Genomic DNA, 48,426 nt, shown 5'->3' with positions numbered 1-48,426 from the left:
AACTCCTGCTCGGCTATACTCTTCCCCTCTCCCAGCCGCTCGTACTCATCCACCAACTGATGCATCCGTTCCCGTATTTCGCTCATTCCAACAGTTTAGGCTGTTTGCCTATTTTCAGGACACACCCGCTGACCCTGCCTGGCACGACCAGTTGGTGCAGGCTGTGCTATAGTTAACTCATACATCCCCCTAGGGGAAGGCCCACCGGGCACCTCGAGGGGGATTTTTCTTTGCTCATTGGTTCCCACAACCCCACCCACCGCATCCCGCTGCAACTGCGGCAGCTGCGCCAGGGCATCGTGCTGGTGCGGGCCAGCAACGACACGGTGGTGGATGAATACGGTACCACCATCACCGTCGAAGCGCTGATGCGCGACTGGCTGCCGGCATTTTTGCAGCACCGCACCATCAGCCTGCAGCACAACCTACCGGATCTGCGGGGCATCCAGGGCAAGCCCTTCGTAGGGTTGGCCCGGCGGGTGGACTTCGCTCCCCAGCTCGAGGTGGAGGTGGAGGTGCTCGACCCCGAGACTCGAGCCCTGGTCGAAGCGGGCCGGATTACCGGGGCCAGCCTGGAGTTTGTGCCGCTCGAGTCCCGCACCCAGGTCGTGGCCGGGACCGAGAGCGAGGTCTACTACCGGCTGGCGTCCGAGCCAGAGCTGGCCGGGCTGACCCTCACCGACCTCTTGGGTTTGGACATAGATGATTCGCGCAACCTGCAGGTCGACACTCCGTCGTGGCTGGGTTGCTGTACCTGCCTGGCAAGAACATCTTGGGGAGCGTTTATGACCCATCGGGCTCCGTTGTTACAAACCTTGCAACAGAGCAAAAAACTTTCTCTAGCCATAGCCCCAAAACAAAAAAGGGCGACCACAGAGCCGCCCTTTTAGTCTTGATCTTATCTGGCCCAGCCTAGCCCAACTTGGCGCGCACGTACTCCACAATCTCGTCAATGGTCTCAGCCACTGGCACGTCAGCATCGGCAAAGGCGGCCAGCTTACTCTCAGGCGTGCCCACGTTGCCCATGATGATGGCCCCAGCATGGCCCATTTTTTTGCCCTTGGGGGCACTGCGCCCGCCGATAAAGCCAACTACTGGCTTCTTCATGTGCTCTTTGATATAGGCGGCGGCGTCTTCCTCGTCCGAGCCACCAATCTCGCCGCAGACCACCACGGCATGGGTTTCGGGGTCGTCGTTGAACATGGGCAGCAGGTCTTTGAAGGTAGTACCGATGATGGGGTCGCCCCCAATGCCGATGCAGGTCGAGATGCCATAACCTGCGTCCGAAAGGGCCTTGGCGGTTTCGTAGGTGACGGTGCCGGAGCGCGAAATGAGGCCCACACGACCCTTCTTGAAGACGCTGGCAGGCATGATGCCCAGCTTGCACTCTTCCGGGGTAATTAGGCCGGGGCAGTTACCCCCAATCAGGCGCACGTTGCCCAGTGCCTTGATTTCGGCCACAGCCTTCACCATGTCCATGGTGGGGATGCCCTCGGTAATGAGCACAACCAGCGGCACCCCGGCGTGGGCGGCCTCGAGGGCAGCATCGGCTGCTCCTGGCGCGGGCACAAAGATAATGGAGGCGTCAATGTGGTGGTGCACGGCAGCTTCCTTGACCGTATCGTAAACCGGCACGCCCAGTGTGGTTTGTCCGCCTTTGCCGGGGGTCACGCCCGCTACTACCCGGGTGCCGGCTTTCATCATGGCCTCGGTGTGAAAGGCTCCTTCGCGCCCAGTGATACCCTGGACGATCACGCTGGTATTTTTATTGACCAGGATGCTCACTTTGCTCCTCCCGTCATGGAGATGATGGCTTTGGCTGCTTCGACTGAGGTGGGATACATATAGACCGGGCGACCTTTCAAAAGCGCTTTGGCTTCTTCCTCGGCGGTGCCAGCAACCCGCATGGCTACCGGCTTGGTCAGGATGCCCTCATCCATGGCCCGGATTACCCCCTTGGCTACCTCATCGGCGCGGGTGATTCCGCCGAAAATGTTGATGAAGACCCCCTTCACATCTGGGTCTTTGAGCACCACCTTAAGAGCGTTGTAGACAGTATCGGCCTTGGCGCCACCCCCAATATCCAGGAAGTTGGCCGCCTTGCCCCCGGTGCGCTGCACCAGGTCGAGGGTATACATCACCAGCCCGGCCCCGTTGCCAATCACCCCCACGTTGCCGTCGAGCTTGACGTAGCTGAAGCCGTAGTTGGAGGCCTCGACCTCGAGGGGATGCTCGGCCTCGAACTCGCGCAGGGGCGTCAGGTCGGGGTGGCGGTACAGGGCGTTGTCGTCCAGCACAATTTTTGCATCGGCAGCGACCACCTCGCCGGTATCGGTGATGACCAGCGGATTGATCTCGGCTGTCGAGGCATCAATGCCCACATAGGCCTGATAGAGCTTGACCAGCACATCGGCCAGCTTATTGAGGTTGCCCTCCATGCCCGCGCGCTTGACGAGTTCGCGGGCTTCGAAAGGGCGCAGGCCCGTGTGGGGGTCGATGGGGTACTTGATAAGGGCGTAAGGCTTGGTAGCGGCTACCTCCTCGATGTCCATGCCCCCCTCCCTGGAGAGCATCAGCACCACCCGCTGGGTAACCCGGTCCAGAATCATACCGGCGTAGTATTCCTTAGCGATATTGATGCCCTTGGCCACCAGTACCTTCTTGGTAATGAAGCCCTTGATGTTCAAGCCCAGAATCTGGGCGGCTTTTTCGCGGGCCTCCTCGGGGTTCCGGGCGAGCTTGACCCCACCTGCTTTGCCGCGTCCGCCGGTGTGAACCTGGGCCTTGATAACCACCAGATCGCCGTACTCGGTGGCGATTTGCTTGGCCTCATCGGCGGTAAATGCAACCTTGCCGGGGGGAACCGGGATGCCGTACTTGGCGAGGATGTCTTTGGCCTGATATTCGTGTAGGTTCACGCTTGCCTCCAGTGGTCTTAGCCTCACTCTTGGGATAGCCTTATCGGCACCCTATTTTGCCGCCCGCTATTATAAGTTCTTTCTGATAGCTCGGAAATGCCACCCACTAAGCAAAAAAATGCCTCGTTGCCGACTGCTTGGGGTATGTGCGGTCCCGTAAACTTGTTTTGCTGTTTTACTATCGTCGTTTTTCTTGAGTCGTACTGGTTCCAATTTATTGCATCAAGGGTGTTGTGGAAATGAAATAGGTACACCAGATGGAGAATGTTACGGTATGGTAATGCTTTGGTAATGCGAGGGTGGAATGCTGGAGCGTAGAAAGGAGTTAAGCCGCGCCTGCGCAAGATATTCGGTGTCTTCAGTGAGTGAGGGCAGGGCGCAATTCCAGAGTGTTCAATCCTCCTATGGCCCACAACCCAAGTGGGAACAAATAAGACTCGAGGACGACATGGAATCCTGCCATGGCTAAAGATGGAAAACCTCGAGTCGGTCTTGATCTGAAAACAGGAGGGATACGTATGAAAACCAACGCACAGACCTGGGGCTGGATCCTTATAGCTCTGGGGGTCTTGTTTTTACTGCAGAACCTGGGGCTTCAGATTGCCGGTTGGATCTGGGGGGGTATTTTCATGGCAGCGGGGGCCGGTTTTATCTGGTATTACCAACAAAACCAGAGCCAGTGGTGGCCGCTCATTCCGGGCTTCGCCCTGTTGGGCCTGGGCACCTTGATCTTGTTTGAACCCATTCTGGGCGGCAACCTCGGAGGCGGTATCTTTTTAGCCGCGATGGGCCTGGGCTTTGCGGCGGTTTACATTGTCCGGCCCGACAACTGGTGGGCCCTGATTCCCGGCGGCACCCTCCTGACGCTGGGGGTGGTGGCGGGCTCGGGTGCACAAGATAATGCGGGTGGGGTGTTGTTCTTCCTGGGGCTGGCCATCACCTTTGGGGTGGTTTTTCTGGTGGGGCAGCGCTGGGCCCTGTTCCCGGCTTTGGCCTGTTTGGCCCTCTCTTTGATAACGGCTACCGCCTTGCAGGGGCTGGCGGCCTACATTTTCCCGCTGGCCTTGTTGGCAGCAGGGGTCTATTTGCTGATGCGGCGGAGACCGAGTGCGGGGGCTGAGCAGTCGGAGGCTCAGTTCAAGGTGAAGGAGGGTGGGCAATGAACGCGCCCAAGCGTTTGTATCGCAGTCAAAGCCAGAAAATGATCTGGGGCATCTGCGGCGGCATTGCCGAATACCTCAACCTCGATCCCACCGTGGTACGGCTGTTGTTTGTGCTGGCCGCGGTGCTCTGGGGCGGTGGGGTGCTGGCTTATGTGGTGCTGTATTTTGTGATACCGGAAGCCCCTGCCGCCAATGAACCGGGGTTGAGCCAGGGTGGATAAGATGAGCCAACCGCGCAGGTTGTACCGTAGCCGTAGCGATGAGCAGATCAGTGGGGTCTGTGCGGGTTTGGCCCAGTATCTGGGGGTCGAGCCGGTCTGGGTGCGCATTGCTTTTGTGCTGCTGACGCTAATTAATGGGGCTGGTATTCTGCTCTACATTATTCTGGCTCTGGTGATTCCCAAAGAACCCCTGGAAGAAGGCCAGGACAGCCCAAAACCCGATATGGAGCAAACCCTGCGCGAAGGAGCCCAGAACTTACAAGAACGGGCTCGAGAGGTTTCCGAGCGGATGCAAGGAGGGCAGGGCTCACAACTGCTGGGTTGGGCTTTGGTCGTGGTGGGGGCCTGGTTTTTGCTCCGACAACTGGGCTGGATTCGGGTGGATGAAGACCTGATTTTCCCCTTGCTGCTGATTGGGATTGGGGTGCTGGTATTGTTGCGCAGGGCCGGAAGGTAGGTGGGGTCATGGTGCAGAAAACCGCTCCGGGCGGACGTGGGGTGTGGTGGGGTATTGCCCTGATTGCGATCGGGCTGCTGTGGCTTTTTACCAGTTTGGGCTGGTTTTCCTGGGACTTCTGGGCCGATTTGTGGTTGCTGTGGCCGCTGGTGCTGATCCTGTTTGGGCTTAATTTCCTGTTGCGCGAGCATCCCCAGCGCATCCCGGTGCTGATTGCCGTCGGGCTGCTGGGTGGGGGGTTGCTCTGGATATGGAATGCACGCTCAGGGGTGCAGGGCGCATTGGAACAAATCTCCATTCCGCTGGGCCCGGTGAGCCAGGCGCAAATTCGGCTTGCTCCGGGGGTGGGTCGGCTCGAGGTTTCCTCGCTGGAAGAGGGCTCTGCTAGCCTGGTGGAAGGTCCGGTTCGACTGTTGCCAGGTGAGCGCCTGGAACGCCGCAGTGACGTGCGGGGGAGCGAGGCCGTGGTGGTCCTGGAGGCTAGGGGCCGTACCAGTGGCGCTGCCCGCAGCCGCGAAGGCTGGGAACTCAAGCTCTCGCCCAGGGTTAACTTGCGCCTGGATGTGAACACGGGGGTAGGGGAGACGATACTGAACCTGCGCAGCTTGCAGGTAAGCAGCCTGGAGGTGAACAGCGGGGTGGGGCGGGTGCAGATCGAGCTGCCCGAGCAGGGTAACTACCGGGCCAGGATTGATGGCGGGGTGGGGGAACTGGACATTCGCATCCCGCAAAATGTGGCCGTGCGACTGGAAGCTAAAACCGGCCTGGGCGGCCTGGAAGTGCCCAACGGTCTGCTCAAGCAGGGCGATAACCGCTATGAAAGCCCCGATTATGCCAGCACTGCAAATAAAGCCGACCTCGAGGTGAAGGGTGGCGTGGGCCGGGTGGTGATCCGGCGATAAGAGCATATAACCAAAAACAGTACAAGGACTTCCAGATGCGTAAGAGCGCTCTTCACATAGAATGAGCCTCCCGAGAATCAAGAATCCTCTATCCCAGATAGAACCGTTGCCGCCTGGAAACTCGGAACTCAAGCACTCGGGCGCAGCCGCATTCTCGTTTTCGTGGGCGGCAACGTCTGTGAAGGGCGCGATAAGACGCTCGCGCTGAGCGCATTGGTGAGCCCAAGAATCCCCTCATTTAGGGGTAGGAGTGTCAACGCTCGGCTTTGGAGGTCGGGCGGTTGGTTTCTTCGCTCAGGAGCTTTCCAAAGAGCAAGCGGCCAATTTGGGTCTGAATGGACTGGGTAATCACCACCCCAACTTCCTTGCCCTTGAAGGAAATGGCGTCGTCGACTACCACCATGGTGCCGTCCTCCAGATAGCCCACCCCCTGGCCGGGCTCCTTACCCTCCTTGACGATGGTAATGCTGAGGGTATCGCCTTGCTGAAGCGGGGCCCGCAGGGCCGAGGCCAGGGCCTGTACCGAGAGGGTCTTGACCCCATAGATGCGGGAAAGCTGGGCTAAGGCGTGGTCGTTGGTGACCAATGCCGCGCCCATCCTTTTGGCTTCGGCCAGAATCTGGTCGTCTACCGGGTCGTCGGACTCGTCGCCATCGAGCACCTCGAGGCCCACGCTCAGTTTGAGGCGCTCGAGGGTGTCCAGGCCCCGGCGGCCCTTGGCCCTTTTCTGGGCATCCGAGGCGTCGGCAAACTGTTGCAGCTCGCGCAAGACCTGCCGAGGTACAAACAGGGGGCCCTCCAGAAAGCCCATTTCGGCCACATCCCCGATGCGGCCATCAATCAGAACCGAGGTATCGAGCACCTTGCCGCCCCGGGTCTTGGGAGCATGCGCTGGCGGGCGGGCCAGCCGAAAATAATCTCGATTGGCGATGGCAAAGGCCGATAGGGAGCTGACCAGTACGGCGGCGATGATGAGCGAGTGAATGGCGGAAAACCCCGGAATCTGACTCAGCAGGTTGGTAAGCAGGACGGCCAGCAAGAGACCCAGGCCAGAGGCTGCCGTGATGGCGACGGGGATTTCAGGTGGCAGACGCTTGAGCCAGACCTGACCGTTCTCCCAACGGCGCTCCATCCAGTAGGTCAGGCGTGGCACCAGCAAAAAGCCCACCAGCAGGCCCACCACGCCCAAGTAGAGCCGGTTGAGGCTGGTCAGGTTGCCCAGGGGGCTGATGCTGATAAGATTGCTGACCTCGAGCCACACCCCTACCCGGTAGCCCAGATAGGCAAACAAGGTATATAAAACCCAACGCGTCACGCTCATAAAAACTTGCTCACGGCTGCTTCCAGGCTCTTGAATTGGGGGGGGTGTACCAGGCGCTTGAAGCCTGCCCGTTGCCCTTCGCGCAGGCGGCGCTCGAGGCCCTCCACGCTGCGCAACTCACCGGCCAGCCCCACCTCTCCCACCACCGCGACCTCTTCCGGAAGGGGACGGCCTACCACAGCAGAATACACTGCCAGCCCCACCGCCAGGTCCAACCCTGGATCGAAGACCCGCAGCCCCCCCGCCAGGTTAACGTAAATGTCCAGGTTGCCCAGGGGCAGGTTGAGCCTGCGTTCCAATACCGCCAGCACCACATCCACCCGCCGGCTGTCCAGCCCCTGCGAGACCCGGCGGGGGGCCGGGAAAGGTGTACGAGCGGCCAGGGCTTGCACCTCCAGGGCCAGCGCCCGCTCGCCGGAAAGGCAGAGGGCCACCACCGAACCCGGCGCCCCCACCGGACGCTCGGCCAGAAAGGCTGCCGAGGGGTTGGCGACCTCCTCCAGGCCCTCGTGAACCATGCTGAAAACGCCCAGCTCGCCCACCGGCCCGAAGCGGTTTTTGCTGGAGCGCAAGACCCGGAAGTGGCCGGCGGTTTCCAGGTACAAGGTGGCATCCACCACGTGCTCGATCACCTTGGGCCCGGCCACGATGCCCTCCTTGGTGACGTGCCCGACCAGCACGGTGGTCACCTGGTGATGTTTGGCAAAGCGGGTCAGGGCGGCGGTGGCGTCGCGCACGGCCACCAGCGAACCCGGCGCGGCGGTGGTCTCTAGGGTCTGGATGGAGTCCACCACCAGGAAATCGGGTGGGCTGGCCTCGAGGGTGGCGAGCATTGCATCTAGCTCGGTTTCGCGCAGCAGCTCGAGTTCCCCCGAGATGCCCAGGCGCTGGGCCCGCAGGCGAATCTGCCCGGGCGATTCCTCGCCCGCCAGATACACCACCCGCTTGCCTAGCTCTAGCATCTTTTGGGCCACCTGCAACAACATGGTGCTCTTGCCCACCCCAGGCTCACCGCCCAAAAGAAGCACCTCGCCCGGCACAAAACCGCCCCCCAGCACCCGGTCAAGCTCCCCTATCTGGCTCGAGAAGCGTGCCTCTCCCCCCTCGGGCACATCCCCCAGACGGGTCAGGGCGGCAGGGTTGGGCAGCGGACGAGCGCGCGATAGCCCGCCCCTGCCTGCTACTGAGCCTGGCTTGAGCGCAGGTGCTTCCTCTTTGAAGCTGTCCCAGGCCCCACAGTTGGGACAGCGACCCAGCTCCTTCACCGATTTATAGCCGCATTCGATACAGCGATATTGAATAGAAGCCTTTGCCATCTAACCGCAAGTGTAGCCCGCTGATAGCTGGAATCAAAGGCTTTGGTGCACCTTCCGTAGTGCTCTTCCCGGTCACAGCTGCCCTCGAGGCAGGAGGGTGTTTAGAGTTACACTCCTCGAACCCGGTCTCAGCGCTGGCTACGCTTGGTCTGAAGGGCATGCTCGAGCCGCTCCAGCCAGGCTGCCATGCCGGTGCCACGCTTGGCGGAGACCTCCAGGATCTCGATGCCTGGACGCACCTCGCGCAGGTTCCGGTACATGGCCTGGCGGTCGAACTCCACCGCTTCGGCCAGGTCAATTTTAGTGATCAGGGCGATGTCGGCCGTGTTGATGAGGGTGGGGTACTTGAGGGGTTTGTCCTCGCCCTCGGTGGTGGAGAACAGCGCTACCCGCAGGTCTTCACCCAGATCCCAGCTCGAGGGGCAGACCAGGTTGCCCACGTTCTCGATAAAGAGCAGGTCAATCTGGCTCAAGTCCCAGCCCTGCAGGTGTTCCTCAATCATGCGGGCCTCGAGGTGGCACAGGGTCTTGGTCTCGATCTGCCGCACCGGCGCACCGCTCTCGGCCAGGCGCCGGGCATCGTTGTCGGTAGCCAGGTCGCCTACCAGGGCTGCTACCCGGTAGCGCGGGCTCAGCTCCAGCAGTGTCTGGCGCAGCAGGGTGGTTTTGCCCGAGCCGGGGCTGCTGACCAGGTTCAACACCAGTGTCCCAGCCTGGGCAAAGCGAAGGCGCATCGAGCGGGCCAGCCGGTCGTTGTCTTTGAGCACATTGGCCCGCACCTCGAGGATTCGCGGCGTTTTGGTCATGGCTGCTCCTTTACTTCCAGGGCCACAATTTCCAGCTCCTTGCCGCGCCGGATATCGCCGGAGAGTTCCTGACACTTCGGGCAGCGCAGGCTCTGGATGCCCGCCAGTTCAAACTCGGCCTGACAGTTGGGGCAGTAGATGGTAAGAGGTACCTCTTCAATCAGGAGGCGGCTTCCCTCCAGGGGCGTGCCCTGGCTGGCGACCTGGTAGCCAAACAAGAGCGAATCTACTTCCACCCCCGCGAGCGCTCCCAAACGCAGGTGGACGGCCTCTACCTCTACTCCGCGTGCCGCTGCTTCCTCCTGGGCAACCGAAACGATGTTGGTGGCGATCGAGAGCTCGTGCATGGGGTGCACCTGGAGGATGTCTAAACAATGTCCAGTACCGGAAACCCTCTCAAGTCTGACCGAAATGCATGGGTACAGGTGTCCTGGTCTAGCTCATATAATCTAGGTAGCGTCGCCTATTTTTGAAAGGAGTCCAGAATGTGCCTTGCCATTCCGGGTCAGATCGTACAGTTTGACAGCCCCGCCAAGCACATGGCGACCATTGATGTCTCGGGGGTCAAGCGGCAGGTCAACGTGGACTTGCTGCGCGGTACGCCCCTCGAGGTGGGCGACTGGGTGCTGATTCATGTGGGCTTTGCCATGAGCAAGATCAGCGAGGCCCAGGCCCAGGAGCAGCTTCGGCTCCTGACCATGCTGGGCGAGGCTGAGCAGGCCATGGAGGAGCTCGAGGGCTACCAGTTTGCCGAGGAGGAGCGAAGTTCCCATGCTTGACCTGGAATTCTACGGCAGTTGCACCCTTGAGCAAGATGGCTGCACCACCTGCGGCGACGTGGCAGTGCCGGTTCGGGTGATCCAGCTTGAAGGCCGCGATGCGTTGGTGGAAGATCGCCTGGGCCAGCAGGCCAGGGTTGCGGTGGATTTTTTGACCGACCTTAAGGTGGGCGACGCGCTCCTGGTGCACATGGGCGTGGCCATCGCAAAACTTTCCGACCCAGGAAGGGAGTCGCAGTGAAATACGTGGACGAGTTCCGCGATCCCAAGCTCATCGAGAAAGCCGCCGAGGAAATCCGTCGCCTGGCCGACCCCAAACGGCACTACCGCATTATGGAGGTCTGCGGGGGGCACACCCACTCCATCTACCGCTTTGGCCTGCAAGACCTGCTGCCGGAGAACCTCGAGCTCGTCCACGGCCCCGGCTGCCCGGTGTGTGTGCTGCCCATGGGCCGGGTAGACGATGGCCTCAAGCTGGCCCAAGACCCCCAGATAACCCTGACTGCCTTCGGCGACATGATGCGCGTACCGGGCCAGATGGGCACCCCCCTGGAGATGAAGGCCAAAGGCGCGGACATCCGCATGGTCTACTCTCCGCTGGACGCGCTCAAACTGGCCCAAAAGAACCCCGAGCGACAGGTGGTCTTCTTCGCCATCGGCTTCGAGACCACCGCCCCCTCCACTGCCCTCACCCTCAAGCGGGCCCGGCAGATGGGCATCCCCAACTTCAGCGTGTTTTGCAACCATGTCACCATCATCCCGGCCATGCGGGCCATCCTGGACTCGCCCGACATGCGCCTGGACGGTTTCGTGGGGCCGGGGCACGTTTCTACCGTGATCGGTTGTCGCCCCTACGAATTTGTGGCCAGGGAGTATGGTCGGCCGGTGGTGGTCTCGGGCTTTGAGCCCCTAGATTTGCTGCAAAGCCTGCTGATGCTACTGCGCCAGATCAACCAGGGCCAGGCCCGGGTAGAGAACCAGTACGAGCGGGTGGTGCCTTGGGAGGGCAACCCGGCGGCCCTGGCCGCCCTGGCCGAGGTCTTCGAGTTGCGCCCTTACTTCGAGTGGCGCGGGCTGGGTTTCATCTCCCAGTCTGCGCTTAAACTGCGTCCCGAGTATGCCCCCTGGGATGCCGAGGCCCGCTTCGAGGTGGCCGGGGTGCGTGTGACCGACCCCAAGGCCGCGCAGTGTGGCGAGGTCTTGAAGGGGGTGCTCAAGCCCCCGCAGTGCAAGCTATTCGGCAAGGAGTGCACGCCCGAAAAGCCCGTAGGTGCGTTGATGGTCTCCTCTGAAGGGGCCTGCGCCGCCTACTACAACTACGTCCACTGCGCCGAGCTGGTCTCGGGGGATTGATACGGCCATGACCAAATCCCCAGTCCCTATCCGCTTCAAAGATACCCAAATTGAGCTGGCCCATGGCTCTGGCGGCAAGGCCAGCCGCCGCCTGGTGGAGGGCCTGATTGCGCCCATCCTGGGCAACCCCAGCCTGGACGATGCGGCGCTGCTAAGCCTGGGGGGTGCCTCGCTGGCTTTGACTGCTGATAGCTTCGTGGTCAAGCCGCTGCGGTTCCCCGGCGGCTCGATTGGGGAGCTGGCGGTTAACGGTACGGTCAACGACCTGGCGGTCTCGGGGGCCAGGCCCATCGCGCTGCTGTCCACGCTGATTCTGGAAGCAGGTCTCTCGGCTCAGGTTTTGCAAGCCGAGCTACAGGCCATCGGGCAGGCTGCCCGGCGGGCCGGGGTGCAGGTCGTGGGGGGCGACACCAAGGTGGTGGAGCACGGCAAGGCCGATGGGCTTTTCATCAGTACCAGCGGGATCGGGCTGGTGGATGCCCGGGTCAATCTGGCGGCCTCCTCGGTACGCCCCGGCGACAAGGTGCTGCTTTCGGGCCCTATTGGCGACCACGGCATCACCATTCTGCTGGCTCGAGGCGAGCTCGACCTCGAGGCAAGTCTGAAGTCCGACACCCGCTCGGTCTGGCCTTTCGTGGAAGCGCTGATCGAGACCGTAGCTCCCGGCCTGCGCTGGATGCGCGACCCCACCCGGGGCGGAGTGGCGACCGCGCTGAACGAGCTGGCCAGGGAGGCCCAGCTTGCCCTCAGGCTCTACGAAGAGCACATCCCTGTCCGCGACGAGGTGCGGGGGGCTTGCGAGATTCTGGGGCTCGACCCCCTGCACATCGCCAACGAAGGTCAGTTCATCGCTATAGTAGGCCCCGAGTATGCCGAGGCCGCGCTGGAGGCGGTGCGGCGCGTAGCAGGTGGCCAGGAAGCCAGGCTAATTGGGGAGGTGGTGGAAACCCCCGCCGGCGTGGTGTACACCGTTAGCAGCTACGGCTCGAGCCGGGTGGTGGACATGTTGGTCGGCGATCCCTTGCCGCGCATTTGCTGATCCTTAGCCCATCCCATCCGCTATGCGTCAAACCCAGGTGATTGACCAAATCCAGGCCACCCTGCACGAGCGCAATGTGCTATCCAGGGCTTTTTTTGACCAGGAGGCGCACCGTCTGGCCGAGGCGTGCCGCGAGATGTCCGAACGGTTTCTGGCCCGGGGCCGTCTGCTGGCTTTCGGGCAAGGGGCTTACGCCACCGATGCACAGCACGTTTCGGTCGAGTTCGTACATCCGGTGATTGTGGGCAAGAGGGCGCTGCCGGCGCTCGACCTCTCGCTCCATTTCGGGCCCTGGCTTCAAGCGCTGCTGCAGCCCGAGGATATGGTGATGGGCTTTGCGCCGCCATCGGGCGATGTAGAGGTCGAGCGAGCCCTGGCGTTCGCCCGGCAAAAAGGGGCCCTGACCTTTGCCCTTACGGGCCAGGAGGCCGATTACGCCGTGGAAATCGCCACGTCCGACCCCTTCATTCACCAGGAAATTGTGGAAATTCTGTATCACGTGCTCTGGGAGACCGTTCACGTATTTTTTGAGCACCGCGAGAGCCGTCATGAACTGGGGGCGACCTCGTTTTTATACCCCTTTTTGAGCCGCGAAAAACAAGACACCAGCGCCTTGCTGGTTGAAGCCGCTCACTCCATCCGGATGAAGGTTGCCGAAGACGTCCGGCTAAGGCAGGCCGTGGCCGAACAGCAGTCCGAGGTCATCGCCCGCATGATAGACATGACAGCTGAGCGACTGAAGCAAGGGGGCAAGCTGATCCTCTTTGGCAACGGGGGCTCGGCTACCGATGCTAACGATCTGGCCCTGGACTGCGTAGCACCGCCCCAAGGCTGGAAGCCGGTTCCAGCAGTTTCGCTCTCGCTCGAGCCCGCCAGCATCTCGGCCATCGCTAACGATATAGGCCCCGAAGTCATCTTTCTGCGCCAGCTGATTGCCCAGGCCCGTCCCGAGGACGTTGCACTTGGCATCTCCACCAGCGGCGGCTCCAAAAACATTCTGCTGGCCCTGGAGGAAGCCCGCAAACGAGGGCTCTTGACCCTGGCGCTGCTCGGTTACGATGGGGGTGAGGTGCGCCGGCAAAACCTGGCCGACCTGACAATTGTGGTGCCTTCCGAGCATATCCCGCGCATCCAGGAAGTACAGGCTTCGGTCTATCACACCATTCGTGAACAGGTGGGGGCTTTATGGCGCTAGAGCTTTTTGGTACCCAGGGCTGTCCTTATACTGCCGAGCTGCGGGAAGACCTCGAGTGGCGTGGGGTAGCGTTTATCGAGTACGACGTGGAGGCCGACTTGGAGGCCCTTCAACGGATGCTCACCCTGACCCATGGGGGGCGCACCGTACCTGTACTGGTCGAAGATGGGCAGGTCAAGCAAATCGGCTGGCAGGGGCGGGGGTGTGTGGTGGGCGACATCCCTTCCTGAACAGCGCTTGCTGACGGAACTGGTGCGACAGGCTGTCGTGTCTGTCAGCTTTCTGGGTCTGCAAACAGCGGTGTCGAGAGATACTTCATCCCCGAGTCGCAGGCGATGGTTAGTACGCGTTTGCCCGGCCCCAGTTCGCGGGCTACCTGGAGGGCGGCCCAGATCATCCCGCAGGCACTCATCCCCACGAAAAGCCCTTCCTCTCGAGCCAGTGGCTTGGCCAGTGGGAAGGCGTCTTCTTCCAGCACTTGAATCACCCGATCCAGCATCTTCACATCCAGGTTGGGCGGTATAAAACCGGGCCCCATGCCCTGAAACTGATGCGAACCCATCTGGCCCCCGGACAGCACATTGCTGCGCCGGGGTTCGCAGGCGATAATCTGCACCTTGGGCAGCCGCTCCCGCAGGTACTTTCCGACGCCCATAATCGTCCCGCCGGTGCCCGACCCGTATACAAAGGCATCCAGCCGGCCCTGCATCTGCTCGAAAATCTCGGGGCCGGTGGTCTCGTAGTGGGCCCTGGGGTTGGCGGGGTTGTCGAACTGGTTGGGCATAAAGGCCCCCCGCTCGGCCACGATGCGCTGGGCCTCCTCGATAGCGGCCAGCATCCGGCGGCTGGGGTCGGTGAGTATTAACTCGGCCCCGTAGGCCCTGAGGATGCGCTTGCGTTCCTCCGACATCTGGGCCGGCATGGTCAGAATCAGTTTGTAGCCCCGGCTGGCCGCTACCATGGCCAGGCCGATGCCGGTGTTGCCGCTGGTGGGCTCCACAATCAGTTGCCCCGAGCCTGGTTTCAGGATGCCGCGTTCCTCGGCATCCTTGATCAGATACCAGGCCGTGCGGTCCTTGATGGAGCCGCCGGGGTTATCGCCTTCCAGCTTGACCCAGACTTCGGCCATGCCCGGCTCCACCACGCGCTTGAGCTTAACCACAGGGGTCTTGCCAATGACCTCTTCCACAAACATGGGTACAGCATAGGGCATGGACTGGATTTCGTATCCCGATCGGTTTACGATTATTTAATCTGAATGCTTTATACTCGGCTGTCTCGCGGAAACGAAGTATGGTTTCTGTGAATGGAGAGGAGTCTTTATGACCGCAAGCAAAGGCCAGGTTGTGACCATTCGCTATACGCTGCACGTTGAAGATGAGCTCATCGACCAGGGTGAGCTGGAGTATCTGCATGGGCATCGCAATATTGTGGTGGGGCTGGAAGAAGCGCTGGAAGGCAGGGCCGCTGGAGAACGGGTCGTGGTCTCGGTGTCTCCCGAAAAGGGTTATGGCCTCTACGATCCCGAAGGGGTTCAGGTCGTCGAGCGCGAGGCTTTTCCCGCCGACGCCGAGCTGGTGGAAGGGGCTATGTTTTATGCAGAAGATCCACAAGGCAACCCCATGCCCTTCACGGTATTGAGCGTGGACGGTAAAGATGTGACCATCGACTTCAACCATGCCCTGGCGGGCGAGACGCTGAACTTTGATGTCACCCTTGTGGCCATCCGGCCGGCAACAGCGGAAGAACTCGAGCACGGCCATGCCCACGGGGTACATGGACACAGCCACTAAAAAAGGCAGACAGCTGACGGCAGGGGAGATTTTCCCCTGCTTTCGATTTGCTTGCCTCGAGGGTGGTGGAGGGCCTGCTAGAATTCAACTATGCGGCAACTAGCCACCAGCCAGCCGGGTCGGCTCGAGGACGATTTTGTTATCAGCCTGTACCACAAATCCAAGCGGAACTTCTGGAATCCGCAAGACCTCGATTTCACCCAGGATCGCCACGACTGGGCCTCTTTGAGCGAAGCCCAACAAAAAGTCCTGCTGCATCTTTCGGCGCTTTTTGTCGGTGGTGAAGAGGCGGTCACGCTGGATCTGGCCCCCTATTTGCTCCATGTAAGCCAGCAGAGCCGCTACGACGACGCCCTGTATGTGGCGACCTGGACCTTTGAGGAGGCTAAGCATGCCGAGTTCTTTGACCGCTTTCACCGCGAGGTGGTGGGGGGCGCACCTGAACTGGCACTGTTCCACGTCGAATCCTGGCAGCAAATCTTTTACCAGGCACTGCCGCAAGCCATGAACGCGCTCCAGACCGACCCCTCTCCTACAGCAGAGGTTCGGGCGCTCGGCACCTACAACCTGATTGTGGAAGGGGTGCTGGCCGAGACGGGCTATCGCGCTTATAAAGAGGTGCTGGAAAAGGAAAACCTGATGCCGGGTTTGCGCAAGGGACTGGGCCATGTGCAGGCCGACGAGGGACGCCACATTGCGTTTGGTCTGCATAACCTGAGCAAGCTATTGCACCGCCATCCGCAAACTAAAGAGGTGCTGGAAGATGTGCTGGCCGAGCTGATTCCGGCTGCGGTTGGAACTGTACAGGAGGTTTTTGCTGCCCACCAACCCATGCCCTTCGACATTTCCGAACAGGATTTTGTGGACTACGCGCTACGGCAGATTCAGCACCGTACCGAGGTTTTAGAGCGGCCATTCAGTTCGGCCTGAATGGTGGTTTATCAGGAATAATACCGGATTCAAAAAGACAGTTTACAAAACCAAAAACACCAGAGGCTGTCTTTTTGAATCCTAGAGCACACACCTCCCTTGAGTACCGGCGCTAGCCGGGGACCGATGGCCCTTCACTGTCGGTCGGCGAAGAAAGCGTCTCCCTTCCAAGGGGCGGTATCGCCCTCCGCTACGCGGATAACTTCCAAGGGGCGGTATCGCCCTCCGCTACGCGGATAACTTCGGTTGGGTTAGTTCGTCACCCCTTGGTGACGAACTAACCGAATCTGGTATTACACCTGATCCGCCAGCGCGCTCTCTCGAGCCTATTGCGAAAAGCCACAGACGGACAAAGCAATTCATCAGGACTCGTTCAAGCAAAGAGTCCTTGCAACACCGGCTGACCTTTGGGAACTTTGAAAGCCAGGTATTCGTCTTTTAAGCGGAATAAAACCAGCAGATGTTGGGGCGTTTGCAAACGCATAAACAAGGGCAGGGCATAGCGGGCCTCGCCCCGTTCGATACGGGTGTGGCCCAGCGTGTAGGCCATGAAAAAGTCCTGGTTGCTTTGCATCAGGTTGGCCGTATAGAAAAGGGTTAAGTCGGCCTGATCCTTTTCCGCTCGAGCCAGGGCTTCCCAGACCAGTTCCTGAGCCTGGTGGGTGGTCAGGTATTCGCCCTGCACCAGGCCCAACCGTCCATAAAAGGCAGCGGGAAACCGCTTAAACTCGTAGTAAAACCCTTCTGGACTATGCCACCAGCGAACAATTTCGTTCTCGCCGGGATTGCCCTGGGCGCTCTCGAGGGCATACTCGCGGGCCAGCGCCAGGGGCTTCAGGTCGGGAAACTCACCGGACTCCATACCCTCTAGCAGTAGCCGCTGGGGGTCTATTTCAAATCCTGTCATGGCTGTTTACCTGAATGAAACTCCCCGCTACGGGTGATTAGCGAAGGTGAGGTCAAAACGGGCTTGTCTCCAGTATGCAGCGCAGTGATGCCCCCGGTGAAAAGCTGATAGCGGGTGCTAAAGCCTGCTTTGCTCATCATATTTGCAAGGGTCGAGGGATCTGGGAAGCGCTCCACCGATTCCGGCAGGTAGCGGTAGGCCGAGGCGCTGCCGGAAATTAACCCACCGATCAGAGGCAGGATGCGGGTGAAGTAGAACCGGTACAGGACCCCAAGGCCACTTTTAGGCGGTGGCGGAAACTCCAGAATGCACAGCCTTCCACCGGGCGTAATCACCCGGTACAGTTCGGCCAGCGCTCTGGGGTAGTCGGCAAAGTTGCGAAAGCCGAACGCGATGGTCACTGCATCGAAGTGCTGGTCGGGGAAGGGCAGCTTAAGAGCATCGGCTTCAACAAAAGGAATCGAAAGTCCGGCTTTTTGGGCTTTTTGTCGAGCCAGCTCGAGCATCGGGGGCGCAAAATCGCCGCCAATCACCTCGGCCTGAGGTGCAACTTTCTTTAATAGCAAAGCAATATCACCGGTACCGGTAGCCAGGTCGAGGATGCGTCCCGGGTTTTTCTCCAGGGCGGCCTTAACTGCGGCTACACGCCAGACCCGATCCACCCCTGCAGAAAGTATCCGGTTGAGCAGGTCGTAGCGCGGGGCAATCTCGGAAAACATCTTTTGAATGGCCTGGGCTTTGGCCTCGGTAGCGTTTTGCACTCACAAAGTTTAGCACTGTGGAAGGTTGATGGATTGGAGTGGACTGCAAAGTCGGCAGGTTTAACCGTGGCCCGAATTTGATAACCAATGCAAATGGGAATGACAATTGCCTGGGCTGCGAACTACTACCCAAATGGTGTGCGCGGTGTAGAATCCGCTCTGAGGAACTTATGAGTCGGTATTGGTTTTTGATGGTGGGGGGGCTGGTGCTGTTGATCATGATCCTGGCTCCCTGGGCAGTTCCGCTACGGGAGTTTGATGGTACGGGCTACCTGCTCAATCCGCTGGGGGTCATGAATCCCAAGGGTCTAACCCTGCCGCAAGGTCTGACCTTCAACTGGCTTGGGGTCGCTTTTGGTTTGTGGATCCTGCTGCTGTTGGCAGCCAGCGCGGCGCTGTTTGTGCCCAATGCAGAAACCAGGGCTCGAGTGCTTTATATCCTGGGTGGCGTTGGTATCGCCATTTTTGCCATTGAGGCGCTTCTTTTTTACCAGGCTATCAGTGCTGTAAACGATGCGGCGGTTGCTGCTGGGGCACGTCGCCCACCCCTACGGCGATTTGCGCTATCGCTGGGTATCTATGCTGGATTTTTCTACTCCCTGGGGCTACTGTTATTGGCCCGAATGCAGCTACCGGGCGGCCTGGCCTTCCTGGTGCGTTTTCGGGGCGTGGTGGTGCCCATCGTTTCGCTGTTGCTGGCGGTGGTGCTAGGGGCAGTGGTAGTGGCCATTCTGCGGCCCGGCCTGGGTACCCAAGGGGTAGAAGGGCTGGGGCTGCGCGAGCTGATCGCAGGGAAACTTGATCTGGTGACCTATACTTTCCAGATTTTGTTCAGCCCTATCCTGAACGTGACCGGCATCTTTACCAGCCTGGGCTTTGCCACCCCCCTTATTTTTACAGGCCTTGCAGTAGCCTTTGGATTCCGTGCGGGGATGTTTAATATCGGCGCACCCGGCCAGCTTACGATGGGTGCGCTCTTTGCTATGTTGGTGGGTGTGTATCTGCCGCTGCCGGGCTGGTTGTTGCTACCTGCGGCCATCGCAGCAGCAGCGTTGGGAGGGGCCTTGTGGGGGGGTATTGTGGGCTGGCTCAAGGCCCGCTTTGGTGCCAACGAGGTCATCAATACCATCATGATGAACTACATTGCGGCCTCGGTGTTGCTGTTCATGATTGCTGCCAACGAGTACCGCTTTTTTGGACAAACCGTACGCCTGCCCTTCAAAGCCGAGGGTTTCGAAGGGCGCAGTGAGGAAATGCAAGAAGGAGCCCGAATCCCCTTGATGATCAATATCATCGCACCCAATGGCACTTTTTCTTGGGCCCTGCCGCTTGCAGTTATAGCCAGCCTGGGGGTTTATTACGCTCTAAGGCGATTAGAACTGGGAAGGCGTTTGCTGTTTTCGCTGGGTGCGCTGGTGCTGGGGTTCGTGGTGGGGGGCTTTTTGCCCGGTTTCCCGGTCACCATCAGTTCGGCGCTGGCCTCGCAGTTGCTCAACGGCTCGTTCCTGATTGCCATTCTGGCTCTGCTGTTTTACAACTTCTACCTGTTCCGCACCTCGGCCGGTTACGAGCTACGGGCTACCGGTCTGGCGCCTAAAGCCGCCGAATATGCAGGGGTTAACCTGAGGCGAAAAATGATTCTGGCCATGGTGATTTCCGGTGCGCTGGCCGGCCTGGCCGCCACGCACTATGTGCTGGGGGCCGGTATGGATGGCACCTATCGGCTCAAGACCGCCATTCCCTCGAGCGTAGGTTTCGACGGCATCGCGGTGGCCCTGATGGGCCAGAACATGCCCCTGGGAATCTTTCTCTCGGCCACCCTGTTTGGGGTACTGCTGGCCGGCGGGGTCTCGCTGAACGCGCAACTCGGCATTAGTAACCAGATTATCCAGGTCTTGCAGGCCCTGATTATCCTCTTTATCGCGGTAGGAGGGTTGCTGCCCCGCTACTTCACCGACCCCCTGCGGGCAGCCCAGATCGAAACCGAGGCCCGTGCCGAGCAGGAGACCCGCCAAGCCAAGTCCGCACCGGCGGCAGGAGACTAACCGTATGGAAATCGTCATTGCGCTTTTCTTCTCAACCCTGCGGCAGGCCGCCCCACTTTTGCTGACCTCGCTGGGCGGACTATTCTCCGAGCGTAGTGGGGTAGTGAATATCGCCCTCGAGGGCATGATTCTGTTCGGCGCGGCGGCAGCGGCCATTACAGTCAACCGCATCGAGGTGGCCACAGGGGGCCTCGAGGCTTTCTGGATTCCCTGGGTGGGGTTGCTGGCCGGGGCCACAGTAGGCGGCCTGGTGGGTCTGGTTCATGCCATTGCCTCCATCAAGTACCGCGCCGACCAGATTGTCTCCGGTACCGCCATCAACATCGCGGCCCTGGGGGCCCCCTCGATTGTCTTGCAGGTGCTCTACAACAACACCTCCACTTCCCAAGAAGTGCAGAACCGTCTGCCCAATGTAGATCTGGGGCCTAGCAGCGTCTCCATCCTGGTTATTTTCGCCTTTTTGCTGGTGCCGGTGGTCTGGTGGGTGTTGTTCAAAACCCCCTGGGGTCTGCGGTTGCGGGCGGTGGGCGAGCACCCCGAAGCAGCCGAGACCATGGGTGTGAATGTGATCCGTATGCGCTACACGGCCGTGATTTTGTCGGGGGTGCTGGCCGGGATTGCAGGCGCGTATCTGTCGATCGGGTTCCTCAACCAGTTCATTCGGGCCATGAGCGCGGGGGCCGGTTTTATTGCCCTGGCTGCGCTCATTTTTGGCAAGTGGCATCCGTTTGGCGTGCTGGGGGCAACCTTGTTGTTCGGCTTTGCCCAGGCCCTGGCCATTCAGCTTCAAGGTGGCGATATTCTGCCGGCCACCATCGTGCAAGCCCTGCCCTTCATCCTGACCATGCTGGTGCTGGCGGGCTTTATCGGGCGGAGCCGTCCGCCCGCGGCGGTGGGCAAACCCTACGATAAATAGGGCAGAGCGATCAGGGTTAATGTGCGGCTCTATGGCTCGAAGGCCCGGGTGGGCACCAGTTGCACGTACGCTACCGCCCGGGCAACCGTGGAGAAACCCAGCAAGAGCAGGTACATGGCTACCTGGAAGGGTAGCCAGGTGGACAGGGTCGAGACCAACACGAGCGACTCGAGGATGGCAATCAGCAGGAGGTGGTTCAAAAGCCCTCCCTGTTGCATCAAATCCCAGCCCTTGCGAATCGCTTTGGGCCAGGTCTGGTCGTCGTCGACCATGATCTGGAAGGTATAAAACCACAGCAGGTTGATGGCGGCCAGACCCAAATACCCCAGCAAAGAAGCCAGCAGGGCGTTCGGTACGGCAACGGGGAGGCCCACCACAAACGCCGCCAGGGCGCTGGTCACAAACACGATGCCGGCCACGATGTTGTGCCCGGTGGTGTTGCCCCAAAGGGCCTGGGGATCCCACTGGCCGGTGCGGGCATAGCGCATCAGCACGGTATAGACGCCTACCTGCATGGGCCCGGCCATCAGGCCCAGGGTAAAAATGCTAACCAGCAGGGCTTGCACCAGCAACCACACAATGCCCACGGGGTGCTGGGCCAAAAGCCCAAAGCTACGGGTGAGAGCCCGGCCGATGTCAAGCACCCTACACCTCCAGCCACTCGCTAGGTGATACCAGATTCGGTTGATTCGCTACCGTTCGGTAACGAATCAACCCGAGCGAAGGGAGTGCTCTAGGATTCAAAAAGACAACCTCTGGGGTTTTTGGTTTTGTAAGCTGTCTTTTTGAATCCGGTATCATGGGTTGCGTGAGCCTGTTGTAGCGGGCATGGTCGAACCAAGTCTAGCAGAGCATCGGGATTTCAAGATACGACCTGCTGGGTTGGCGTCTTGGGCTAAGTCTGTCTGTCCAGGTAAATCGGCGGCTGGGCACATTTCCAGCCAGCCTGAAGAAATTGCAGAAGGTTCTATCGCTCCTGCTTTAGTTCACTCTTGTGAACTGTTACCCAGCTGCCTTCCTCGGTAATCAGATCCACGGTTCCGGCCAGGGGGTTGAGTTTGGCGACCTTGCCGCAGGTGCCCTGGATGCTACAGGCTTTGGAATTCTTGCGGGGCAGGTCGGCCAGAAGCTCCTGGTAGTGTTCGTGTTCGTACTGCAAGCAACATAGCAGGCGTCCGCAGGGTCCAGAGATTTTTTCCGGGGAAAGGGGAAGCTGCTGGTCGCGGGCCATCTTGATGGAGACCTGGGCAAAGTCCTGCAGCCAGCTCGAGCAGCATGACTCCATTCCGCAGGCCCCCAGGGTGCCCAGGTAGGCGGTCTGGTCGCGGGGGCCCAGGGCGATGAACTCCACTCGAGCCCCCGCCAGCTTGTTCAGTTCGTTGACCCAGCGCCGCAGGTCTATGCGCTCCTCGGCGGAGTAGTGCACCGAGATGTGGTTGCCGTCCAGGGTGAACTCGCAGCCCAGCACTTTGGCCCGGATGCCCTCGCGGCGCAGGCGGGCTTTGAGCCACCACTGTACCTCTTCGCCGCGGCTTTTCAGGCGGGCGTGGTTATCCAGGTCTTCCGGGGTAGCAACGCGTACCACTTCGCCCACAGCGTTGCCCAGGTGGGGTTCAGTGCGCACCTTGGCAAGTTCCAGCCCCCGTGCGGTTCTTACCACCACCCAGCTACCGACCGGAGGGGGCAGGTCGCTATACTTGTAGTCGTAAATTTTGGGGCCATGCGTGAATCGCACGCCAACACACTCCATGAAAACCTCCCAAAAGGGCCAGATGCCTGTGGCCCGTGAGTCGTCACGAGACGGATTACACAGCGCATGCAATCCGAGTCTAGAGTAAAGCAGATTGACTCTAGAAATCTAGAGCCGCGCCAGCTTGAGGGCCAGCCAGGTCTGGACCAGATCCTCACTTACATAAGCGGAAAGGGCGTCCTGGGCGCGACTTAGAGCCTCGAGGGCCTCTTTGTAGGCCGGGCTTTCCATTTGAAGCTGTCCCAACCGCCGCCCCAGGTAGGGGAGGGCGTCGTCCGTCTCCAGTAGAAGCTTCAGGGCCTCTAAGGTGGGGGCAGGCCCGGCCCGCAAGGCTTCCAGTACCCCCTGGACGCGGCTTTCTAGCCGGGCAAACTCGGCGGGATGCTCCAGAGCCCAGCGCACTCTACCCGGCGACCCCTGAGCAAAGGCCAGTACCTCGGGGTCGGTGGTCAGGGTGCGAAGCTCGGCCTCGGGCAAAGGGGAGAAACCGACCTCGAGGCTCCGGCTGGCCAGGGTGGGCAGCACCAGCTCGCGGCTGGGGGCCACCAGAATCAGCCGAGCAAAAGCCGGGGGCTCTTCCAGCACCTTCAGCAGGGCATTGGCGGCAGACTCCCCCAGCCAGTGCGCCCCATCAATGACCGCGACCTTGGTCTTGAAGCGGGGGTAGGTGGCGATCCAGTCCAGCAAGTTGGTTTCCTCGCTGCCCTCGCGGGGCGCAATTTGCTCGAGGCGGATTTGCAGAAGGCGGGCTTTTCTGCCGGTCTTGGTCTCGGTCTGGGGGGCAATTTCCAGGTAGTCGGCGTGGGGCTCGAGGCGGCAAGAGGCACAGCAACCACAGGGCGGAAACCCCCCTTCGCAGTTGAGCCCCGCGGCAAACCACCTCGCCACCGTCCGGCGCCCCACCCCTTCCGGGCCGGTAAAGAGCAAGGTTTGCGCCTGCAGCCTGGGCAATAGCTCGAGAATTCTTTGATGGCCGAGGATTTGCATGGCTGTTTGTCTAAGAAGATAAAAAGTAGTATCGGTATGCCTGTGGACTGGTCAGACCATCATCTTGCAGTTGCTTTCGGCCTTCGGCTTTGAGCTGGCCTTGTTGCGATAAAGTTTCCGAGGCTCTTTTCCGCTACTTTCCCAGCACCAGCCGCTCGTAGAGCCACATGGGGAACTGCTCGTGGTGCAGGCGTGCAAGCACGTGCTCGAGGTTGTACTTGGCGCGGAAGAACTCCACAGTGTCTTCTTCGGGATCCCAGATGGCGTAGGCCGCTCCGGTCACGCCATCCCGCGGCTGGCCGGTGGAGCCGGGGTTGATGATGGCCCTGGCCTTGGGCGCAACGATCAGTTCGCCGCCGTTGGCGTAGCGCTGGTATCGCACCCAGCGCCCCTGGGGGGTGCTGACATCGGCGGTGGTGGCTTGGCCGCGCACGGTGGTGCTTTCCAGGCTCAGGTAGCTACCGGCCAGGTGGGTGTGCCCGTGGAAAATCCAGCGGTGGCTCACACGGTTGAACACCTCCCGGGCCTGCTCCACCTCTTCCAGGTAGGCCAGCGGGTCCAGCGGACTGCCGTGGACCAGCAGCGCACCCTCGACCTCTGCGGTCCAGGGCAGCCTGGACAGATACTCGCGGTTCTCGGGACTGATGCGCTCGGCTTGCCAGGACAAAATTTCCAGCACCGGCCCTTCAATCTGCATGGATTTGATCTCCAGCAGCCAGATATCGTGGTTGCCCATTACGCCCTTGGCGTTTACCGAGCGCAACCAGTCCAGTACCCGGTTGACATCGGGGTAGTAGCCCACCGCATCGCCCAGAAAGAGTACCTGGTCGTAGCCCCTGGCTTCCTTGAGGACGGCCTCGAGGGCGGGCCAGTTGCCATGAAGGTCAGACACAATCAGGTAGCGCACAACACCCCCATCATACCTGGCCCTTGTGGAAATGCGTTGTGAAACCAGGAGGGAATTACCAGGTCGAACAACCCTTTTCTCAACCTTGCACTTTATGCCGGCAGCCCCTCCCGATTTGGCGGGCCATTTCAAGCATGTACAAGAAAGTGTCCAGCCGGGTTGTTTAGGGGGCTGGTTACCCCCGGAGCTTGAAGCGCTGAATCTTGCCGGTGGTGGTAAGGGGTAGCTCGTCCACGAAGTGAATCTCCCGGGGGTAGGCATGGTGCCCTACTCGCCGGCGCACCTCCTCTTGCAGCGCCTGGGTCAGGGCCGGAGAGCCGGACTGCCCCTCGCAGAGCTTGACATGGGCTACAACACGCTGACCGCGTTCGGCATCGGGCATTCCCACCACCGCCACCATGGCCACCGCCGGGTGGTGCAACAGGGCTTCCTCCACCTCGAAGGGGCTGATGCGATACCCGGCTGCCTTGATCAGGTCGTCGGCGCGGGCCTTGAACCACAGGTAGCCTGCCTCGTCTTTGCTGCCCAGGTCGCCGGTTTTCAGGTAGGGGCCGACGTACTTTTGCTGGGTGGCCTGGGGGTTGTTCCAGTAACCCAGGAAGGCCACCGGGTCGGGTGTCCGCAGGGCAATTTCGCCCACTTCCCCAGGGGGGAGGGGCTGGCCGGCTTCGTCAATGATTTCGACCCGGTGCCCGGGGTAGGGCAGGCCCATCGAACCGGGGCGGATGGGGTCGGTGGTGTAGGAGTTGCCGACCAGCAGGTTGGCCTCGGTCTGGCCGTAGAACTCGTTGACCGGCAGGCCCAGGTTTTCCTGCACCCAGGCCAGAAGCTCGGCGCCCAGGGGTTCGCCCCCGGAGTGGATGCTTTGTAGGGCGGGCGGAGCCTTGACCCGGCCCAGTTGCCGCAGCAGCTTGAGGGCGGTGGGGAAGAGGAAGGTGTGCGTGACCCCCTGATCGTGCAGCAGGTGCAGGGCTTCCTCGGGGTCGAAGCGCCGGGTGCGGTAGGCCACCACGGTGTAGCCGTGGGCCCAGGCACAGAGCAGCACATTCAGCAAACCCCCAATCCAGGCCCAGTCTGCCGCCGACCAGTAGCGAGCTTCCTCACCTGGAAAGTTGCAAAAAAGCCGGAAGCCGGGCAGGTGCCCAATAATCGTGCGGTGGGGCAGGAGCACGCCCTTGGGTTTGCCGGTGGTGCCGGAGGTGTAGATCAGGATGGCCGGATCTTCGGCCTGCGTAGGGTGGGTCTCGAAGCTGGGTTGAGCGGCTTGCAGCAAATCCAGAACTTGATCCTGGTAGATAACACCGATTTCTGCGGGCAGGTTGGTGTTCAGGGCTTGCAGGGTACCCCGGTCGGCAATCAGCAGGCGGGCCCCGGAGTGCTCCAGGCGGTAGAGCAGGGCATCCTCGCCAAACAGCACCGAGAGCGGCAGGGTGATGGCCCCCGTCTTGTAGACGGCCAGGTGGGCCAGGGCGAGCTCGAGCGACTGCCCCATCAAAAGCCCTACCCGGTCGCCCGGCTGCAAACCGTGGGCCTGTAGCACGTTGGCCAGGCGGCTCGAGAGGGTGTGTAGCTCGGCGAAGGTGGTCTGTCGCCCCAGTTGCGGCTCGACGAGGCCGATGCGACCAGGCGTTCGTTGGGCCGCCTTTTTTACGGTGGCGTCTGCAATGTTATACAAAGCCGGAACTTCCCAGCGAAACTGCTGGGCGAGCACCGCCCTGGGGGCTGGATTAAACCTCAGGTTGTCCACCAGCGACAAATATACCTTTGAAGGGGGATATTCTGCTATTGTGCAAACCATCATGCGTCACACCGATTGGCTGGAATCCCTGCTGGCCGAACGCACCCGAACCTTTGTGGATGAGTTTGGCAGCTTTTATGCCTGGCTCGAGGGCTCGTATGGGGGCGATACCCTGCTGCTGTGGATGAGCAACTCCATGGTGGAAGAGGTTGTGCCCCAGCTACCCAGACGCTTCAAGGGAAGAATTGTGCTGGGCCTCGACGTCTCCGAAGACCACATGGTTCCCTTTGCAAGGGCCCTGCACTGGGCCAACCCCCGCCGGGCGCTGGTGGTGTGTTCGGGTGAAGGAATAGGCATCGCCTACCCTGGCCGCAAGGAAGTGGCCGAGGGCGAGTGGGTGCCCTGGGATGACCCGCGCGAGGCCCGGCAGCTCGAGGTGGCGCTCCGCCCCGAGTTTAGCTATTACGAACCAAGGGCCTACGCCCCCTGGGAAGCCCCCGCTCCGGCTCCACTGCCCACCATCGAGGGGCCCCGGGTGGGGGCCGTGGGTTGGGAGCAGGGTATACCCACCTATGGCCTGGGTTTGGTAGGCTTAGATAAGAATCTCGAGGCCCTGCTGCGGGTGTGGCGTATGCGCTAACCCGCAAGGCCCACAGGAGGAGAAAAACGTGCTGTTTGCCATCTTGTTCACCATCGGTTCGATTCTGGTCACCTGGCTTTTGTACCTGGCCCTGCGCCCCCGCACCCTCGAGGTCGAAAGCGAGGGGGCTGACTTGCGCTACATCGGCATGGCCCTGGTGCTGATTATTCTCACCGCCGCCACGGTAGCCTCGATGCTGATTCTGGGTAAGCTCGGACAAGTCAACATCAGTTTTTGAGCTCCAGGCTAGCCCACCCAGACCCCCGGCCTGTGGCCGGGGCGTTCTTGTTTCTGCGTGCGTAAACTGTTAACGCCTCGATCCTGCGCCAGGATCAGGGAAGGCTGCTATCCTGGCCTGGGTTTTTCTGGGCTGCGGTTTTCTAGACATAAAGGTACCGATCCGTTTTGAAACTCGGCTTAACCCCCGAGCATAACGCTCATCTGTATGCAGACCGTCGAGGGCAGATTTACGTTGGGTTACCCTTAGCTCTCCTGCGGTAGCGGCTCAACATTCCGCCCGTCGCGCCCTAATACCCGTACAAAAAACCCCGCAGAATGCGGGGTGATTTGGGCCTTGGCTATGGGCTATCGGCTGTAGGCCTCAGGCTATATACAGCGACAGCACAGCAAAATACATGCCCGCACTGCCCAATAGCACAAACACGTGCCAGAGGCCATGAAAACCCACCAGCCGGGGCAGCAGGTTGGGCCATTTGGCGGCATAGACCACGGCCCCCAAGCTGTAGGCCACCCCGCCCGCAATCAGGAAGCCCAGCGCGAGGGGGTTCAGGGCCAGCTTGGGCAGCAAAAAGACCGAGAGCCAGCCCATGCCCAGGTAGGTCGCGGTATAAAGCCAGCGCGGGGCCTTGAGCGTGACCAGCTTGAGGCCCACCCCCAGCGACGCCAGGCCCCAGACCAGGCCCAGGGCCCAGGGCCGCCAAGCGGGCTCCATGGCTTGCAACAGCACCGGGGTATAGGTTCCGGCGATGAATAAAAAAATGGCCGCGTGGTCGAGCTTGCGCAACCACAACAAGGCCCGCTCCGAGACCCGCAGGGCGTGGTAGAGCGCGGAGGAGGTGTACATCAGGATCATGGTCAGGCCAAATACCAGCGCCCCCACGATTTTGGCGGCGTTGCCCTGGGTGAAAAACAACAAGGCAACCATGCCAACCAGGCCGAGCACTGCACCCGCTGCGTGGGAAAAGGTATTAAACGGCTCACGAACCGTAGTGGTGGAAGAAAGACGAAAGCGGTTTTTCATAACTGGGGAAGATTGTCTTGTTTCATAATTCCAAGACGATTACGCATTTAGTGTAGCAGTGAAAACATGAGATAAATACAATTTTCTCAAATACTCGAGGTCGGCTATTCGGTGGAGTTTGAACCATCATCTGGCGCTAATCGAACCGGCAGCAATTCTGCTAGCCTGAGCTTCAAATGACCCCCTTGCATCGGCTAGGCCTGGCGATAGTACTGGCAGCGGCCTGTGGCGTGTTTTTTGCTGCCAAGCCAGAGCCTGTAACTGACGAAGCAGCCCGGCGCATTCGGCTGTCCCCAGGGTTTGCCATCCAGATTTTTGCCGAAGGCTTTGAGGGTGCCCCCCGCATGATGACGGTGGGGCCCGATGGGCACCTCTACCTGACCCTGATGTACGGAGGCCAGGTGGTACGGTTGCCCGACCGCAACCGCGATGGTCGGGCCGATGGCGTAGAGGTGCTGGCAGAGCACCTCGAGCTACCCCATGGATTGGAGTGGCACCAGGGCTGGCTTTATGTGGCTTTGAGCAACGCGGTCATTCGCATGCAACAAAAAGGAGCTACCTGGCAGCGCGAAACTGTCGTTGCCGATATTCCGGGCCCTTCCGGGCACTTCACCCGCACCCTGCACTTTGGCCCGGATGGCAAGCTGTACGTGTCGGTGGGCTCGGAGACCAACTTTGGCCCCGAGCGCGACCCCCGCCGGGCGGCCATTTTGCGCTACAACCCCGACGGTAGCGTACCCCAGGACAACCCCTTTGCGCGTGACCCCGACCCCCGCCGCCGGGTGGTCTGGGCCGAAGGGCTCAAGAACAGCGTAGACTTTACTTGGACGGGTAGGGGAGCGCTCTGGGCCACCCACAACGGCACCGATCACCTGGGCGACAACCTGCCCCCCGAAGAGGTGATTGTGGCGGTGCAGCCAGGGGGCTTTCATGGCTGGCCCTACTGCTATACGCCCGGGCTGGGCCTGAATCTCAAGGCCGAGCGTAGCGAGGTGCCCGACCCCCGCACCGATGGCTTCGACTGCCGCAAGGCGGTTCCGGCGCTATTTACGGCCCCGGCCCACTCGGCCCCGTTGGGCATGGCCTGGGGTGGCAGCCAATTTCCCCTGGAGTACCGCCAAAGCCTGTACATCGCCTACCACGGCTCGCTAGGGGTGCAAAACCCAGAGCAGTACCGCGACTGCAAAATTGAACGCTTCATCATTCAAAACGACCTTCCGGTGCGCTCCGAAGTGTTTGCCACCGGCTGGCGGGAGCCAGGGCAGATGTGCCGGGATGCCTGGGGCCGCCCGGTGGGGCTGGTGGTTGGCTCCGATGGCGCGATGTATGTCTCCGACGCCAAGGGGGGGCGGGTTTATCGGATCTGGTACCGGGGCAAATAATACCGGATTCAAAAAGACAGTTTACAAAACCAAAAACACCAGAGGCTGTCTTTTTGAATCCTGGAGCACACCCCTCCCTTGAGTACCGGCGCTAGCCGGGGGCCGATGGCCCTTCACTGTCGGTCGGCGAAGAAAGCGTCTCCCTTCCAAGGGGCGGTATCGCCCTCCGCTAAGCGGATAACTTCGGTCGGGGTAGTTCGTCACCCTTTGGTGACGAACTAACCGAATCTGGTATAAAGCGCTAAAGAGCACGGCAGCAGCTTTTACAGCGCCTTCCATAGCCAGGCGACACCTGGGCTTAGCCCAGCTTTTGCCTTACCAGTTCCTGCACCAGTTGGGGATTGGCCTGACCCTGGGTCTCGCGCATCACCTGGCCCACAAAAAAGCCCAGCAGGCCGGTCTTGCCGGCGCGGTAGGCGGCTACTTTGTCTGGGTTTTCGGCCAGGATTCGGTCAACGATTCTTTCCAGAGCCCCCTTATCGCTGACCTGCCGCAGACCCTTTTGGCGAATAATCTCAGCCGGGTCTGTACCGCTTTCCTGGGCTTCGGCCAGCACGTCCTTGGCGATGCGGGTGTTAATTTCACCCGCCTCCAAGAGCTTGACCAGGCCCGCCAGCCCTGCGGGCGTGACCCTGCACACACCTGTGCGGATGGCGGGGGCCAGGTCGTTGACCACCCAGTTGGCCAGTGCGGAAATGGGTGCCGACTGGCTAGCTAGCAACAGGAAGTCGGCCAGCCTGGGTTCGCGCGCCAGCACCAGCGCCTCGGCCTGGGGAATGCCCTGAGCCAGGAGGCTTTGCAGCCTGGACTCTTGATCTGGGGTGAGGATGACGGCGGGCTGTGGCGATGCCGGGCTTTCGGCCCTTTTTTTGCCGAGTGCTTTATGGCTGACAGTTTCACGTTTTTCTTCGACCTGCTCTGCGTTTCGTCCCCAGTTGTCCTTGAGCGTGACGATGCGGTTGAAGACCAGTGCGCCGGGTTTAGAGTCCGTGGGGTCTTGCCAGAAGTAGCCGTTGCGCTCGAGCTGGTAGCGGGTATCCGGGGGGTCTTGCAGCACGCTTCTCTCGATGTAGCCCTGCACGACCTCGAGGCTCTTGGGGTTGACAAAGCGCAGGAAGTCGTGGTCTTCGGGGGTTTCTGCTTCGTCCTCGAGTTCCTTGGCCTCGGCCTCGGGGTGCGGCACGGTAAAAAGCCGGTCATAAAGACGAAACTCGGCGGGCACGGCGTCCAGGGCGCTAACCCAGTGAATCACCCCGGCGGCTTTAGCCTCCTGGGGCAGCAAAGTACACAGGAGCTCGGTAACCTGACCGGCCCCGTCGGTCTGGTAGCGCTCGCAGCGGATGACCCCGGCCATCTTGAGCCGCACGGTTCCCCCCGGCGTCAGGCGCTTGAAGCCCTTGGGCGGGGTAATGGCAAAGTCGTCTTGCTCAATGTAGAGCTCCGGGGTAAGGGTCACGGTACGCGTGGCCTCGGCGGGCTGCACCCGGCGACCATCGGGTAGGGGCACCAGGCCATCGGGCGACTCCTGGATGACGTCTTGGGGCCAGTACGGAAGAGCTATGGTTCGGGGCTCGGCCAGGTTGGTGAGCACCACCTTGAGGGGCCGCAATACCGCCATTACGCGGGGGGCTGTGGTATTCAGGTCGTCGCGGATGGCCCCCTCGAGCAGGGCAATATCCACCGTCCGGTTGGTGCGCGAGATGCCGACCTGCCCGGCAAACCGCCGGATGGCCTCGGGCCGCACCCCACGCCGTCGCTGGCCGGCCAGGGTGGGCATCCGGGGGTCGTCCCAGCCGCGCACATAACCCCCTTCGACCAGCTTCCTCAGCTTGCGCTTGGAGACCACAGTGTATTCCAGGCTCCGGCGGCCAAACTCGTACTGATGGGGGCGGGGGGTCTGGTGGAGGGGTGGTTCGCCCCAGAGGTGGTCCATCAGCCAGTCGTAGATGGCCCGGTTGTCCACGAACTCGAGGCTGCACAGGCTGTGCGTCACCCCGTCCAGGGCATCGGTGGTGGCCTGGGCGAAGTCGTAAGAGGGGTAGATGCACCACGCTTTGCCGGTGCGGTAGTGCTCGGCGTGCACAATCCGGTAGAGCACCGGGTCGCGCAGCTTCATGTTGGGGCTGCTGAGGTCTATCTTAGCCCTAAGCACATGCTCGCCGTTGTGGAACTCCCCCGCCCGCATGCGGCGGAACAGGTCCAGGTTTTCCGCTACGCTGCGGTCGCGGTAGGGGCTGGGGGTGCCGGGTTTATCCACCGTGCCGCGCAGGCGGGCCATCTCCTCGGGCGGGACGCTGTCCACGTAGGCCAGGCCCTTCTGGATGAGTTTTTCGGCCATCTGATAGAGGGCTTCAAAGTAGTTGGAGGCATAGCTGACCGCAGGCCCCCAGTCCCAGCCTAGCCAGCCCATATCGGCGATCAGTGCCTCGGCGTACTCGGCCCGCTCGGCCTCGGGGTTTGTGTCGTCCATGCGCAAACGGCACTCCCCCCCGTAGTCGTGCGCGATGCCAAAGTCGATGTAGCTGGCAATGGCGTGGCCGAGGTGGGCGTAGCCGTTGGGCTCAGGGGGAAAGCGGGTGACGATCCTGGAGTAACGACCCGCACGCAAATCTTCATCGATAATCTCGGTGATGAAGTTGGGGGTTACTAAACGGGGTTTGTTCATTACCGTACTCATGCCAACATGCCAAGAATACACCGTCGGCAGGCCAGGCCCAAGGAAACCTATTCCAAATTGACCCTTCGTCTTTTATACCTTTACCCAGGTGTTCTCCTGGCAACTCTGCACGGCGGCGTCTATCACCTTTTGGGTGATAAGCCCATCCTCGAGGCTGGGGGTGGGTTGCTGGTTCTGGGCGACGGCTTCCATGAAGCGCCGGGCCAGTTCCCGAAACTGGAAGTAGCCCCAGGGGCTTTGGGGGTCGCGCCCACGCAGCAGACCAGGGTCGGGGGCGATCTCTTGATAAAAACCGGGGCGCCTTGCTAAGAGCAGCTGGCAGCTTTTCCCCTGGCCCCACAGGGCAGGCGAGAGCTTAAGGGCACCCTTGCTGCCCTGGATTTCCAGCTCGAGCCGCTGGTCGGCCCCAATGTGCACCCTCGAGAGCGAAAAAGCCCCGCTGGCCTCGCCCAGCCGGGCCAGCACCGCTCCTTCGTCCAGGTTGGTGACGGGGTCGGGCCGCTGGAAGTGGATGTGCCCTTGCGCCATGACCTGGGTGAACTCGAGGCCTGTCAACATCCGCACCAGGTCAAAAAGATGGGCCCCCAGGTCGGCCACCGCGCCCCCGGCCCCCCCGGTTTCGGCCTTGGCCCGCCAGGGGGTGGGACCCCCGGGGTCGCCCATGAAGCCGCCGTGGAAGTAGCCCCTCAGATAAAGCACCTCGCCAATTTCGCCGGCACGCACTAGCTGCTGGGCCATCTCGGCGGCCAGGTCGCCCCGGCTGGTGAAGGCGGTCAGGCCGATGCGCCCAGAGACCCTGGCAGCCTCCAGAATGGCCTGCCCCTCCGTTGCAGTACGGGCCAGGGGCTTGTCCATGAAAAGGTGCTTGCCCGCCTGTAAAGCCTGGATGCCCAGAGGGGCGTGGGTATGGTCGGCGGTGGAGATGGCCACCCCATCGCAGGCGGCCAGCAGGTCTTCATAGTGTTCAAAGGCTCTGCTGTCGAACTGCTCGGCCAGTTTTTGGGCGTGGGCCGGGGTACGGCTATAGATGCCCGCGATGGTAGCCCCTGCATCCCTGAAGGCGGGAAGGTGGGCAAAACCGGCCCACCAGCCTGCACCTACGATACCAATTCGCATAAGACGCTCCTTTCAGTCAAAACGGGCTACATATTCAGGCTGTAGCAAAAAAGGGAAGAAAATCCCCTGGATGTTGGATAAAGGCAATACGTCCTCGCCAAGCTGATACCCAAGCTGCTCCATTGCCTTGCGGCGCAGGGCTACGCGCTCCATTAGGGCCGGGTCGAGGCGCCTTAGCGCCTGGCGCAGGTCGGCGTCGGCCAGCACCAGACCGTCCTCCATGTTCACCACCGCATGACCCTGCCGCGGAACGGGAATAATGTCTTGCTGGATGGCCATACCACTCTGTAGGGCGACCCCGGAGCCCTTCTTGAAGGGGCTGCCGAGCCACTCGTCCATTTGAATCAGGTGCCCAGGGTTCAGTGCGAAATCCCAGGTGTCGTTTTTGGTCTGATGGGCTTTGGCGAACACTTCACCCGCCAAGACCCCGACCCCCAGGGTGGCATACCAGGCATGCACCACCTGCAGGTAGTTGATGACCAGTTCCAGGTACCGATCGGTGTCCTCCCGATAATCCGCGCGCACCAGCCGTCCGGCCCGGCAGGTCAGCCCCCCCACTAGGCCAAAGGCGGCCTGGGCATAAAATCCCGGCTGAACCTGGTGATTGCGCGGGCTTCCGAGTCCGCTGGGAATTTGCGGACCAAAGTTCACCATGGGGTGGCAGGAAAGCTCGAGGCCATAGGATACCAGGTGCAAAGCCGCCTCCCGCTCGCTCTGACCCTCCCGCAGCCCAAAGACCCAGTTCTTGAGGCCTTCGCTGGATAGGGCCGAGGCGTACTCGGCCCAGCGGATTTGCTCGGGCTCGAGGCGCGCCCGCAAGCCCGTGGCCGGGTGCATCAGCAGGTCGGCAGCATTGTGGGGAAGCCGGCCCGTCACTGCCTCAATCGCTTCGACAATCCAGTGCGGTACGTCCAGGGCCTGCATGGGCTTCCAGCCCACCAGCCCAACCTGTAGCCCCTTGCCCAGCCCAGCCTTGCGCAGCAAGCCCGGCAAATCGGTACTTCGGCTGCGATCCTGGCCCGGCAGGCTGAATTCCTGGTAGAGCTCGAAACGGGCCTCGAGCTTGCAAACCATACGGGCAAAGCTCAGGCACTCGTTGCCCACCAGCAAGGTAGGGGTCTGTCCCCCTACCTGAATCCAGAGGGCCTCTTCAAACCGTGGGGTGAAGTCGGTCAGCCAGCCCAGGTTGGCGGCGTGTTCCCGGTCGGCATATATCAAGAGGGCATCCAGGCCCGACTCTTGCCGCCTGGCCTCGAGGCGCTCATAGCGCTGCGAAAACAATTCAGGCGGTAGAACCGGAACCTCGCCAGGTACCTGGATAGATGCCAGCTGGTGCGGAACAAAGGATACGGTTGACATGGGGTCGACTCCCGTTCCCTCGGTGCTCTGCCCATTAAGCCCGCGGTGCAGGCTGATCGGCAGGCCGGACGTTTTTGGGCATCACGCCACCGATAATCATGCCCAACACGTCGTCGTGGGTGACATCCTGGGTGTAGACGGTGCCTACCAGTCGCCCGTTTTTCATCACCGTGATGCGGTCGGCCAGGTCGAAAACATCGTGCAGGTCGTGGCTAATGAGGAATATTCCAACCCCCTCGGCCTTGAGGGCCTTGATGAGCTGGTGGACTTTCTGGGTTTCCTCCGGCCCCAGAGCTGCGGTCGGTTCATCCATGATCAGACAGCGGGCTTTGAAATAAATGGCCCGCCCAATGGCCACCGTCTGGCGCTGGCCCCCCGACATCTGGGCTACCGGCAGGCGCAGAGAGGGGATTTTCACCCGCAGGCGATCCAGGGTCTTGCGGGCCTCGAGTTCCATGATGTCCTCGTCCAGCATTACGCCCCGAACCTTCTCCCGCCCCAGAAATACGTTGGCTACTGCGTCGAGGTTGTCGGCCAGGGCAAGGGTCTGGTAGATGGTCTCGATGCCTTGGGCCTGGGCGTCCTGGGGGGTGCGAATCTGCACCTCTTGTCCATTCACCCGAATCTGGCCGCTATCGGCCCGATAGGCTCCGGAGAGCACCTTTATCAGGGTGGATTTGCCCGCACCGTTGTGACCCAAGAGCCCCACCACCTCGCCGGGGTACAGGTTGACCGAGACATTGTCCAGCGCCTGGTTTCCGCCAAAGCGGAGGCTGATGTTGTGCATTTCAACCAAGGGGGTCATGTTCACCTCCGGTTCCTCAGATACACCGTGTTCCAGATTACGGCTGCCAGCAGCACCGCGCCCAACACCACGTTTTGCCATTCGGTCGGCATCCCCATCAGCACCATCCCGCTGCGCAGGGAGGACATCAGGAGGGCCCCCAATGCGGCTCCCACGATGGTTCCACTGCCCCCCGCCAGGGCCGTGCCGCCAATCACGGCAGCCGCAATCACGTCGAGCTCGAGGAGGTTGCCCATGCTGTTGGTCACGAAGTTCAGGCGGGCAGCCTGCACCGCCCCGGCCAGGGCAGCCAGCATCCCCATCAGGGCAAATACCGCCACCAGTATCCGCTTGACGTTGATACCGGCCAGCAGGGCTGCTTCCGGGTTGCCGCCGATGGCGAACACGTAGCGACCAAACCGGGTGTTGAGGGCCACCCAGTTCAGGGCAAAGAGCACCACCAGGGTAATCAAGACGGGTACCGGCATCCCCCGTGGAATGTTGGTACCCGGATAGGGGAAGGCATTCATGACCAGCACGAAAGCCAGGGTCAGGGCCAGCAGAATCCCATTGACCACCGCCTCGGCCCAGACCGGCCGCACCGGAAGGCCGTTTTTGATACGCCTGCTGCGGTTGGTGAGGGCCTGATAGACGATATACGCCATTACTACCAGCCCCACCACCCAGGTCCAGAACTCCCCGATCGAACCATTCAGGCCGCCCCCCAAGACCTTGAAGTTGTCGTTAAGGGGCCCGATGGTACGCCCACTGGCCACGATAAAGGTGGCATTGCGAAAAATGAGCAATCCGGCCAGCGTAACCACAAAAGCGGGTACGGCCCAGTAGGCCACCCAGTACCCCTGAAAGGCTCCGATCAATGCCCCCAGCAACAAGCCCGCCAGCAATGCCAGAATCCAGTTCCCACCCCAGCCCAAAGGCGGCACCGTCTGGATCAGGGCCATGATCATACCGCTGAAGCCCAGGATGGAACCCACCGAAAGGTCAATCTGGCGGGTCACAATCACCATCACCATGCCGCCCACCATGATGCCCACTACCGCTGTTTGCACAGAAAGGTTCCAGAGGTTTTGTGGACTCAGGAACTGTCCCGGCTGACCCAGGGTGAGTATCTGGAATACCGTCCATACCACGGCCAGCACCACCAGCATGGTCAGGATGCGCCCATCAACCCCCAGACTTTGCACCAGGTTTGCGTTGGCTCTCGAGGCTGCTTGTGTTTGCATGTTCAAAGTCCTCCGCCAGGTTTTGATTGTCGGAATCGATTATAACGGAGCTCTTGCAGTTAGCGTTCGTACGTGTAGACATATTTTGACCGGAAAAAGGGTGGGCAAACTGCCCACCCTCGACGGTAAAGCTGGATTCTAACGGCAGGCCGCCGGTGCCCCTGCTCCGCTCACCCCCTGGCAGAGAGCTTGCTTGGTAATCCAGCCTGCCCGCAGCACCACATCGAGGTTCTGCCGGGTAATCGGGATGGGTTTGAGCAAGAGGGCGTTCATGCGAACCTTATTGGGGCCGTCGGCAAAAATGGTTCGGCCCGGTAGCTTGTCCATGGGAGTACCACGGGCCATCAGCACGGCTGCTTCGGCGGCTCTGCGACCCAGCTCGCGGGCGTCTTTCCAGACGCTTACGGTTTGCAGTCCACGGGCTACCCGATTGAGGGCGGCCTGGTCGCCGTCCTGACCTGAGACCGGCACCTTTCCGGCTAGGCCAACGGCGGCCAGTGCCGCTACCACGCCCCCGGCGGTGCCATCGTTAGAGGCCACCACCGCATCTACTTTGTTGGCGTTGGCGGTGAGGATCTGCTCCATGTTGCGCTGGGCAACCTCGGGCTTCCAGCCCTCGGTGTACTGCTTGCCCACCACCTTGATGTCACCGCGCTTGATGGCGGCGTCGAGCACCTCGAGCTGTCCCTTATGCAGGAAGTCGGCGTTGGGGTCGGTGTTGGCTCCCAGGATGAAGGCGTAGTTGCCTTTGGGACGGGCTTTGAACACCTCCCGAGCTTGCATCCGGCCTACCTCCACGTTGTCGAAGGTGATGTAGTAGGCGTAGTCGTTTTCGATCAGGCGGTCGTAGGCCACCACCGGAATGCCCGCAGCCTTGGCTTTATCAATGGCGGGGAGAATAGCATCTTTGTCCCAGGCCAGGATGATCAGGGCCTTGGCACCCCGGGCGATCAGGGCATCAATGTCGTTGAGCTGCTTTTCCGAGGAGCTTTGCGCGTCGGCGCTGATGTAGGTAGCGCCCATGCGTCCGAGCTGGTCGCGGATGGCCCGCTCATCTATTTTCCAGCGTTCTTCCTGGAAGTTGGCCCAGCTTACCCCTACGATCACCTGCTGCGCGAAAGAGGGTATTGCCATTGCGAACAGGACCAACACCATCACCTTGAGGAATCGCTTCATACTCCCTCCCCTTGTGTAAAGTGAGCCGACGTTACTGGCTGTTAAAGCGCTTCATTTTTTGTTCGACTCGAGAAGAAAATACATTTATTAAGAAGAAAATGTCAATGCCTGGCGGGCTCATTCTTTTTGCAACGCGGCCCAGATTACAAAAGGATGGCCGCTACATCACAGGACTGTGTTCTTAGAACGGGGATTTTCAATTTTTACGGTTGGTTGCTGGCTGGCAAAAAACGTTGAATACCCTTCCCTCGTTTAAGAATGACAAACTGGTTGGTCTGAACTTCCCGCCACTCCTCCCACTGACCATCGGGCCATAGTACCCGCATGCGTACCTGCGCTGCACTGGCTACGCCAAAGTGGATCCAGCCCAACCCTCCGCTCGCGTGCCCGCCACCTACAGTCAACTCGCGCCGTAGAACGCGATTGGCAAGCTGTACTTCCAGCCAGGCTCCAATAGCATCGGGGTTGGGGCCTGGCTGTTGGAGCCGTACTTGCAACCAATTTCCCAGCGGTAGGGCAGCTGGCGGGGTAGCGGATGCAGGGCTAGGGGTGGTTCCCCCCAAATTGCGCCAGATCTGCGCTCGGTCAAGCCGGTTGACTACCACAATGTCTAGCAGTCCATCTGCATTGAAATCCATGACCTGGGCTCCGCGACCGCGAAGAAAGCTCGCAATTCCAGCTTTATCGCCAACCTCCACAAATGTGCCGTCGGGCTTGCCGAGCAGCAGGTTATTGGGATCGCGGGCGGCGGCCTCGCGCATGAAGCCCACATTGCCCTTGGACACAAAAAGGTCAATCAGGCCGTCGTTGTTGACATCCTCAAACTGGGCGTGCCAAGCCGTAGACATATGCACGTCGCCTCCGGTATAGGGTCGGTGGGCGGTGGCGTTGCGCCGGAAGGCGATGTCGGTGTAGCTGGGTCGGTTGGGCGACTCCAGCATCTGGAGTTTGTTGTCGCCCATGCTGGTCAGGTAGTAGACCGGGTAGCCGGTGCCGGTAAGGTCGTAACTGGCAATGCCCATGCCCCAAATTTGCAGACGCTTCCAGCCCTCGGCCTCGGAGAAAAGCCTTGGGGGTTGGCCGGGAATGATCTGCCAAAGCTGCTCCTGGCCTTTGCCCTGGTAGTACTCACGATCGTTTGAGACCCGCAGCGCCGGGGTGCCCGAGCGGTTCCAGTCAGAAAAAAGCATCGATAAGGCACAGAAGCTGGGCTCGAGCGCTACAGGTGGGGCAAACCCCCTGCTACCTGGAGCAGGGCGGTAGAGGGCATTACCCCGACAACTTCCCCAGGGAAACTGGGTACCGCGATTGACATAGCCTCCGGTAGCCAGGGTGGGCCAGCTCTGGCCTTTTTCCCAGGTTGCTGCAAAGGCGGTGGTCCAGGTGTTGCCTCCCTGGAACCCCCACAGACGGTTTGCGTTTTCAAAACGGCAATTGCCCAATCCACGCAACAGGACATCCTCTCCTGACCTGAGCAGAACCAGGTCGGTTTTGCCGTCGCTGTCAATGTCTAGGGGGTAGGCCCCCACCACTTGCTCGAGTTCGACCCCCGCAGTTTGTTCCCTGAAGCGCAGGGCCCCGCCCACTACACTTTGATTGAGGTAGAGCTTGGCCCGATTGGTGCCGCCCGAGAGGACGAGCTCGGGCAGGCCGTCGTCGTTGCAGTCAAAAGCCGCCACCCCCCCACCTACCACAAAGTCACCATCAAAGCGGCTCTCGAGGCCCGAACTCTGCGTCTCCTCAATGAAATTGGGGATGGCAACCTGAGCCAGCGTCCAGCCCGAAAACCACAACCCAAGGCAGACCAGCAATGCCCGCGGTGGATTCATTAAGGGGATGATACCGCAACTACTTTGGCCCGAATGAGAGCACAAAAAGAAACTTTGAACGCCCCAATCAAACGCTAATACCGGATTCAAAAAGACAGTTTACAAAACCAAAAACACCAGAGGCTGTCTTTTTGAATCCTAGAGCACACCGCTCCCTTGAGTACCGGCGCTAGCCGGGGGCCGATGGCCCTTCACTGTCGGTCGGCGAAGAAAGCGTCTCCCTTCCAAGGGGCGGTATCGCCCTCCGCTACGCGGATAACTTCCAAGGGGCGGTATCGCCCTCCGCTACGCGGATAACTTCGGTCGGGTTAGTTCGTCACCCTTTGGTGACGAACTAACCGAATCTGGTATAAAAAACCATACCGCTTAGCCCACGGCTGGTACAACCTCCGGCGTTTGTGTTTGCCAAGCAAAGATGCGTTAAAGTTTAGATTATGCCGTTTGTACAACAACGCTTGACCTCGAGAACTTTGACTTGGTCTTTGGTGGTTTTGTTACTTTGTATCTCTGGTCCAGGGTCGGCCCAGCAGATTCAATCCAGGGCCTGGATTGCGACCACCACACCGGCAGTTGAGCGCCTGGGGGCTCAACTGCAAGCCAGCCCCAACCCGCTTCCCACTAACCTCAGTTGGGATACCTTAAGCGAGCTACAACGACTGGAGCTACTGGGTATCCAGACCCAGATGTTCTCGCCGCCCCGCACGGCACGGGCCCTGGCGCTGCTCTCGGTGGCGATGAACGATAGTTTGTATCTGCTGCGCAAATACCCCGAAGCCGAGCCCAATGTGGTAGTGGCTTATGCGGCGCAGGAGGTGATGCTCTACCTGCACCCCACTTTTCCCAACCTGAAAGACGCCATTCGCCAGACCACTGCTAACATCTATGCCCAGGCCTCGAGTGCGGGGTTTGCCGAGAGAAATCTACGGCTTTCTCGGGAAATAGGCCGACAGATTGGGCTTCAGGTGGTGGCCTGGGGCCGCCGGGATGGTGCAGCTCGCCAGGTTATTCCTACCTACCCGGCTCCAGCACCTGGGGTCTGGGTTTTACCCCTGGGTCGCCCCGCCGCCGAACCGGGCTGGGGCAACGTGACCCCAATTGGTGTGACACCGGCAGAACTGGCCCGCTCGAGTCCACCCCCAGCCTGGAACTCCCCCGAGTTCGAACGTGAACGCACTTTATTCTGGGCCGAGCAGCAGAAACTGGATGACTATGGACAACAGATTGCCGAAAAATGGGCAGGAGATCCCGGTACGGTCACGCCCGCAGGGCTTTGGCAGGAAGCCGCAGTCGAAATTTTGAGAAAACGAGAATATCAGGCCGCAGATGCGGTGGCCATACTGGCCGCCCTCAATGTGGCCATGCACAACTCTTTCATAGCCTGCTGGCGGGATAAATTCATATATTACACGGCCCGTCCCGACCAGTGGGTAGCTACCTTTGATAAGCACTGGCGGCCTTATTTGCCCACACCTCGCTTTCCTGCCTATCCTTCCGGTCACTCGTCGGTAAGTGGGGCTGCGGCCACCATCCTGACCGCTTTCTTCCCCGGCGAAGCCAAAACCTGGGACAATATGGCAAAAGAAGCCTCCTATTCGCGCATCATTGCGGGTATCCACTGGTTTTTTGATGGCAGTGGCGGACTGGATCTGGGGGAGCGTGTGGCCAAACAAGTTCTGGAAATACTTCAAAAGCCTTAGTGGTCTTCGTGCGGATGAGCAGCATTTTACCCCGAGGTTGATGTGCAAAGGCGAATGGAAGCAGGTCGCCCTTGACCGGAAGGGCAAAAGTATTTTCGCAAAACAAGGTAAGTTGATGTAAACAAAATTGCATGTAACCTTACCAGTAATAGAGGCTCTATGAACCGACCCATTCATGTTGCACTGATCGGCTATGGTTTTGCAGGGCAGGTGTTTCATGCGCCGGTGATCCAAAGCGTTCCGGGGTTGCGTTTGGTAACGGTTGCCAGCAGTAAGCCCGAAAAAGTCAAATCGGACTGGCCCGACCTTTGGGTAGGTGAGTCCATCGAGGAGGTAATTACTCATCCGGAGCTCGATCTGGTGGTGATTGCTACGCCCAACCAGACCCACTTCGACCTGGCCCAGCGTGCCTTGCAAGCTGGAAAGCATGTGGTGGTGGACAAGCCCTTTACCATTCATGCAAGTGAGGCCAGAGCTCTGGCGATGCTGGCTGCCGAAAAGGGAAAAGTGCTATCGGTATATCAAAACCGGCGTTGGGATGCGGATTTTTTGACAGTGCTGCAAATCCTGCAGGCTGGAGCCCTGGGCGAAGTTGTCTATTTTGAATCGCATTTCGATCGCTATCGGCCCGAGGTGCGCGATCGCTGGCGTGAACAGGCAGGGCCAGGAAGTGGGCTCTGGTACGATCTGGGGCCGCACCTTGCCGATCAGGTGCTGCTGCTATTTGGCCCTCCTGTAGCCGTTTATGCTGATATGGCTCTTCAGCGCGACCATGCTCAAACCACCGATTTTTTTCACGTGCTCCTGCGCTATACCAGGCTGCGCGTGGTGCTGCATGCCAGTGCGCTGGTGGCAGGTAGCAGCCCTCGTTTCGTGATACATGGAACCCAGGGTAGTTTCATCAAATACGGCTTCGATACCCAGGAAGAAGCGCTCAAGCGGGGTCTGCGGCCAGGTACTTCAGACTTTGGACATGATCCAGTTGAAGGCCAACTGTACCTGCCCGACCAGGCCGCACAATCTGTCCCCAATGCGCCCGGGGATTACAGTCGATTTTATGCAGGGGTGCGGGATGCTATCCTGCAAAAAGGGCCGAACCCGGTGCCGCCCGACCAGGCGGTTCGGCTGATGGAGGTGCTCGAGGCCGCCATAAAAAGCGCCGCAGAACGCCGGGAGATTTCCCTGGGGGTGGAAGAATGAACCTGGAACAGGACCTGAAGGTGCTTGCCGAACAGGAGGCCCGCCTGCGCTTCGAACAGTTCGATGCTGCGACCGCCTGGGTGTTGGGACAGCAACTCAAATTGGCGGCTGAGCAGCTCCATAGCGCCATTGCGATGGATATTAGCTTCTTTGGACAGCCGCTCTTTTTTTATGCCATGCCGGGCGCTACCCCCGACAACGCCGAATGGATACGGCGCAAGCGCAATGTGGTGCAGCGTTTTCACCGCAGCTCCTATGCGGTGGGCCTAATGCTGAAGCACAAAGAGGTCGGCCTCGAGAATCGTGGCCTGGACGCGCGCGATTTTGCTGCCCACGGCGGTAGCTTTCCCATCTTTGTAAAAGGGGTGGGTTGCCTGGGGGCCATTACGGTCTCGGGGTTGCCGCAGCGCGAAGACCACGAGCTGGTGGTGGAGGTACTGGCCAACTACCTGGGTGTCCCCTACGAGGAGCTGGCCCTCGACCCATGAGCGGCATGGGTTCCATCCGCTTTGGTAGGGAGATGCTCCGGCACTGGCCGCTTGACCCAGCCATTACCTACCTCAACCACGGCACGGTGGGCGCCACCCCCAAAAAAGTTCTAGCCGAACAGCAAGCCCTGCGGGAGGAGATGGAGCGACAGCCCGCCCGTTTTTTGCTCCGGGAGCTGTCGGCCCTGTCGGGCGCCTCGAGTCGCCCGGTGCCCCGGCTGCGCGAAGCCGCCGAGGCGGTGGCCCGGTTTGTGGGCGCTAGAGGCCAGGACCTGGTGTTTGTCGACAACGCCACCACCGGGGTCAACGCGGTGCTGCGTTCCCTGGATTTGCGGCCAGCGGACGAAATTCTGATTACCAACCTGGCCTACGGCGCTGTGGTGAATGCGGCCCGTTTTGTATCCGAACAGGCCGGGGCCCGCTTGGTGATGGTGGAGTTGCCATTTCCGCTCTCCAATCGGGCGCAAATGGTATCGGCTTTTGCAGAAGCCCTAACCCCCCGCACGCGTCTGGCCATCCTTGATCACATCACCTCCGAAACTGCCCTGGTGCTGCCGCTGGCCGAGATGGCGGCTTGCTGCCGGGCGGCTGGGATACCGGTGCTGGCTGATGGTGCCCATGCGCCGGGGGCCATACCGCTGGACATTCCCAGCCTGGGCGTGGACTACTACACCGGCAACCTGCACAAGTGGGCCCTGGCCCCCAAGGGCTGCGGATTTTTGTGGGTGGCCCCGGAACGTCAGCCAGACCTTCACCCGCCCGTAATTTCCTGGGGCCTGGGGCAGGGCTTCACCCAGGAGTTCGACTGGGTGGGCACCAAAGACCCCACACCTTATCTGTCCGCACCAGCAGCCCTGGATTTGCTGCGCGAATGGGGCTTGGCGGCCATACGCGACTACAATCACCGCCTGGCCTGGCAAGCGGCCCTGATGCTCACAAGCCGATGGGGATTTGAACCTCCCGCGCCCGAGGCGATGGTCGGGTGTATGGTTACCCTGCCCCTGCCTGGGTCTTTGGGAAAAACCCGCGAGGAGGCAGCCTGGTTGCAGTACGCCCTCTTGTACGAGCACCGGCTCGAGGCCCCCATTCTGTGCCGGGATGAGCGCTTGTGGGTGCGGATCTCGGCCCAGGTCTATAACGAGCTCGAGGATATTGAGCGCCTGGCCTGTGCCGTCGAGAACTATCGGTAACTGGAAACGCCCGCAATGGCTCCTGCGGGCGTTTGTTTGGCGGAGTGGGAGGGATTCGAACCCTCGATACAGGAAACCCGTATACACGCTCTCCAGGCGTGCCCCTTCAACCACTCGGGCACCACTCCAGGATGTGCTGTACCTGCCAGAGCAGGCAAGCCTGAGTGTACAGGGCGGTATAAGGAGCGTCAAGCTGGGCTGCGTTATACTCTGGGCGTGCGTTTACTTGCTGTCTTTCCTCATCCCGATGACGAAATAGGAGTTTCCGGTACCCTGGCCAAGCATGTCTTGCGCGGCGACGCGGCCAAGATTCTCTGGCTCACCCGAGGGGAGCTGGCCAGCCAGTTTGGCAATACGCCCCCCGAAGAGGTAGCCCGCATCCGCGAGGGGCATGGTCACGCGGTGGCTGAAATGATTGGCGCAGAGGCTGAGTTCCTAAATTTTGCCGACTCGAGCCTGACCGGCGGCCGCGAAGAGGCCCTGGCCATAGCTCGGGTGGTAGCGAGCTGGAAGCCCGATGTGGTGGTGACCTGGAACCCCCATGATGTGCACCCCGACCACCGGGCGGCCTACTGGGCCACCCTCTCGGCGCTCAAGTTTTGCCGCATTCCCAAACTGGTGGGCGAGCCGTACCGCAAGCCCGTGCGCTTGCTGCACTACTACCGTAGCGATATTCCAAGACCTGTGGTGTATGTGGACGTAGGCGAAGAGGGTCAGGCGGTGGCCGACCGGGTCTTTGGCTTTTATCGCGACTTCTACCAGTGGGAATACAGCCTGGAGGCATTCAGGGCGAATCGCTCGAGGCTGGGGGCTGAGGCTTCAGTAAAGTTTGCGGAGCGTTTTCAGGCAGAGGCCCCGCTGGCTCATCCTTTTCTTGGTTGAGCACCCCAACCTCAAAACTACCCTGTGGGCTGGTGAAGGTATAGGCGGCAAAAGCGGCAATGAGGGTCAGGGGTAGCAGGCTATAACCCCCAATTTCGCCTGCCAGCACCACCGCAGCAAAGGGTGCGCGGGCGATACCTGCTAACAGGGAGGCCATGCCCACCAGGGCGGCGGTTTCGGGGGGTGGGGCTATGGAAGGGAAAACCTGGGCCAGCAGTTGAGCCAGAATTAGCCCACTGAGGCCTCCCAGGGCAAGGGCCGGGGTGAGCTGCCCTCCGTAGGCCCTTACGCCGCCACCCAGAATCAGCAAGGCGAGCTGCACCAGGAAGAGCACCCCCAGGAAAGGCAACGTCAGAATAGGAGACGTGCCAAGCTGGACCCAGGGCAGTCCGCTACCGATGGCCTCAGGCATCAAAAGCAAGACCCCCGCTAGCACCAGCCCGAAGAGGGCATGGCGTACCCCGAAGGTGAGACGCCGCAAAAAGCGTTGTAGAAACCGCTCGGCCTCGAGCCACAGGGTGCCCACCCCGGCACACACCAGACCAATCGCCAACCCAAACAGAAGTTGCGGCCACGCCAAAGGCCCTGGCGTGAGCTCGAGCAGCGGGCCATAGCTATGAAAGAGTCCGTAAACCGTGAAGCCCGCCAGCGCGCCGATCAGCGCGGGGGCCAGGGCACCGACCTCCAGGGCCAGCCCCCGGTAGACAATCTCGCTGGCCAATAGGGCCCCAGCCATGGGGGCATGGAAGGCCGAGGCAAACCCCGCCGCCATACCCGCAAAGGGCAGAAACCGACTCGACTCGCCCAGCGGGATGCGCCGCCCCATCACACTACCGACCCACAAACCCAGCGCAGCCATGGGCCCCTCGCGGCCCAGGGGGGAACCTGCGCCAAGCTGTATCAGCGAACCGACGATGCCCCGAAAATACTCGCTTGCCCGTACCGGGCGCCCCGCGCGGTAGGCTGCCAAAAGCCAGCCCAGCCCCCGGCCCGAGCCCAGGTAGCTCGAGGCGGCGAACACCAGCGGCAACAACAAGGCCAGCCACCAGAAGGCAGGCCCGCGAAAAATCTGGGAAAGGCCGCCCTCGCCCGGCAGGCCGGGGGGCAGGTAACCCAGGGTTTCGCCCAGCAGATAGCGCTCGATTACCCCCAGCACAAACACAAACCCGGCGGCAAAAACCCCGGTCAGGGCCCCCACAAAAGCGCTGTATAGGATGAGCGCACCGATCTGCATAAAAATCCCGGCACAACGGCCGACTACCAGGATTGTACTTGGGAAACCGGCGTTCCGCGGGTGATGCGGGGCGCTTCCAGCCCCAGCACCCGGTAACCGTTGCGGGTAGCAGCCCGCACCAGTACCCGGGGGTCTACCCGCTCCCACAAAAAGAGTGCCTCGTTTCGCACGTCCAGGTCGGGACTGCTGCTGCGCGAGTCGGTACCCAGGGCGGGCTCGAGGCGATGTTTGAGGTACAGCACCCAGGGCATCTGGCCGCAGGCCAGGCCCTCGTTGCTGCGCGGACAGGCGACTACCTTCGTACCCGACTGGGCCAGCATCTGCACCTCTTCTTCGTCCACCTGCACCCCATGCACTACCGTCAGGTGCGGCCCCAGCACCCCGAGTTCGGCCAGGTAGCGTACGGGCGTGAGGCCGGGGGGGTTCTCGTAGGGCGCAAACCCATACTGCAACGGAATTTCGCGCAAAGGGCCGGTGCCCTGGGTCATCAGGAGGGTTTCGTCGGGGCTTTCGGCCACGTGCATTTGCAGGGGGAAGCCCTCGAGCCGGGCAATCTCGACCAGCTTTTTGAGCAGGGCCGGGCTCACGTTGTAGGGTGTGTGAGGTGAAAGCCCCACCCTGACTGCGCTATTTCGATTGCGCCACTCCGTCAAGCGATGGGCAACCCGGCGGGCTACTTCGTCGGCCTGCGCTGGGTTGCGGTGGATGACCTCGAGGTAGGCCACCCCAGGCAGGGGGCTATGCTCCAGCAGCCACTCCACAATTTCGGGCTTGTACACGATGTCCCCAAAACCCCCCACTCGCAAGGTTTGAAGCTCGTTCAGACCCTGTAAGGCTGCCTCCGCGCTGCGTTTTGAACCGTGGTCAATCACGTGCTTGATGAAGTCGGTGTAGCTGCCGCGAAAATAGGGAGCCGTGGTCAGATCCAGGTGGGTGTGGGCGTTGACCACCGGCGGCGTGAGGGCTTTGCCCTTATGAACGAGGGGTGCTTCGGGATAGGTTTTTCGCAACTCGGTCAGGGGGCCTGTGGCCGCGATGTGCTGGCCCACCACCACCAGGCCGCCATTGAGCATGGGCGTACCGAAACCGACGTAGACCACCTCGGCAGTCCAGATTTCAGGTGCAAGAATCAGAGTTTCCTCCCGTGTGCCCAAAGCTAAAGGCTCCAGGCCGAAAGCTCAAAAAAGCCGATGGTCAATGGTCTGCGACCGAGTATTTGCGGAATATGCAGCATTATACCGGATTCAAAAAGACAGTTTACAAAACCAAAAACACCAGAGGCTGTCTTTTTGAATCCTAGAGCACTCCCTTCGGTCGGGTTAGTTCGTCACCCTTTGGTGACGAACTAACCGAATCTGGTATTAGTAGCACCAGACCAACCCGTTCGCTATCAGCCCATTCGCTCCAGTACATAGCGGTTGGGGCCGCGCACAAAGTCTATGGCACGGTAGCCCTGGGTGAAGTAGTGCCCGAACAGTTCTCGGCTGTGCAAGCGCCACTGGTTGGCCAGGCCTGGGTCGGTCTTTAAAATATGGCCCCAGTCTTCGGGGATTTGCACCAGAATTTGCTGTTCGGACAGGTCCAGATGGAGCCCGACCGGTTTTTGCTGCTCCACCACGTTGGCCTGCCGCAGACCCTCTATGCTGGGGGCCGCTGGCGGTGCGTAGATGCGGCTGAACACCCGGGGGGAACGCAACTCCCAGACTGCGTAGGCCCGGTCTGAAGGTGCGCCGGCGTTGATGCCGCCCATGGCGCCATAGCAGTTGGGGATGTAGCGATTGAAGGTCGCACCCAGCTTGCGCAGGTTGAAATGGGCGTTCAGGCCGCGCAGAGGGTCGAAGGTCCAGACCACCCGCTCGTAGCCTCTGCTGAGGGCCCAGTCGCGCTGGTAGCGCTTGAGCAACAGACCAATCTGGCTGCCCTGGTACTCCGGCAGCACCCCGGCCATGTGTGAGTGGTGTTCGGTGGGGCGGTTGGTGGGGAAACCGAAGATGAAACCCACCAAAACCGAATTCTCAGCCACCCCTTTCTCCCTCGAGGGGGGAAAGGGGTTGGGGGATTGG

Annotated in this window: 48 protein-coding genes and 1 tRNA gene; 23 read left to right on the top strand and 26 right to left on the bottom strand. The window is 60.8% G+C overall.

What is annotated here, in order from left to right:
* Positions 1–230: 230 nt before the first annotated feature.
* On the top strand, positions 231–890 hold the full coding sequence (locus Mhypo_RS07560; RefSeq protein ID WP_119340690.1) for a hypothetical protein: 660 nt from the start codon (positions 231–233) through the stop codon (positions 888–890).
* Between the two features lie 22 nt (positions 891–912).
* Here the strand turns inward: Mhypo_RS07560 and sucD are convergent, their stop codons facing one another.
* Positions 913–1,785: a succinate--CoA ligase subunit alpha gene (gene sucD / locus Mhypo_RS07555; RefSeq protein ID WP_119340689.1), complete on the bottom strand. Its 873-nt coding sequence runs from the start codon at positions 1,783–1,785 to the stop codon at positions 913–915.
* Positions 1,782–2,918, bottom strand: a complete 1,137-nt coding sequence (gene sucC, locus Mhypo_RS07550; protein ID WP_119340688.1) for an ADP-forming succinate--CoA ligase subunit beta — start codon at positions 2,916–2,918, stop codon at positions 1,782–1,784. The genes sucD and sucC overlap by 4 nt, the downstream gene beginning before the upstream one ends.
* Before the next feature lie 518 nt (positions 2,919–3,436).
* Here sucC and Mhypo_RS07545 point away from each other — a divergent pair.
* Genes Mhypo_RS07545 through Mhypo_RS07530 form a run of 4 tightly spaced genes read left to right on the top strand, consistent with a single transcriptional unit; the run spans position 3,437 to position 5,661 of the window.
* Positions 3,437–4,081, top strand: coding sequence for a hypothetical protein (locus tag Mhypo_RS07545; RefSeq protein WP_119340687.1), 645 nt, complete (start codon positions 3,437–3,439; stop codon positions 4,079–4,081).
* Entirely contained in the window at positions 4,078–4,302 is a 225-nt protein-coding gene (locus Mhypo_RS07540; protein ID WP_119340686.1) for a PspC domain-containing protein, read from the top strand. The genes Mhypo_RS07545 and Mhypo_RS07540 overlap by 4 nt, the downstream gene beginning before the upstream one ends.
* A 1-nt stretch (position 4,303) precedes the next feature.
* Entirely contained in the window at positions 4,304–4,759 is a 456-nt protein-coding gene (locus Mhypo_RS07535; RefSeq protein WP_119340685.1) for a PspC domain-containing protein, read from the top strand.
* Positions 4,760–4,767: 8 nt separating this feature from the next.
* Positions 4,768–5,661: a LiaI-LiaF-like domain-containing protein gene (locus Mhypo_RS07530; protein WP_119340684.1), complete on the top strand. Its 894-nt coding sequence runs from the start codon at positions 4,768–4,770 to the stop codon at positions 5,659–5,661.
* 253 nt (positions 5,662–5,914) lie between these two features.
* On the opposite strand, the gene Mhypo_RS07525 is transcribed toward Mhypo_RS07530, so the two are convergent.
* The 4 genes from Mhypo_RS07525 to hypA all read right to left on the bottom strand — a co-directional run bounded on the left by Mhypo_RS07525 (position 5,915) and on the right by hypA (position 9,451).
* Entirely contained in the window at positions 5,915–6,982 is a 1,068-nt protein-coding gene (locus Mhypo_RS07525) for a PIN/TRAM domain-containing protein (protein ID WP_119340683.1), read from the bottom strand.
* Positions 6,979–8,298, bottom strand: coding sequence for a DNA repair protein RadA (radA, locus tag Mhypo_RS07520; RefSeq protein WP_119340682.1), 1,320 nt, complete (start codon positions 8,296–8,298; stop codon positions 6,979–6,981). The genes Mhypo_RS07525 and radA overlap by 4 nt, the downstream gene beginning before the upstream one ends.
* Before the next feature lie 128 nt (positions 8,299–8,426).
* Complete coding sequence (gene hypB / locus Mhypo_RS07515; RefSeq protein WP_119340681.1) at positions 8,427–9,104, bottom strand: hydrogenase nickel incorporation protein HypB; 678 nt, start codon at positions 9,102–9,104, stop codon at positions 8,427–8,429.
* The gene (hypA, locus tag Mhypo_RS07510) at positions 9,101–9,451 is read right to left on the bottom strand and encodes a hydrogenase maturation nickel metallochaperone HypA (protein ID WP_119340680.1); all 351 of its coding nucleotides are present in this window, start codon (positions 9,449–9,451) and stop codon (positions 9,101–9,103) included. The genes hypB and hypA overlap by 4 nt, the downstream gene beginning before the upstream one ends.
* A gap of 138 nt (positions 9,452–9,589) precedes the next feature.
* Here hypA and Mhypo_RS07505 point away from each other — a divergent pair, with 138 nt between their 5' ends.
* The 6 genes from Mhypo_RS07505 to Mhypo_RS07480 are packed head-to-tail and all read left to right on the top strand — an operon-like array spanning position 9,590 to position 13,700.
* Positions 9,590–9,883, top strand: a complete 294-nt coding sequence (locus tag Mhypo_RS07505) for a HypC/HybG/HupF family hydrogenase formation chaperone (RefSeq protein ID WP_119340679.1) — start codon at positions 9,590–9,592, stop codon at positions 9,881–9,883.
* Positions 9,876–10,124 carry a HypC/HybG/HupF family hydrogenase formation chaperone gene (locus Mhypo_RS07500; RefSeq protein ID WP_119340678.1) on the top strand — a complete coding sequence of 83 codons (249 nt, stop codon included), beginning with the start codon at positions 9,876–9,878 and terminating at the stop codon, positions 10,122–10,124. The genes Mhypo_RS07505 and Mhypo_RS07500 overlap by 8 nt, the downstream gene beginning before the upstream one ends.
* Positions 10,121–11,236 (top strand): hydrogenase formation protein HypD, encoded by a 1,116-nt coding sequence (gene hypD / locus Mhypo_RS07495; RefSeq protein ID WP_119340677.1) that lies wholly within the window; start codon positions 10,121–10,123, stop codon positions 11,234–11,236. The genes Mhypo_RS07500 and hypD overlap by 4 nt, the downstream gene beginning before the upstream one ends.
* A gap of 7 nt (positions 11,237–11,243) precedes the next feature.
* A complete protein-coding gene (gene hypE / locus Mhypo_RS07490) occupies positions 11,244–12,275 on the top strand; it encodes a hydrogenase expression/formation protein HypE (protein WP_119340676.1) in 1,032 nt (343 codons plus the stop codon).
* A gap of 22 nt (positions 12,276–12,297) precedes the next feature.
* Entirely contained in the window at positions 12,298–13,470 is a 1,173-nt protein-coding gene (locus tag Mhypo_RS07485; RefSeq protein WP_119340675.1) for an SIS domain-containing protein, read from the top strand.
* Complete coding sequence (locus Mhypo_RS07480; RefSeq protein WP_119340674.1) at positions 13,461–13,700, top strand: Uxx-star family glutaredoxin-like (seleno)protein; 240 nt, start codon at positions 13,461–13,463, stop codon at positions 13,698–13,700. The genes Mhypo_RS07485 and Mhypo_RS07480 overlap by 10 nt, the downstream gene beginning before the upstream one ends.
* 44 nt (positions 13,701–13,744) lie before the next feature.
* Here Mhypo_RS07480 and cysK read toward each other — a convergent pair whose 3' ends face one another.
* Positions 13,745–14,665 carry a cysteine synthase A gene (gene cysK / locus Mhypo_RS07475; RefSeq protein WP_119340692.1) on the bottom strand — a complete coding sequence of 307 codons (921 nt, stop codon included), beginning with the start codon at positions 14,663–14,665 and terminating at the stop codon, positions 13,745–13,747.
* A 127-nt stretch (positions 14,666–14,792) separates the two neighbouring features.
* On the opposite strand from cysK, the gene Mhypo_RS07470 reads away from it, so the two are divergent.
* Positions 14,793–15,263 (top strand): FKBP-type peptidyl-prolyl cis-trans isomerase, encoded by a 471-nt coding sequence (locus Mhypo_RS07470; RefSeq protein WP_119340673.1) that lies wholly within the window; start codon positions 14,793–14,795, stop codon positions 15,261–15,263.
* Between the two features lie 90 nt (positions 15,264–15,353).
* Positions 15,354–16,193, top strand: a complete 840-nt coding sequence (locus tag Mhypo_RS07465; RefSeq protein WP_119340672.1) for a R2-like ligand-binding oxidase — start codon at positions 15,354–15,356, stop codon at positions 16,191–16,193.
* Positions 16,194–16,566: 373 nt separating this feature from the next.
* Here the strand turns inward: Mhypo_RS07465 and Mhypo_RS07460 are convergent, their stop codons facing one another.
* Both Mhypo_RS07460 and ubiE read right to left on the bottom strand, forming a co-directional pair.
* Positions 16,567–17,100 (bottom strand): hypothetical protein, encoded by a 534-nt coding sequence (locus tag Mhypo_RS07460; RefSeq protein ID WP_119340671.1) that lies wholly within the window; start codon positions 17,098–17,100, stop codon positions 16,567–16,569.
* Complete coding sequence (gene ubiE / locus Mhypo_RS07455) at positions 17,097–17,861, bottom strand: bifunctional demethylmenaquinone methyltransferase/2-methoxy-6-polyprenyl-1,4-benzoquinol methylase UbiE (protein ID WP_119340670.1); 765 nt, start codon at positions 17,859–17,861, stop codon at positions 17,097–17,099. The genes Mhypo_RS07460 and ubiE overlap by 4 nt, the downstream gene beginning before the upstream one ends.
* A gap of 170 nt (positions 17,862–18,031) precedes the next feature.
* Here ubiE and Mhypo_RS07450 point away from each other — a divergent pair, with 170 nt between their 5' ends.
* Together Mhypo_RS07450 and Mhypo_RS07445 are read left to right on the top strand one after the other, a co-directional pair.
* On the top strand, positions 18,032–19,906 hold the full coding sequence (locus Mhypo_RS07450; protein WP_119340669.1) for an ABC transporter permease: 1,875 nt from the start codon (positions 18,032–18,034) through the stop codon (positions 19,904–19,906).
* A gap of 4 nt (positions 19,907–19,910) precedes the next feature.
* Positions 19,911–20,822 carry an ABC transporter permease gene (locus Mhypo_RS07445; RefSeq protein ID WP_119340668.1) on the top strand — a complete coding sequence of 304 codons (912 nt, stop codon included), beginning with the start codon at positions 19,911–19,913 and terminating at the stop codon, positions 20,820–20,822.
* 29 nt (positions 20,823–20,851) lie between these two features.
* Here the strand turns inward: Mhypo_RS07445 and Mhypo_RS07440 are convergent, their stop codons facing one another.
* The 5 genes from Mhypo_RS07440 to Mhypo_RS07420 all read right to left on the bottom strand — a co-directional run bounded on the left by Mhypo_RS07440 (position 20,852) and on the right by Mhypo_RS07420 (position 26,213).
* Positions 20,852–21,466, bottom strand: coding sequence for a hypothetical protein (locus Mhypo_RS07440; protein ID WP_119340667.1), 615 nt, complete (start codon positions 21,464–21,466; stop codon positions 20,852–20,854).
* Between the two features lie 323 nt (positions 21,467–21,789).
* Positions 21,790–22,572, bottom strand: coding sequence for a PSP1 domain-containing protein (locus tag Mhypo_RS07435; protein ID WP_119340666.1), 783 nt, complete (start codon positions 22,570–22,572; stop codon positions 21,790–21,792).
* Positions 22,573–22,680: 108 nt separating this feature from the next.
* Complete coding sequence (locus Mhypo_RS07430) at positions 22,681–23,559, bottom strand: DNA polymerase III subunit delta' (RefSeq protein WP_119340665.1); 879 nt, start codon at positions 23,557–23,559, stop codon at positions 22,681–22,683.
* Positions 23,560–23,692: 133 nt separating this feature from the next.
* Entirely contained in the window at positions 23,693–24,466 is a 774-nt protein-coding gene (locus Mhypo_RS07425) for a metallophosphoesterase family protein (RefSeq protein WP_119340664.1), read from the bottom strand.
* A 175-nt stretch (positions 24,467–24,641) separates the two neighbouring features.
* Entirely contained in the window at positions 24,642–26,213 is a 1,572-nt protein-coding gene (locus Mhypo_RS07420) for an AMP-binding protein (protein WP_206074900.1), read from the bottom strand.
* A 40-nt stretch (positions 26,214–26,253) separates the two neighbouring features.
* On the opposite strand from Mhypo_RS07420, the gene Mhypo_RS07415 reads away from it, so the two are divergent.
* Both Mhypo_RS07415 and Mhypo_RS07410 read left to right on the top strand, forming a co-directional pair.
* A complete protein-coding gene (locus tag Mhypo_RS07415; RefSeq protein ID WP_119340662.1) occupies positions 26,254–26,844 on the top strand; it encodes a hypothetical protein in 591 nt (196 codons plus the stop codon).
* A 28-nt stretch (positions 26,845–26,872) separates the two neighbouring features.
* Positions 26,873–27,082, top strand: a complete 210-nt coding sequence (locus Mhypo_RS07410) for a hypothetical protein (RefSeq protein ID WP_119340661.1) — start codon at positions 26,873–26,875, stop codon at positions 27,080–27,082.
* A 363-nt stretch (positions 27,083–27,445) separates the two neighbouring features.
* On the opposite strand, the gene trhA is transcribed toward Mhypo_RS07410, so the two are convergent.
* Positions 27,446–28,105 carry a PAQR family membrane homeostasis protein TrhA gene (gene trhA / locus Mhypo_RS07405; RefSeq protein ID WP_119340660.1) on the bottom strand — a complete coding sequence of 220 codons (660 nt, stop codon included), beginning with the start codon at positions 28,103–28,105 and terminating at the stop codon, positions 27,446–27,448.
* Positions 28,106–28,281: 176 nt separating this feature from the next.
* Here trhA and Mhypo_RS07400 point away from each other — a divergent pair, with 176 nt between their 5' ends.
* Positions 28,282–29,487 carry a PQQ-dependent sugar dehydrogenase gene (locus tag Mhypo_RS07400; protein WP_119340659.1) on the top strand — a complete coding sequence of 402 codons (1,206 nt, stop codon included), beginning with the start codon at positions 28,282–28,284 and terminating at the stop codon, positions 29,485–29,487.
* Between the two features lie 298 nt (positions 29,488–29,785).
* Here the strand turns inward: Mhypo_RS07400 and Mhypo_RS07395 are convergent, their stop codons facing one another.
* From Mhypo_RS07395 to Mhypo_RS07365, 7 genes are all read right to left on the bottom strand, one after another.
* On the bottom strand, positions 29,786–32,164 hold the full coding sequence (locus tag Mhypo_RS07395; protein WP_119340658.1) for a glutamine--tRNA ligase/YqeY domain fusion protein: 2,379 nt from the start codon (positions 32,162–32,164) through the stop codon (positions 29,786–29,788).
* A 72-nt stretch (positions 32,165–32,236) separates the two neighbouring features.
* Positions 32,237–33,280, bottom strand: coding sequence for a Gfo/Idh/MocA family protein (locus tag Mhypo_RS07390; protein ID WP_119340657.1), 1,044 nt, complete (start codon positions 33,278–33,280; stop codon positions 32,237–32,239).
* Positions 33,281–33,292: 12 nt separating this feature from the next.
* Complete coding sequence (locus tag Mhypo_RS07385; protein ID WP_147075523.1) at positions 33,293–34,639, bottom strand: hypothetical protein; 1,347 nt, start codon at positions 34,637–34,639, stop codon at positions 33,293–33,295.
* A 34-nt stretch (positions 34,640–34,673) separates the two neighbouring features.
* The gene (locus tag Mhypo_RS07380; protein WP_119340655.1) at positions 34,674–35,444 is read right to left on the bottom strand and encodes an ATP-binding cassette domain-containing protein; all 771 of its coding nucleotides are present in this window, start codon (positions 35,442–35,444) and stop codon (positions 34,674–34,676) included.
* Between the two features lie 2 nt (positions 35,445–35,446).
* A complete protein-coding gene (locus Mhypo_RS07375; RefSeq protein WP_119340654.1) occupies positions 35,447–36,667 on the bottom strand; it encodes a sugar ABC transporter permease in 1,221 nt (406 codons plus the stop codon).
* A gap of 138 nt (positions 36,668–36,805) precedes the next feature.
* Entirely contained in the window at positions 36,806–37,843 is a 1,038-nt protein-coding gene (xylF, locus tag Mhypo_RS07370) for a D-xylose ABC transporter substrate-binding protein (RefSeq protein ID WP_119340653.1), read from the bottom strand.
* 203 nt (positions 37,844–38,046) lie between these two features.
* Positions 38,047–39,672, bottom strand: a complete 1,626-nt coding sequence (locus Mhypo_RS07365; protein WP_119340652.1) for a CRTAC1 family protein — start codon at positions 39,670–39,672, stop codon at positions 38,047–38,049.
* A 485-nt stretch (positions 39,673–40,157) separates the two neighbouring features.
* Here Mhypo_RS07365 and Mhypo_RS07360 point away from each other — a divergent pair, with 485 nt between their 5' ends.
* The 4 genes from Mhypo_RS07360 (at position 40,158) to Mhypo_RS07345 (ending at position 44,247) form a co-directional block, all read left to right on the top strand.
* Complete coding sequence (locus tag Mhypo_RS07360) at positions 40,158–41,369, top strand: vanadium-dependent haloperoxidase (RefSeq protein ID WP_240637158.1); 1,212 nt, start codon at positions 40,158–40,160, stop codon at positions 41,367–41,369.
* 159 nt (positions 41,370–41,528) lie between these two features.
* Positions 41,529–42,569 (top strand): oxidoreductase, encoded by a 1,041-nt coding sequence (locus Mhypo_RS07355; RefSeq protein WP_119340650.1) that lies wholly within the window; start codon positions 41,529–41,531, stop codon positions 42,567–42,569.
* Positions 42,566–43,057 carry a heme-degrading domain-containing protein gene (locus tag Mhypo_RS07350; protein WP_119340649.1) on the top strand — a complete coding sequence of 164 codons (492 nt, stop codon included), beginning with the start codon at positions 42,566–42,568 and terminating at the stop codon, positions 43,055–43,057. The genes Mhypo_RS07355 and Mhypo_RS07350 overlap by 4 nt, the downstream gene beginning before the upstream one ends.
* Complete coding sequence (locus Mhypo_RS07345) at positions 43,054–44,247, top strand: aminotransferase class V-fold PLP-dependent enzyme (protein WP_119340648.1); 1,194 nt, start codon at positions 43,054–43,056, stop codon at positions 44,245–44,247. The genes Mhypo_RS07350 and Mhypo_RS07345 overlap by 4 nt, the downstream gene beginning before the upstream one ends.
* A 37-nt stretch (positions 44,248–44,284) precedes the next feature.
* On the opposite strand, the gene Mhypo_RS07340 is transcribed toward Mhypo_RS07345, so the two are convergent.
* A tRNA-Ser gene (locus Mhypo_RS07340) sits at positions 44,285–44,375 on the bottom strand.
* Positions 44,376–44,463: 88 nt separating this feature from the next.
* Between Mhypo_RS07340 and Mhypo_RS07335 the strand changes: the two genes are divergently transcribed.
* Positions 44,464–45,129 (top strand): PIG-L deacetylase family protein, encoded by a 666-nt coding sequence (locus tag Mhypo_RS07335; RefSeq protein ID WP_119340647.1) that lies wholly within the window; start codon positions 44,464–44,466, stop codon positions 45,127–45,129.
* Here Mhypo_RS07335 and Mhypo_RS07330 read toward each other — a convergent pair.
* The 3 genes from Mhypo_RS07330 to Mhypo_RS07320 form a co-directional block, all read right to left on the bottom strand.
* A complete protein-coding gene (locus Mhypo_RS07330; protein WP_119340646.1) occupies positions 45,032–46,363 on the bottom strand; it encodes a chloride channel protein in 1,332 nt (443 codons plus the stop codon). The two genes, Mhypo_RS07335 and Mhypo_RS07330, sit on opposite strands and share 98 nt — an antisense overlap.
* Before the next feature lie 23 nt (positions 46,364–46,386).
* On the bottom strand, positions 46,387–47,436 hold the full coding sequence (locus Mhypo_RS07325) for an amidohydrolase family protein (RefSeq protein ID WP_119340691.1): 1,050 nt from the start codon (positions 47,434–47,436) through the stop codon (positions 46,387–46,389).
* A 317-nt stretch (positions 47,437–47,753) separates the two neighbouring features.
* A partial coding sequence (locus tag Mhypo_RS07320) for a GNAT family N-acetyltransferase (RefSeq protein WP_119340645.1) occupies positions 47,754–48,426 on the bottom strand: 673 nt, incomplete at its 5' end.

This window comes from Meiothermus hypogaeus (assembly GCF_003574035.1).
GTDB classification, from domain to species: domain Bacteria; phylum Deinococcota; class Deinococci; order Deinococcales; family Thermaceae; genus Meiothermus; species Meiothermus hypogaeus.
The sequence above is the reverse complement of the archived record's forward strand: the minus strand, read 5'-3'. Positions and strand labels throughout refer to the sequence as shown.

Excerpts from the sequence above, each read along its gene's own strand:
- Mhypo_RS07450 (WP_119340669.1), top strand. The coding sequence starts at position 18,032 with ATGAGTCGGTATTGGTTTTTGATGGTGGGGGGGCTGGTGCTGTTGATC.
- Mhypo_RS07380 (WP_119340655.1), bottom strand. The coding sequence starts at position 35,444 with ATGACCCCCTTGGTTGAAATGCACAACATCAGCCTCCGCTTTGGCGGA.
- Mhypo_RS07445 (WP_119340668.1), top strand. The coding sequence starts at position 19,911 with ATGGAAATCGTCATTGCGCTTTTCTTCTCAACCCTGCGGCAGGCCGCC.
- Mhypo_RS07430 (WP_119340665.1), bottom strand. The coding sequence starts at position 23,559 with ATGCAAATCCTCGGCCATCAAAGAATTCTCGAGCTATTGCCCAGGCTG.
- Mhypo_RS07385 (WP_147075523.1), bottom strand. The coding sequence starts at position 34,639 with ATGTCAACCGTATCCTTTGTTCCGCACCAGCTGGCATCTATCCAGGTA.
- hypA (WP_119340680.1), bottom strand. The coding sequence starts at position 9,451 with ATGCACGAGCTCTCGATCGCCACCAACATCGTTTCGGTTGCCCAGGAG.
- xylF (WP_119340653.1), bottom strand. The coding sequence starts at position 37,843 with ATGAAGCGATTCCTCAAGGTGATGGTGTTGGTCCTGTTCGCAATGGCA.
- Mhypo_RS07395 (WP_119340658.1), bottom strand. The coding sequence starts at position 32,164 with ATGAGTACGGTAATGAACAAACCCCGTTTAGTAACCCCCAACTTCATC.
- Mhypo_RS07400 (WP_119340659.1), top strand. The coding sequence starts at position 28,282 with ATGACCCCCTTGCATCGGCTAGGCCTGGCGATAGTACTGGCAGCGGCC.
- radA (WP_119340682.1), bottom strand. The coding sequence starts at position 8,298 with ATGGCAAAGGCTTCTATTCAATATCGCTGTATCGAATGCGGCTATAAA.
- Mhypo_RS07350 (WP_119340649.1), top strand. The coding sequence starts at position 42,566 with ATGAACCTGGAACAGGACCTGAAGGTGCTTGCCGAACAGGAGGCCCGC.
- Mhypo_RS07525 (WP_119340683.1), bottom strand. The coding sequence starts at position 6,982 with ATGAGCGTGACGCGTTGGGTTTTATATACCTTGTTTGCCTATCTGGGC.
- Mhypo_RS07365 (WP_119340652.1), bottom strand. The coding sequence starts at position 39,672 with ATGAATCCACCGCGGGCATTGCTGGTCTGCCTTGGGTTGTGGTTTTCG.
- Mhypo_RS07460 (WP_119340671.1), bottom strand. The coding sequence starts at position 17,100 with ATGACAGGATTTGAAATAGACCCCCAGCGGCTACTGCTAGAGGGTATG.
- Mhypo_RS07485 (WP_119340675.1), top strand. The coding sequence starts at position 12,298 with ATGCGTCAAACCCAGGTGATTGACCAAATCCAGGCCACCCTGCACGAG.
- Mhypo_RS07470 (WP_119340673.1), top strand. The coding sequence starts at position 14,793 with ATGACCGCAAGCAAAGGCCAGGTTGTGACCATTCGCTATACGCTGCAC.
- Mhypo_RS07505 (WP_119340679.1), top strand. The coding sequence starts at position 9,590 with ATGTGCCTTGCCATTCCGGGTCAGATCGTACAGTTTGACAGCCCCGCC.
- Mhypo_RS07500 (WP_119340678.1), top strand. The coding sequence starts at position 9,876 with ATGCTTGACCTGGAATTCTACGGCAGTTGCACCCTTGAGCAAGATGGC.
- Mhypo_RS07355 (WP_119340650.1), top strand. The coding sequence starts at position 41,529 with ATGAACCGACCCATTCATGTTGCACTGATCGGCTATGGTTTTGCAGGG.
- Mhypo_RS07390 (WP_119340657.1), bottom strand. The coding sequence starts at position 33,280 with ATGCGAATTGGTATCGTAGGTGCAGGCTGGTGGGCCGGTTTTGCCCAC.
- Mhypo_RS07375 (WP_119340654.1), bottom strand. The coding sequence starts at position 36,667 with ATGCAAACACAAGCAGCCTCGAGAGCCAACGCAAACCTGGTGCAAAGT.
- Mhypo_RS07325 (WP_119340691.1), bottom strand. The coding sequence starts at position 47,436 with ATGCTCAATGGCGGCCTGGTGGTGGTGGGCCAGCACATCGCGGCCACA.
- Mhypo_RS07330 (WP_119340646.1), bottom strand. The coding sequence starts at position 46,363 with ATGCAGATCGGTGCGCTCATCCTATACAGCGCTTTTGTGGGGGCCCTG.
- Mhypo_RS07545 (WP_119340687.1), top strand. The coding sequence starts at position 3,437 with ATGAAAACCAACGCACAGACCTGGGGCTGGATCCTTATAGCTCTGGGG.
- hypB (WP_119340681.1), bottom strand. The coding sequence starts at position 9,104 with ATGACCAAAACGCCGCGAATCCTCGAGGTGCGGGCCAATGTGCTCAAA.
- Mhypo_RS07540 (WP_119340686.1), top strand. The coding sequence starts at position 4,078 with ATGAACGCGCCCAAGCGTTTGTATCGCAGTCAAAGCCAGAAAATGATC.
- hypE (WP_119340676.1), top strand. The coding sequence starts at position 11,244 with ATGACCAAATCCCCAGTCCCTATCCGCTTCAAAGATACCCAAATTGAG.
- Mhypo_RS07535 (WP_119340685.1), top strand. The coding sequence starts at position 4,304 with ATGAGCCAACCGCGCAGGTTGTACCGTAGCCGTAGCGATGAGCAGATC.
- Mhypo_RS07465 (WP_119340672.1), top strand. The coding sequence starts at position 15,354 with ATGCGGCAACTAGCCACCAGCCAGCCGGGTCGGCTCGAGGACGATTTT.
- Mhypo_RS07435 (WP_119340666.1), bottom strand. The coding sequence starts at position 22,572 with ATGGAGTGTGTTGGCGTGCGATTCACGCATGGCCCCAAAATTTACGAC.
- cysK (WP_119340692.1), bottom strand. The coding sequence starts at position 14,665 with ATGTTTGTGGAAGAGGTCATTGGCAAGACCCCTGTGGTTAAGCTCAAG.
- Mhypo_RS07345 (WP_119340648.1), top strand. The coding sequence starts at position 43,054 with ATGAGCGGCATGGGTTCCATCCGCTTTGGTAGGGAGATGCTCCGGCAC.
- trhA (WP_119340660.1), bottom strand. The coding sequence starts at position 28,105 with ATGAAAAACCGCTTTCGTCTTTCTTCCACCACTACGGTTCGTGAGCCG.
- Mhypo_RS07530 (WP_119340684.1), top strand. The coding sequence starts at position 4,768 with ATGGTGCAGAAAACCGCTCCGGGCGGACGTGGGGTGTGGTGGGGTATT.
- Mhypo_RS07480 (WP_119340674.1), top strand. The coding sequence starts at position 13,461 with ATGGCGCTAGAGCTTTTTGGTACCCAGGGCTGTCCTTATACTGCCGAG.